The following is a 57,671-nucleotide window of genomic DNA, read 5'->3' as shown; positions in this document are numbered from 1 at the left end:
TGGATAGGTGCTGTTCACGCAGCGGCGGTTTCAGTGCAAATCCTGAATGACGGGTACGCAAGTGCCGTGCCAGAGCGGCCAGCCCATTGGTGGTGTGTCAGTCAGGGCGCCATCGCTGGCAAGCCAGCTCCCACAGTGATCTGAGCCGAACTCAAAAAGTGGATTCACCCACAACACTGTGGGAGCCAGCTCCCACAGTGATCTGAGTCGAACTCAAAAAGTGGATTCACCCACGACCCTGTGGGAGCTGGCTTGCCAGCGATGGCGGTCGCATGGGCGACACCGAAACATCAGTGTCGCCCCATGTTTTTAGAAGAAGCCCAACGGATTGATGTCGTAGCTCACCAGCAGGTTTTTGGTCTGCTGATAGTGATCGAGCATCATCTTGTGCGTCTCACGGCCGACGCCGGACTTCTTGTACCCGCCGAACGCGGCATGCGCCGGGTACAGGTGGTAGCAGTTGGTCCACACACGACCGGCCTTGATCGCCCGGCCCATGCGATAAGCGCGGTTGATGTCGCGGGTCCACAGGCCGGCGCCGAGGCCGAACTCGGTGTCGTTGGCGATGGCCAGCGCTTCTGCTTCGTCCTTGAAGGTGGTGATGCTCACCACCGGGCCGAAGATTTCTTCCTGGAACACACGCATTTTGTTCGTGCCCTTGAGCAGGGTCGGCTGGATGTAATAGCCGGTCGACAGACTGCCCTCGAGTTTTTCCACCTTGCCGCCGGTCAGCAGTTCGGCGCCTTCGCCCTTGGCGATTTCCAGGTACGAAAGGATTTTGTCGAATTGCTGTTCCGACGCCTGGGCGCCGACCATGGTGTCGGTGTCCAGCGGGTCGCCACGTTTGATCTGCAGGACTTTCTTCATCACAACTTGCATGAATTCGTCGTAGATCGACTCCTGCACCAGCGCGCGGGACGGGCAGGTGCAGACTTCGCCCTGGTTGAAGAACGCGAGCACCAGACCTTCGGCGGCTTTCTCAATGAAAGTCGGCTCGGCCTGCATGATGTCTTCGAAGAAGATGTTCGGCGATTTGCCACCCAGTTCAACGGTGGACGGAATAATGTTCTCGGCAGCGCATTTCATGATGTGCGAGCCGACCGGGGTCGAGCCGGTGAAGGCGATCTTGGCAATGCGTTTGCTGGTCGCCAGCGCTTCGCCGGCTTCTTTGCCGTAGCCCTGAACAATGTTCAGCACGCCCGGCGGCAGCAGGTCGCCGATCAGTTCGACCAGCACCGAGATGCCCAGCGGGGTCTGCTCGGCAGGCTTGAGCACCACGCAGTTGCCGGCGGCCAGCGCTGGTGCGAGTTTCCACGCGGCCATCAGAATCGGGAAGTTCCACGGGATGATCTGGCCGACCACGCCCAGTGGTTCATGAATGTGATAGGCCACGGTGTTGCCGTCGATTTCGGCAGCACTGCCTTCCTGGGCGCGCAGGCAGCCAGCGAAGTAGCGGAAATGGTCGGCGGCCAGCGGGATGTCGGCGTTGAGGGTTTCGCGGATGGCTTTGCCGTTGTCCCAGGTTTCGGTGATCGCCAGCAGCTCGAGGTTCTGTTCGATACGGTCGGCGATTTTCAGCAGGATCAGCGAGCGCGCCTGCACGGAGGTCGCGCCCCACGCATCGGCAGCGGCGTGGGCGGCGTCCAGTGCCTTGTCGATGTCTTCGGCAGTGGAGCGGGGGAATTCGGCAATCGGTTGGCCATTCACTGGCGAGGTGTTGGTGAAGTACTGACCTTTGACAGGCGCGACGAACTCGCCGCCGATGTAGTTACCGTACTTGCTCTTGAACGAGACTTTGGCGCCTTCAGTACCGGGGTGAGCGTAACGCATGATGATGTTCTCCTTGGCTTTGTACTTATTAGAGAAACGCGCAAGTGCGCTTGCTATAAGCGTAGAGCAAAGGTCGGGCCACTGCCGTGCAGGGCAGTGAAATCAAGGTCTTGCGCGGTTTTTGTCGGACGGGCGGATAACGCCTGTGACGGTTTCGGTACAGATTGGGTGACAGTGTGTACCGCTTTTGGCACAGCTGGTGACCGGGCAGTCTTGCCAGCATTGCATTGCCGGAGCGGCTGGAGGATGCTGGGCGTCACCTCAAGCATTGGGCCGCCGAGCCTCGGGGAGAACAATAAGAAATGCACGACAACCATTTGAGTCGCCATGCCCAACAGGTTCTTACCGCCACCCAGGGCAAACCGCACCTGCACGGGCCGGGAGCCGATCCATCGATTGCCCGCTCGTGGCTGCGCTGTCTCGAGGACTATCACCTCGATCCGGCCCTGAGCATGGCGCCCACGGTGCTTGAGCATGGGCGCGTCCTTGAAAGCCGCGAGCGCCTGCAACAGGTGTTGCAGATCGCCGGCAACGAAATGAGCAGCCTGCATCAACAACTCTCCGGCGCCGGCCATGCAGTTTTGCTGACCGATGCGCGCGGGGTGATCCTCAACTGTGTCACTGCACCTGCCGAACGCAAGATTTTCGAGCGCGCCGGCCTCTGGCTCGGCGCCGACTGGAGCGAAGCCTGTGAAGGCACCAATGGCATCGGCACCTGCCTGGTCGAACGTCAGGCGCTGACCATTCACCAGGACGAACACTTTCGCGGACGCCACACCGGTCTGACCTGTTCGGCGAGTCCGGTGTTCGATCCGCATGGCGAACTGCTCGCGGTGCTCGACGTGTCCTCGGCGCGCCACGACGTTTCGCGGCAGAGCCAGTTCCACACCATGGCGCTGGTCAATCTGTCGGCGAAGATGATCGAGAGCTGCTATTTCCTGCGTTGCTTCGATAACCAGTGGTTGCTGCGTTTTCACTTGCAGGCCGAGTCGGTCGGGTTGTTCAGTGAGGGCTTGCTGGCGTTCGACGGGGAAGGGCGGATCAGTGCGGTCAACCAGAGTGCGCTGAATCTGCTGGGGCATATTCGCGGCGGATTGCTGGGCAAGCCGGTGGAGGCGTTTTTCGATTGTTCGCTGGATGAATTGCTCGGCCGCGCGAGTGCCAATGCCAGCGCCAGTTGGCCGTTGCGCACCCGCGATGGGCGACATTTGTTTGCCGTATTACGCGGCGAGTCGCGCAAGTCGACGCCGATCATTCCTTCGTCGTCGGTTGTGGCGGAGGCGCCGCGTCTATCGAGCATTTGCCTCGGCGATACGGCTTTGCAAGCGGACTTCCGCAAAGCCCTGCGCGTGTTCGAGCGCGACGTGCCGCTGCTGATCAACGGCGAGACCGGCTCCGGCAAAGAGGCGTTTGCCAAGGCTGTCCATCAGGCCAGCCAACGCGCCAGTAAAGCCTTCGTCGCCCTCAACTGCGCGGCGATTCCCGAGAGCCTGATCGAGAGCGAGCTGTTCGGTTATCGCGGCGGCAGCTTCACCGGTGCGCGCAAGGACGGCATGCGCGGCAAGTTGCAGCAGGCCGATGGCGGCACGTTGTTCCTCGATGAAATCGGCGACATGCCGTTGGCCTTGCAGACACGCTTGTTGCGGGTGCTGGAGGATCGACAGGTGGTGCCGATCGGCGGCGAGCCGGAAGCGGTAAACGTGCGGATCATCAGCGCCACTCACCGCAATCTGCTGGAGCGGGTGGCGGACGGCAGTTTTCGCGAGGATCTGTATTACCGGCTCAATGGCCTGGAAGTGGCGTTGCCGGCGTTGCGTGAGCGCAGTGATAAATCGCAGTTGCTGGATTTCCTGCTGGCCGAGGAGGCGGGCGGCGAAACGATTCTGATCGAAGAGCCGGCGCGGCAAGCATTGCTGGCGTTCAATTGGCCGGGGAACGTGCGGCAGTTGCGCAACGTGCTGCGTACGCTGGCGGCGTTGTGTGATGAAGGGCGGATCGGGCTGGAGGATTTGCCGGTGATGATTCGTCAGGCACGGCCGGCGGTAGAGTTGGAGGTTATGCAATCCGATCATCCGCTGGAAGACGCCGAACGCTCGGCATTGCTCAATGCTTTGGAGCAGACCCGTTGGCACATGACCCAAACCGCGTTGCGGCTCGGCGTAAGCCGTAACACCCTTTATAGAAAGCTGCGCAAACATGGGATTGAGCGTTGTGTCAGTTAGAAGCCCCTCACCCTGACCCTCTCCCGCAGGGAGAGGGGACTGACCGAGTTGTTATTTCGAGATACGCCGACGTGGATTATCGAGTCGAACTCAAGATCTGAAAGCGACATCGATCGGTTCCCTCTCCCTCGGGAGAGGGCTGGGGTGAGGGGCAACTATCTACAGCCGAGCCCGAATGCCATGCCCAACCGTCCCGCCCCATCAGCTAAAGAGTGCGATTTCCCCCTCCCTACGCTAACCTGCGGCCATGTTTTACGAGGTCGACTATGCACATTCATATTCTGGGTATCTGCGGGACTTTCATGGGCTCGATGGCCGTACTGGCCAAAGAGCTGGGCCATCACGTGACCGGCTCCGACGCCAACGTCTATCCGCCGATGAGCACACAGCTTGAAGCCCAAGGCATTCAGCTGACTCAGGGCTACGACCCGGCCCAGCTCGATCCGGCGCCGGATCTGGTGGTGATCGGCAACGCCATGTCCCGCGGCAATCCAGCGGTGGAATATGTGCTGAACAAAGGCCTGCCGTACGTATCCGGCCCGCAGTGGCTGGCCGATCATGTGCTGCAAGGTCGCTGGGTCTTGGCTGTCGCTGGCACCCACGGCAAAACCACCACCAGCAGCATGCTCGCCTGGGTACTGGAGCACGCCGGCATGAGCCCGGGTTTCCTGATCGGCGGCGTGCCGCAGAACTTCTCGGTATCCGCACGTCTGGGCGGTACGCCGTTCTTTGTGATCGAAGCCGACGAATACGACAGCGCGTTCTTCGACAAACGTTCGAAGTTCGTTCACTACCGCCCACGCACCGCGATCCTCAACAACCTTGAGTTCGATCACGCGGACATCTTCCCTGATCTGCCAGCGATCGAGCGGCAATTCCATCATCTGGTGCGTACGATCCCGAGCGAAGGCCTGGTGATCCACCCGACCACCGAGCCGGCCTTGCAGCGTGTGATCGAGATGGGCTGCTGGACCCCGGTGCAGACCACCGGCGTCGGCGGTCAGTGGCAAGTCAAGTTGCTGAAAGACGATGGCTCGGCGTTCGAGGTGATGTTCGAAGGCGTGTCCCAGGGCACGGTCGAGTGGGAGCTGACCGGTCAGCACAACGTCGCCAATGCCTTGGCCGCGCTGGCGGCGGCGCGTCACGTCGGCGTCGTGCCGTCGATGGGCATTGCCGGGTTGAGTGCGTTCAAGAACGTCAAACGGCGCATGGAGAAAGTCGCTGAAGTGCGCGGCATCACCATTTACGACGACTTCGCCCATCATCCGACCGCCATTGCCACCACGCTCGACGGCCTGCGCAAGCGCATCGGCGATGCACCGCTGATCGCGATCATCGAGCCGCGCTCCAACTCGATGAAACTCGGCGCGCACCGTGACGGTTTGCCGGAGAGTGTGAACGACGCCGACCAGGTGATCTGGTACGCGCCGGCCAATCTTGGCTGGGATCTGGGCGCGACTGCTGCGCTGTGCAGCGTGCCGTCGATTGTCAGCGATTCGCTGGAAGGCATCATCGATCGCGTGAAGAGCCAGGCTCAGCCCGGCACCCACGTGGTGATCATGAGCAATGGCGGCTTCGGCGGCCTGCACGGCAAACTCGCCGAGGCGCTGCAATGAACACTTTTTCGCAGAACGGCGGCCCGGAACGCATCACGCTGGCGATGACCGGCGCCTCAGGCGCGCAGTACGGTTTGCGCCTGCTCGATTGTCTGGTGCGTGAAGATCGCGAGGTGCACTTCCTGATCTCCAAGGCAGCGCAACTGGTGATGGCCACCGAGACCGACGTCACACTGCCGCCCAAGCCGCAGATGATGCAGGCGTTCCTCACCGAATACACCGGCGCAGCCGCCGGGCAGATCCGCGTGTACGGCAAGGAAGACTGGATGTCGCCGGTGGCTTCGGGCTCCGGTGCACCCGCAGCGATGGTGGTGGTGCCGTGTTCGACCGGTACGTTGTCGGCGATTGCCACGGGCGCTTGCAACAACCTGATCGAACGTGCGGCAGACGTGACGTTGAAGGAGCGTCGCCAGTTGATTCTGGTGCCGCGCGAAGCACCGTATTCGAGCATTCATCTGGAGCACATGCTCAAGCTGTCGAACATGGGCGTGACCATTCTGCCGGCCTCGCCAGGCTTCTATCACCAGCCGCAGACCATCGATGACCTGATCGATTTCGTCGTGGCGCGGATTCTCAATCTGCTGGGTATTCCTCAGGACATGCTGCCGCGTTGGGGCGAGCATCATCTGAGCAGCGATGAATAAGCTGCTGGCATCTCTGCTGATGATGCTGTTGGCGCTGCAATTGGCCGGGTGCGCTACGGCGCGAACGCTCGATGCGGCCAAGCCCGGGGCGCCAGTGGTGTACTCCGGAACGCGGCTGGATTTGTATGCGATGAATGGCGGGTGTTGCGCGGTGGATCGGTTCGGTGCTGAGGCGCCGAGTTATCCGGGGGTGGATCTGCCGGCGAGTGCTTTGCTGGATACGCTGCTTTTGCCGTTGTCTTTGCTCACGGTGATTGGCGTGGGTTTTCAGGCGACTGGCGGCTTGTAGTGACTGATCGTTCCCACGCTCTGCGTGGTAACGCCTCCTGTGACGCTCCGCGTCACGCTTTTTGGGACGCAGAGCGTCCATGGCTGCATTCCCACGCAGAGCGTGGGAACGATCATCATGGGCGGATGAATTATTTGCCTAACTTGCGCAAGTCATCGGACTCAATCACCCGAACCCCATCCTGCTCTTCCAGCGCCAGCCGCCACATCGCGCGCGCCAGTTGGCACGCTTCGATGCCGCGATACTTGCCCGGAATCAGCTTCGACAACGGCCCGGCCAACTGCTCGGCCAGACGGGGCTCAGTGCGTTCGCCCAGCAACAGCGATGGTCGGCAAATGGTCAGTTGTGGCCAGTCCTGCGCACGCAAAGCTTCTTCCATCTCACCCTTGACCCGGTTGTAGAAAATCGACGACTTCGGATCGGCGCCCAACGCACTGATCACGATCAGGTGCCGTGCGCCCATCTCCCGCGCACGCTTGGCGAACGCCACCACCATGTCCAGATCCACCGCACGGAACGCAGCTTCCGAACCGGCCTGTTTGATCGTGGTGCCGAGACAGCAGTAAGCGATGTCGACGCGCCCGCTGAGCTGCGGCAGAAACGCCTGCGGATCGCCGACCGGGTTTTCCAGATGCGGATGTTCGGCCAGTGGACGACGGGAAGGGGCGAGCACGCGGGTAATCGTTGGCTCGTTGAGCAAACGGTCGAGTAGATGTTCACCGGTCAATCCGGTGGCTCCGGCAAGCAATACGTGCTGAGGCGTCAAGTACATAGTGTCTCTCCCTTGATACTGTTCAGCTTAGTTGCTGTTTGTCGCTCCGTCGTTCAATGCAGCACTTTGCAACGCTTTTCTGGCTTGCTGTTTGCGCAGCAACTGCCAGTGCGACAGCACGGTTTTCGGCGCCCAGATTTGCGGCTCCGAGGCTTCGAAATTGTCCGCCAGTTCACGCTCGGCGACGGTGGCCTTGGCCAGTTTGAAAGCTTGTTCGAGATCGTCGGTCTGGTTCAGCGCCTGGGCGAACAGCGCATCGCCGAAGTAGGTGAAGTTAGCCTCTTCGGAACAGCCGAAGGACACGCGATCGGCACGCGAGGCGGTCATGATCAGCGTGCGTTCGTCTTTGAGGGCCGGGATGAAACCGCCGGAATAGCATGAGGAAATCACGATGATCTTGTCGCGATTTTTCAGTGGTGCGAGCACGGCGGCGAGTTCGTCGGCGGGCAGGTCGGCCAGTTCCATGCGCGGCTGGTCGAGCACAAGTTCGTGTTCGGCGGTGCCGTGGCTGGTCAGGTAAATGAACAGCAAATCTTCCGGGCCGCTGCGTTCGGCCAGGGTTTGCGCGGCGCGGCGCAGGTTTTCGCGGGTGGCCATCGGCCGGTCGCCGAGGTGGTCGCGGTGGTTGACCAGACGGATCTGGCCATAGGCGCCGAAACGCGTGCTGAGCATGTTGGCGACGTAATCGGACTCGCGCAGGAACACGCTCTGCTTTCCGTCGCCGCCGAGGGTCAGGGTGTACAACTCGACCGCAGGCGTCGAGGCCGGGATGGCGGCCAGTGCGTCATCGAGCAGGCGGCCCTGGGCGAGCAAGCCGAGTTCAAGGGTGTCGGGCAGCAACTTGCCGTCGGCATCGCGCACACGCTGGCCGTTGATCCAGGTGCCGCTGAGCACGCTGCCATCGGTCAGCACCAAGGTGCCACGTCCGGCGTAACTGTCGCTGTCGAAGCCGCCGATGTAGAAGCTGCCGTCGGGCAGGTTCAAACGACCCTGGCCACTGAAGCGCCAGTCGCTGAACGAGCCGATGTAATGGCTGCCGTCGGCGCCGATCAGTTCGCCTTTGCCGGTCAGCGCGCCTTCCTTGAACTGGCCGAGCCAGACGTCGCCGTCGGCGTTTTCGTAACGACCCTTGCCGTGCAATTGATTGTTCTTGAAGCCGCCGACATAGATGTCGCCGTCGGCGCTATTGAAGGTGCCGTTGCCTTCCAGCTGACCGTTGACGAAGTGGCCGGTAAACGAGTTGCCGCTGGCGTCGCCGCGCTGGCCTTCGCCATTCGGTTTACCGTGGGCGAACTGGCCTTGATAGGAGCTGCCGTCATCCATTTCCAGACGGCCGAGCCCGGAATATTGATCGGCCTTGAACTCGCCGCGGTAGGTCATGGCGTTTTCTTTGAGAGTGCCTTCGCCATCACGTCGACCGAGCTTGAACCCGCCGGTGTAACTGCTGGCGTTGGTGGTCAGGCTGCCTTGACCGTCGAACAGCCCTTGCTGGAACTGACCGCGATAGACCTCGCCGTTGCTGCCGTGCCATTCGCCCTGGCCATGCCACTGGCCCTTGTCGAACTGCCCGGCGTACCAACTGCCGTTAGGGTAGTCGACGCGCCCTTGGCCCTGCAGCAAGCCATCGACCAACTCGCCACGATAGCGTCCGCCGTCCGGCAGGCGCGCATCCGGCGGCAACAGCGACTCGCCGTCGCCGCAAGCGGCAAGCATCAGGGTCAAGGCAATAGGGGCAAGAGAAGCGAGTGGGCGCATAGCGGGATCCGGGCAATTAGGCGACCGAGTATGCCGCAGCTATGTGACCTTATACAGCCGCCGGAAGTGAGCGGATGCGAAACAGCGTGCGCTGCTTCGCATCCCGGCGCTTAAACGAAGCAGAGCGACAGCGGCTCGGCGATGTAGGCCGGTTTGTCCGAGCCTTCTATCTCCAGTGTTGCGGTGGCTTTGAGCAACCACTGGCCCGGTTTTTTCTCGGTCACTTCGTCCAGATCGACCTTCAGGCGAACTTTGGAATTGACCTTGACCGGCTGGATGAAACGCACGCTGTCGAGGCCGTAGTTGACCACCATCTTCACGCCCTGCGGCAGCACGAGGATGTCTTCCATCAATTTCGGGATCAGCGACAACGACAGGAAACCGTGGGCAATGGTGCTGCCAAATGGCGTTTGCGCGGCTTTGACCGGGTCGACGTGAATGAACTGATAATCACCGGTGGCTTCGGCGAACAGGTTGATGCGTTCCTGATCGATGGTGAGCCATTCGGAACGTCCGAGTTCCTTGCCGACATAATCTTTGAGCTCTGCAACGGGAACATAGGGCATTGAGACTCTCCTTGGGTTCATCGGTTTTATAGTTTTTCAGGTGGGGGATTTGACCGCCCTGCGAACCACTGTAGATCATCATGGCAATTTGCTCCGGTCAACCGACCATGCTTTTGGCGAATGCCGATCCATAGCGCAGGCGTGCTTATAATGCCGGGCGCTTTCTGTCGGAGATGTCAGATGTTGTTACGTGGCCTGACCCTGCTGGTGCTGTTCCAATTGCTCGGCACGGCACTCAATCATTTGCTGTTGCCGGTATTGCCGGGGCCGATCATCGGCCTGCTGTTGCTGCTGATATTCCTGATCATTCGCGGTGAAGTCGGCGAGCCGCTGAACCTCGCCGCCAGCAGTTTGCTGCGTTATCTGCCGTTGCTGCTGGTGCCACCCGCGGTGGGCGTGATGGTGTATGCCACGGCGATTGCCGCCGATTTCTGGGCGATAGTCGGTGCGCTGGTGGTGTCGCTGATCCTGTCGATGGCGTTCGCCGGCGTGCTGATGCAGCGCCTGGTCAAGCGCCACGCGCGGCATTCGGAGGAGTCCTGATGCTCTTCGACTGGCATGGCGCCTGGGCGTCGGTGATTCACCATCCACTGTTCGGCATCGGCATCACCCTCGGTGCCTATCAACTGGTGCTGGCGGCGTTTGAGAAAACCCGCTGGATCTTTCTGCAACCGGTGCTGGTCTCCATGCTGTTGGTGATCGGCGTGCTGGTGGGCTGCGGCCTGACCTATGCCGAGTACCGCAAGAGCACCGAGATTCTCAGCATTCTGCTCGGGCCGGCGACGGTGGCGCTGGCCGTGCCGCTGTATCTCAACCTGCGGCGCATCCGCCAATTGTTCTGGCCGATTTTTACTACGCTGGTGATAGGCGGGGTGGTCGCCACGGGCATGGGTGTGGCGCTGGGCTGGTGGTTCGGCGCCGAGCACATGATCCTGATGACCATGGCGCCGAAGTCGGTGACCTCACCGATTGCGATGCTGGTGGCCGAGCAGATCGGTGGCGTCGCGGCGCTGGCAGCGGTGTTCGTGCTGATCACCGGGGTGATCGGCGCGATCTTCGGCCCGGCGTTGTTGAACCGTCTCGGCGTGCACAGCCCCGAGGCACGCGGCATGGCGCTGGGCATGACCGCGCATGCGGTCGGCACGGCGGTGGCGATGCAGGAAAGTGAGGAGTGCGGCGCCTTCGCGGCGCTGGCGATGAGTCTGATGGGCGTGGCCACGGCGGTGTTCCTGCCGTTGGCGGTGTCGATGGTGGTGTAAGGAAATGTCTATGAGTCTGCCGCTTTTTCCGCTGAACACAGTGCTGTTTCCCGGCTGCAACCTCGACTTGCAGATATTCGAGGCGCGCTATCTGGACATGATCGGCCGCTGCATGAAGCAGGGCGTCGGCTTTGGCGTGGTGTGCATCCTCGATGGCCATGAAGTCGGCGTCGCGCCGCAAGGTTTTGCTCTGGTCGGATGCGAGGCGCGCATTACCGATTTCCAACAGCAGGACAATGGCCTGCTGGGGATTCGCGTGCAGGGCGGGCGACGCTTCCACGTGCTGCGCACTGAAGTGCAGCGCGATCAACTGATCATCGCCGACGTCGAGTGGCTGGACGACGAACCCGAGCAACCGTTGCAGGATGAAGACGCCGATTTGGTGGCGTTGCTCAAGGCGCTGGCGGAACATCCGATGGTCGAAGCGTTGAACATGGGCACCGAAGCGGTCGGCCAGCAATCGCTGGCCAATCAGTTGGCGTATCTGTTGCCCTTTGCGGAAGAAGACAAGATCGACCTGCTGCAACTCGACGACCCTCAGCAACGCCTGGATGCAATACAAGCATTGCTCGATGAATTACAAGGTGAGCTGTTCGCCTAGTTTTACTTTGAATCAACTCGCGGTACTTGCCAGCATTGTGTTGGCTATTCCTTTAACTTAATTTCAAGTTGCCCGCAGGATGCGGGTGCCTTTTATTAAGAATAAGGAATATTCATGACTGTTTATGAAGATGAGTGGGGGTTCTGGGACGATATTGCCGGTAAGTATATTTTCAAACATGCCGGTAGCGATCATAACGTTAATCACGTTATTGAAGCGGCGGCGGTCTACGCCGATTTGATGGTCATTGAGCGTCGTAAACGCAAGGCCGCCAAAATTCCTGTCAACGAAATTGCTCGTGTTTCCGCCACGGCAGAGTCTGTCGCTCCGATGGTTGCGGCCTGAATCAATTTTCTTGTCATGCAGAATGATCAGGTGCTGCGAATGCATAAGCGGCAAGACTTCTGCGAGGAGGTGGTTTTATGTCTACAAATAAAAGCGACAACGTTGCATTCACCGCAAATCTCTATGTCAACGGGCTGCCGGTGGTGCTTAATCAACAACGCTTGAAGCAGCGCTTGCGCGACTCGCGGATAACCCAGCGTGAAAAACTCGATACTGAAGTGGCACTGGCGGACGCGCGCGAATCGAGCTTTATTACGCTCGCCGACCATGAGGATGATAAACCGCTGCTGCTTAAATTCACGCCACAGGGTGACAGCTATGCGATCAACATTGTGCTGCGCGGTGTGAATGATGGCGCACGTTTGGTTATAGAGAGTCGTACGCACAATCTGCTGGTCAGTCAGCACGAACAGAGTGAATTCTTTTCAATCAGTAAAACCGGAGTGATGCGCGCCACGCTGGGTGAACTTGAAGTCGGCCCGACTTATATTGAACTGGCGAGCGAGTCGAATAAAAAGCCGTTGTATCGTGACACAGTTAATCGAATGAATATTTTCAAGAGTGTAGATCCCAATGTGACCGGGCATGTCGCCTATAACAATAAACCGGTAGTTTTTGTGTTCAAGCTTATTGATAAGCTGCCCCTCGAAGCCTGAGGGTATACGCCATTCATTTGTGCAATGAATGGCGTATTTCACATGTTCAACTTGTTTGTGAATCAGGTTCTGTAATGTTCGGGAACGGACCAAACAATGTCATTGGCAAATGTACCGTTACCATTCGGCAAATCCAGTATTTCCCCGCCAGAGTCGGCTACTTGATTGATCAATGCATCGTAAGGAGTGTGGCCAACGCGTTCTACGGAGTCGGCATCGACGCCTGCCCACGTTGCGCTCTCGATTTCCTCGGCGTCGTCGCCCGCTTGTCGAAAGATATCTTCCACCCGGGCAGCTCGCTTCACGTCCGAGTGCACCAGCCAGATCCGCTCGGCGCTGATACCCCGCGTAGGCATTGATATCCGGCCTTCGAGCGTATCGCCGTCAAAGTCCATGTTGTTCAGATAAATGTTTTCCACCCGGGGTACGACTTCGACGCCGCGGGTGTCGATGACATAAAGAAACCCAAGTTTTTGGTTGCGCCTTAGCAGTGGATAGTCGCGCGAGTCGTCCATTTCAAACGATGTATCCGATTCCCCGTCCGTGCTGTGTCGATTTCCGGTCGACGAATCACTGTCACTGAAGTGCCCTGGGTAGCGATTGGCCTGGCTGTTGTAATGCCGAGGGTTGGAGTAGTAATCAAAACTCATGTAGGACAAGGCATTGGCCAGACCAAATGTCGCGCTTAAAGCCCGTTTGGTTGTGGTGTCGGAGGGATTGCCCCGCAACTTTACCAGGCGTTTGTCCCTGGCCAGTTCAAAAGGTGTGCGCAGATCAGCGCGAAACATCCCCGGGATATCAGTTCGATACAGCGAGTCGTGCACATTGCGCTTGTAACCTGCATGCAGCAGATAGCTTTCCAGAAACTGACGGTCATAGCGTTTATCAACGTCGGGTAATGAGTCGCTGAAGTTTTCGCCTTCATTTCTTAATCGCAGGCAATACGGATCCAGTTCCTCGGCAATGTGCTTGAACCGCTGCTCGTCATTGCTCTGAGTCAATTGCTTGTGCTGTTCGGCCCATTCGGGGAACGGTCCGTTTTGCAGGTCCTGCCGCAAACGAGTTTGCTGGGCCGCCGTCAAGTTGTAGCTGCGCAGGAGGTCCGAGCGTTCGCTCAGGGACTTGTGCGGATGTAGCCATTTCAACGAGTCGGTCAAATAGCGGGAGACATCCGGTTCGTCGAAACGGGGGGCCCAGTCAGGTGCCCTGCCAAGGGATTGTGCTTCGGTGCGAAAGACTTGAGCTTCGGCACCGTGCAGGCGGTACGCACTCCAGATTTCGCCATCGGTCCAGTGTGCAAGCGGTGTAGCAGATGAATCTCCCAGCGCGGTGACCCGCACGACCTTGACCCAATTGCCATTACGAGAATCCCTGAAAGCCCAAAGGTCAGTGGGTAACCATCGATTGACATTGAAAAAGTCCCGCCTGGAAACGCCGTAGTAGCCTTGGCTATCGGGTAAATGATGGATGGAGTAGTCGAGGTGATCGTAATACTCAACCGGTTTTTTCAGGCTCCAGGTGTTGCCGTTGGCGATTCGATAAAGCGGTGGCCCGGAGGAATTGCGTTCGGACGGCAGCTTTGCCCGCCAGGCTTTCATAACTTCATCGAACATCACCATCACTGTCTGAGTGCCGCTTCCTGCATGATCCCCAGCCACCTCGGCGAATTGCCGGCCTTTGTAGGATCTCAGTCCGGCTGCATCTGGCGCGGATAGCTCGCGTCCGGGCTTTTGTACGTAGGGTTGCAGTGGCGAAACCGGGGCCGTATGCGCCGCCGGGGCAGTGTCCGATAGCGGCGTGACCGATACCGTCACCGCAGGCTCGGGGTGCACTGTCCTTCCTGATGAACCTTCCACTGCGCCCTCTGATGAGAGCGGGTTTGCCTTCCCGGGTGTTTTGCGACCGGGCAGATTGAAATCCAGGTGTTCCAGCCCCTTGTCAGGTGTGACGGGGCGGGATGTCGAAAGCGTGGCTGTATCGGCCTCAGGCGTTAATCGAGGGGCTTTGGGTTTGTTGCGCATTAAGGTGTGACTCCATGTCGATGAGTCAGCCGATCCAATGGCTGACTGAAGTTTCCCGATGTGATGATGGACATCACATCGGGCGTTTCGCGTTAAACAGGTCGCGGGCCGTTGCCGGCTCGATGATCGAAGGCCGGCGCGAGCCTGGTCGACAGTCTTGCAGTCAGGTTCGGTAGTGCTCAGGCACCGGCCAGACGATGTCGTCGGCGAAGGTGAGATCACCTTTCGGCAGTTCAAGCACTACGCCGCCAGAACTGGCGATTTCGTCGATAAGTCCGTCGCAGAGGGATCTTCGGTGATAGTTGTCGAAGTCGGTCCCCTCCCAAATGCTCTCCTCGTAATATTCGAGACTGTCGTTGCTCTCCGCCATTGCGTAAATGTCGTCCACTCGGGCTGCCCGTCTGAGGTCCGAGCGCACCAGCCAGATTCGTTCGGCACTCACGCCCCGAGTCGGCATTGATATATGCCCTTCCAGTTCGTCGAACCAGAATCTGTTCTTGTTGTTGAAGGCTAGTTCCTCGTGCCCCGGGACGACTTCTACGCCACGTGTGTCTATGGCATACACAAAAGAAGTTGTCTGCTTGCGGCGATTGGAGGTGTAGTTTTGCGTGTCATCGAAAACGAACGAACTGTCAGAGTCGGATTCGTTACCTTCACGTTCTCCACGGGAAGCGATACTGGCATCAGAGTCGTAGCCATCGGACCCGTCGCCGTTTTGCGAGACATTGTCGTCGTCGCCCGAAGGCCTTCTTCTTGCCCCCGCGTCCGGATCGATGCCGGGGTAACGGTTGGCCTGCGAGTTGTAGTGCCGCTCGTGAAAGTAACCACCATATGATGCAGCGTAACTCTCGGCGTTTTTCAGGCCGAAGGTCGCGCTGAACGCGCGCTTGGTGGTTGTGCCGCTCGGGTTGCCCTTGCGATGGATCATGCGCCTGTCTCTGGACAGCTCGAATGGCGTTCGCGTCTCGCCTCTGAACATGGCCGGAATATCGGTACGGTAAATCACGTCGTATTTGTTGCGCAGGTAGCCGAGGCGGGCCGTGTAGTCGGCAAGGAACTCCTTGCTATAGCGAGAAGTCGGGTCACCGTGGTCGAATTTGCTACCTCGGGTCCTCAGCATCTGCACGTGATGTTCAAGTTCTTCGGCGATCAGTTTGAAGCGCTGATCATCGTCCTTGTTCATGGTCATGCGTTTATGTTCTTCGGCCCATGCGGGCATCTGGTAGCTTTCGAGGTCCGTGCGCAGGTGCTTCAATTGCGACGCCGTCAAGTTGTAGCTGCGCAGTAGATGGCGACGCTCTTTGCGGGACATTGTCGGGTGGATCCACCTCAACGAATCTGTCACCTGCACGAGATCCTGGTCGTGCTGGATGCGCGTGGCCCAGGACGGCGGTTTGCCGGATGCATCCGCCTCGGCACGGAAGTCCGACAGTTGGGCGTCGGTCAGGTTGTACGTTTGCCGCAGATCGCCATCCGTCCAATTCGCCAGTTTTACCGGTGGCGGGATGGTGTCTCGGGGTTGGGACAGGTCAACTTCCACCCAGCGATGGTTATGGTCCCTGTAGGCATGGGCGACAATGGGCGCGTCGCTGTCGGAGCCGAGATTGCGTACTTCGTGGAATCCGTTGGCACTCGCGGATTCGGCAACTATATGGCTTTCGCCGTCCAGAAAGATCTGATGGCTGTTCAGAAAGGTCAGATGGCGGCTTTCCTGCCACAGGTTGTTTTTGATGGATCGGTAAATCACCGGGCCCGGCTCTAGTTCCGACCACTTCTTTACTCGCCACATATTGATGCTTCGGTCAAACATGACGAATGCATGATGTGTTTTACCGTTGATTTCCAGGTCCACGAACGGAGTGGCGCCGAAGTCTTTTACCCCGAACGCGTCAGTTTTTATCGTCTTCCTATTCAACAAAGACGGGTCGAATGTGTAATCCATCAATGATCCTGGACCGGGCGTGTGGGTGGTCGGGTTACTGGTTGTCGGCAAATCGTGCACGGTCAAGGCAGGTGATGTTTGCAGATCAGCAGGGGACGGCTCGGTGGACGGCGTGTCCCTTGGAGATGTGGAGTCCAATCCCTGCTTCCATTGAGAGAAATCCCTGAATGGATCAGAGCCCGTCTCATCGAAACGTGGTCGTTTGGTGGAACTGCCTGGCAGTTCAGGCGCCACAGGCGAGCGTGGTCGAGGTTTTTGCCGCATAAAAATTGCACTCCATGTTCAATGAGCCAGCCGATCCGTCGGCTGGCTCTGGTAAACCCGGTTCGACGCAGAGGACGAATAGGGCACAAACCAGCAGATAAAGCGTCAGGCGGTTTGGCTCGCCTTGATAAACAGGTCCTGTTCCTTGATGCGCAGGGCTGGATCGCTATCGATGCTCCAATAGTTGTCCACTGAGTTGTAGTAAACCCTCCCGGACATGGGCGGTGTAAAACCGATGTTCTTGACGGTGATTTTCGTCGCCAGCTCTTTCTTTTCCTGATGCAAACGAATATCGGCCATCAAGCTGTCGAGGTCTGCGTAGCCCTGCGCGTCGATTGCGTAAAGTTGCATCACTTCAAACAGCAGCTCGACCTGGTAGATATTGCCGGTCGACGTCGCAACGCTGATCGACTCCACCGGGCCGGCGTGGTCCAGACTGGGAAGTTGAATGACGACGCTACCGATTTGCAGATGGTGTGCATCCAGCCGGATATCGTCGCGGGTAATCTTTTCAGTCATTTTTGTAGTGAAAATGGTCCATGCCGACGCGTCGGACGTTTGCGCAATGGCCCCGGGAGTGGACAGGCTGAACGTGCTGTTGCTGACCGGATAGACATCGTAGGTAGACGCCTGGCCGTGCAATACGTAAGTGCCATTGTGTGGCGGTGGCGGAAAATTGATTTCCTGGGGTTTGGCGCCCAGTTGCACGGGTTTGATGGGCCCAGGTCTGACGAACGGGTACTTGCCTTGCCTGAGTTTGAGGCATTCCCGGGTCGTCAGGGTTTTGCTGCCTGGTGCATCGGCGTCTTCCCGGTAGGGCACGCGCGGAGCGGCAACGTTGTACGAGGTGCCATCGCGCATGATCAGTACGATCGGGTGCCTGACCTGCACGAGGGTGGTCCTGATATTGCTGAAGCCGGTCTGACTATCGCGTTCTTTTCTGGCCTTGATCACACCGGTGAAATTAAGCAGCTTCGACGGAAGACGCAGCCAAAGGTTGAACTGTTCGTACTGCAAATAGCGAACGCCTGCCGCATTACTGCTGACACTGACGTCGTAACTGACCCTGACATCGAGGATTTCGTCGGCGTCGTAGTCCAGATGAAGGGTTCGGGCGGCTTCGGCAGTGCTGGCGGGGGCGAAAATATTCAGGCGCTTTCCATTGCGCGAGACAAAATGATGCGCGGCCGGGTGCGTAAAGATATCAACCGTGCCGCTGTTGGCGATGTGCGGCGCAGGTGGGCGGTCGCCAATGACCAGCACCCGGCACTCGACGTCATGATCCAGGTTATCCGCCAGTTCCAGCGCCAGTATCGGTTCCAGTTCGTAACGGTCCTGGGTCTTGAGCAGCAGCCGGCTGTTTTTTATCACGCGTTTGTCGTCGATCTGTTGATAAACCCCTTCAATCGTCAACACATGATCGGGCTCCTCGCCATCCACGCCTTTGAGGGAGGTGATGACCAGCGAGGTGCCAATGACTTGCCAGCGTTGAATCCGCGCCAACGGCCAGCCGAACTCGATGATGCTCGTTTCCTTGCCGTCTTCGATGATCACGGGGCGTGCTGCGGTGTCGGCGATGTAATAGCGATCGATGCCGACGCCGCCACCGACCCGACAGTCCGTCCCGCGGATGATGATCGTATCGTCACCGGCACCGGCCGTGACGTGGTCGTTGCCGTTGGCCGAAATCTGGTTGGCCTCGTCGCTGCCGGTGATTCGATTTGAGCCATTGCGCAGTGTCGAAACATTTTCGATGGATTGGAGTTGCGCCACTTCCAGGTCAGCGACCGTAGCATCGTGACTTCGCAACGCGATCTTGCCGGTCTGCAGGTTCACGTCGTAACCCACATGGCGAGTATCGCGGGTCGGGCGCGAGCCTTCGAAGGTCAGCGTGTCATTGCCTTCACCTGCATCAAGGACGCTGCTTTTTGCCGGTTTTTCTACCCGCGCGAATTCCTGGTGGGTGCTCTCGAAATAGAACACATCATTCTTGTCACCCCCGGTCAGTATTTTCTCGCCTTCGGCATAACTGAAAATATTGGGCCTGGCCTGTACGCCGACAACCTGATCATTGCCGCCACCCAGTCGCCACAAAATGGCCTTGTCGTCCCCGGGTGTGCCGGTGATCACGCCTTTGAGGTCGGCCGGCAGCCCGTCGCGGGCGTCGATGCGGTCATCGGCGCTGATTACGGTGGGCAGCTTGTCTGCTTTATAGGGTTGTTCGCCCAGCGTTTCGTCCCACTGGTAGCGCCAGACTTTCACCGGTTCGAGCACCACCCGGTAGTTGCCATTGACGACATGTTCCACATAATTCTTGTAGGCGCCTTCAAGCAGTTGCTCGGTCGCGCCCTGCAGTTGTTTTTGATAGTGAGCGGAGAACTGCGCGATTTTGAAGCGATCCATGACGTCTTCATCCAGCTCCTGCCGGGTGAAGGCGAACCAGCCGGAGCGCAAGCGTTCGTGGACGGTCAACTCGATGTAATCATCGATGTCGTCGACAACCCTGACCGCCCGGTAGATTTCTGCCGTGAGGATGAGCACAACAGCCGCGAGGATGCCCAGTGGGCCGGCGATGGCACCAAAGCCGAGCATTGCGGCGATGCCGAGCGCGATGCTGATGACTGCGCCTGCCACCGCCAAACCGCCCGCAACGTAATGATCCTGGCTTTCCTTGCCGGAAGTTGCGGCGGCGGCATTGAACGATTTGATCGCACTGACTATGTCAAACGGCAAAGTGATGATGCTCGCGATCAGCCCGGCGCCCCGAGAAAGGTATTTTCCCACGGTGGTGGCAGGGAACCGACCGAACATCTTCGAACCATTCTGAAGCATCGCTTCACCGGTTTTGGTCAAGCCCCGCTCGATGATCAAGGATCCGAGTTCAGCGCTGATGGCGCCACCGTTGAACGCCGCTTCGCCCCAGTCACCGACCTTGATGGCTTCTACCAGACCCATATAACCGCTGTAGATGCCATAAGCCTGCAAACCCACGCCAGCACCGCTGGTGAGGTAGGTTTTGCCCTTGTGGACCCAGGATGGCAGGTAGTCGAGAGCGTCGACGCGGCGGATATCGATTTTCTGCGCGGCATTGGTCAGCTTGTCCAGACGATCTATCTGGCTGCCGGGCGTGACCGGTTCGGCGCTGACCATGAGAGCGGGCGCATCGACCGAGCGTAGTGTGGAAATCTCGAACATCAGCGTCGCTACGGTCTCACTTGCGGCCACGTCCGTGGCAACGATACGGGCCACGACTTTGGCCGGGTCGAAACTCATGGAGTCGAGAAAGTCCAGATCGGCCACTTTCAGATTGACGTTGTCCGGACTGAGGGGCATTCCATGGATTTTCGCCCCCAATACATCAAGCTCGACCCGGGACACGGTGAATTCGCCGATGCGCAACGGGCCATGACGTTTGTCGAGAGACTTGAGTGTCGGTGTTGAGGACTTGTCCGGTTTGGCTGTCGGCTCAGGCAGCGCGGCAGGTACTTGCAGATGCCCGGCCGGTGGTGCGTGGGTGTTGGCCGAAGCGTTGATTTCCGAAACCTCAAGTGTGCGAAAAGTTACCATTTCGACAGCGGGTTGAATAAGTTTTGCCATTGTTTCAATCCTTTATAAATAACCGCGATGCGGTCCCGGTTTCCATACCGGCGGGCGAACGAAAGTACTCCCGTAGCGTCATGCGGGAGTTGTAATCATGTTTGTTGGAGTTGCTGTTTATTAGCAGTCGGTAACTTGTTGCGGATTGACTGGCTAGGTGTGTCGGGCGTTTGTTATTTAAGGCCAGACAATGTCATCGCCATATTCTTTTTTATCGCCGGACAACATCAATATCGGTTTGCCACTCGCCTCGACTTGATCAATCAACTGGTCATATTCATGTTTATTGGCTCGTCCGGCATGGGTGGCCGCTTCAATATTTTCGGCGCGGTCCCCGGCCTGCTCGGTAATGTCCTGGACTTTTGCGCCCTTGGTCAGGGTCGAGTTCAACAGCCAGATGCGCTCGGCTTCGAGTCCTGCCTGGGTGACCGAAATCAGGCCTTCATAGTCGTCGTCGGGAAACCAGGTCTGCGGCTGCTCGCGGGCCTTTGAATTGAACAAGTGGTTCTCTTCATGCGGCACGACTTCCAGGGTGCGGGTGTCCAGCACGTAAATGAACATTTCGGTCTGACGTTCGCGGATCGTCACGTAGTTGCGTTCGTTATCCAGAAAGACTGGATCGTCGGCGTCCGACCAACCGGATGACGAGCTGCTGTCGCTGTCACTGGAGTCACCCGAACTGCTATCCGAAGTGGCCCCACCGGCGCTTTTGCCGGGATATTTGTTGGTCTGGGAGTTGTACTGGAGATACTCGGGGTCCGGTGCGCTGCCATACATCAGGCCTTCCTTCAGACTGAAGGTGGCGCTGATCGGTTTGTGCGTCGCCGCGCCCGGTTTGTGCGCATAACGGGGGAGCATTGCATTGTCATTCGCCAGTTCGAACGGGGTGCGATCATCGCCCCTGAACAAGGCCGGTACGTCAGTTCGATACAGGCAGTCATTCTTGTTGCGCCGATAACCCAACCTGGCCAGCAGTGCCTCACGTAACGGCGTGGTCAGGCTGGTTTCGGGGTGATACCAGTCGTGCCGGGCGCCGTGTTTGAGATTGAGTTCGTTGCTCAGGTCCTGACTCAGCCGGGTGAGAGTCTGCGGATTACTCAAGTCTGCCGTCAGTTGCTTGTGTGCTTGGGCCCACGGCGCAATCTTCAGTTCGGTCTTCATCTCCAGGCGCAAACGCAGCAATTGGCTCGGTAGCAGGTTATAGGACTGCAACAACGCTTCGCGTGCATCCGGGCTGAGCGTCGGGTGCAGCCAGCGCAGGCTGTCGTGCAGCAGGTCAGCGGCCGGGTTTGCCGTGACATTGGCTTCAGCCCATTGCGGGGGCTTGCCGAGTGTTTGCGCTTCTACCCTGAACCGCGCGATGTCAGCCCCTTGAATGGCATACACCTCCCAGATTTCCTGGTCGGTCCAGTGTTTCAAATGCGTGGGCTGCGCACTGAAACCAGCGCTTGGCGGATCGACCTCAATCCAGTTGCCGTGGCGATCCTTGAAGGCGAAGCGCGTGCCGGTTTCCAGTGAGCCCAGTGCCGGTTTGAGGTGGTAATAACCTTGCCCGTCGGGAGAGTGCACCGATGCCGTGTATTGGCTCTGCTTGAGTATGGTGGCGGGTTTGGAAGCGCGCGGCTGTTTGGCCGCGCTTTCGCTTTGCACGTCCCCGGCCGGACCCGGTCTTTTTGCCGGTGTATTGTTTGCCGCTTGTGGCGCTCGGTTGACGACGTGGTTTGCACCGGTCTGGGTCGCGAGTCGCCAGGTCGGGCGTCCGGGATTTTTTACCAAAAGTGGGCCGGACGCATCGCGCTCCGTCAGCAACTTGACCTGACAGGTGCCGAGTGTTGCATCGAATTCGACATGTGCCGTATGCAGTGCGCCTTCATGTTCCACGTCGACGAAGCGGCGTCCGACAATAAATCGAAAGCCCGCTGCATCGGCCTGTTGCAGACCCCGCAGGAAGTCGGGTCTCAGCCAGTACTGGTTAAACGGATTGTCTGCTGCCTGTGCGGTAATGTGGCTGCCCGGCAATTCGCTGATGACCACGGCAGGCTTGCGCACCGGATCCCTGTTGGAATGGGACAGGGAAATTTCAGTCGCCGTATTGTGCGGCCAGGTATCGACCGGCCTGGCGAAAGGCGATGAAGACAACGGGTTGTTGTCGGGTTGTCGAGTAGTGGGTGAATTGTTTTCTGTCTTGTTCGGAGATGTAGTGGGTGGCTTTCTGGGTATCTTCGGGCTCATTGAAACTCCGTTGCCATTGAACTTGTATAAAGTTGGCTGTTGCTGGGTACGTATTGGCAGAGTATTTATTTGACGTGCGCTCAAGTACAAAGCCAAATTCGCGAGAGTGATTTGCTTTGTCGGATGCGGGGTGAGCGCGTGGGCTTAATCTAATTGATTTTGTACTGAGCGTGAGGGGGGAGTTGCAATGCTTTTATCTTGAATGTGTAACTTCAGTTTTTTATTTTCGATAAAACTGAGGCTTGTAGGAAGTTGGCTGGGAAGAATCAGAGATGGGAATAAGAAGTTGGCCTCACTCTCGTCGGAAAAATCCTCGGAGAGTGGGCAGGGGAGATGCGTAAAGAAGCGTTTGATCAGTAGGCGTAGCGCAACAGCGTATGGGGCAAATGACGCAGCACGAAAAAGCCGAACAACGCCACCATTGCCGGCAGGATCAGCCACCAGACCTTGAACGGCATGGCATTGAGCGGCGATTGGCGCTGGTTCAGCCACAGGCTTGCCGCACACATGCAGGCGGCGAGCATGGCGCCGGCGAGAATGTCCGTCGGCCAGTGGGCGCCGAGATAGACGCGCGACAGCGCAATCGCCATTGCCGGTATGCAGCCGATCAGCAGCCACGTCAGGCGCATGCGTGGCGGCTGCCCGCGTCCGGCAAGGACGGCCAGGGTCAGGAACAGCGCGAACGAGCCGGAGGCATGGCCACTGGGCATGCTGTAACTGGTGATCGGATCCGTCAGCACTTCCGGGCGTACCCGGGCGAAAAACTGTTTGGTGACGGTGTTGGCGAGTGCGGTGACGAGGAGGGTGCCGCCCGCGAAAACGGCCTGACGCCACTGGCGGCACACCAGCAACAGGCCGGTCAGCAAGATGCTGAACAGCAACATGTTGCGGAACTCGCCGATCAACGTCAGGGTGACCGCGATTTCATCCAGCACCGGTTGGCGATGTTCCTGGACCAGGGTCATCACGCCTTGATCGAGGGCGGTCAGGTACGGATAACCGATGAACAGACCGATCAGAATCAGCAGGCTCATGCTGCTGATCCAGATCGTCGCGCGGCGGTGGCGGCGCAGGCTGCTGTTCACGCTGAGGCCGACCATGACGGCAATACTGGCGGCAACGATGCCCGCCTCAAGCCAGAAACCTTCCGGCAATGGCAGACGGAAAGCCGCGCCGGTGGCCCAGCCGGGCAGCAGATAGGCGAGGCTCCAGCCGGCGGCGGCCAGCAGGCTGACGGCGGCGAAGCGCGGGAAAGGCATGTCGCACATCCCCGCAACCATCGGCAGCATCGGTCTTAGCGGGCCGATGAAGCGTCCGACCAGCAGACTGGCGATCCCGTAGCGCTGGAAATAGGTCTCGGCGCCCGCCATCCATTCCGGATGATGGCGCAGGCCGGGCAGTCTGCGGATGTTCTGGTGGAAGTGGCGGCCGAGGAAGTACGAAACCAGATCGCCGAGGATGCCGCCGAGAAAACCCAGCAACAGGGTTTCGCTCAACGACAAGGCGCCGCTGCCGGCCATCACTGCCACGGCAAACAGCAACACCGTGCCGGGTACGATCAACCCGGCAATCGCCAGGCATTCGACAAAGGCCACAATGAACACCGCTGCGGCCAGCCATTGTGGATTGGCGGCCAGCCATCCGGTCACGCTATCGAGCCATGGGCCCATACAAACAACTCCATCAAATCTTCAATTGGCCCTTGTGGGAGCGAGCCTGCTCGCGAAAAGGGAGTGTCAGGCGAAATAACCATGGCTGACCGAGCGCTTTCGCGAGCAGGCTCGCTCCCACAGGGAATTCCTTCTACTTCAAATCTGCTTCCGACGTGGGCAATACAAAATAATCGCGACCTTCGACCTGACCCCGGCGCAGCGGGTTCCGCGTGCACCATTGAGCGTAAGCAGCGTCGACGAAGCGATACATCAAGTGCTCGTCACGACCGTGAGGGATGCCCAAACGCGTGGTTTGAATGATGTGCGAGGGCGCCGGCCCGGTATCTTCCACCAATAGCACCTCATGGTCGAAACGCTTGGCGTCCCATACCGGCACCTTCAAGCCGAGCGCCTTGCACAGCAATGTCTGGCCGGCGCAGAGTTTCTGCGACGGGCGCGGACGACCTTGTGCATCCGGATTGTTCAGCAGCATCTGCGCCAGACTCGCCGGGCCGCTGATTTCATCGACCCACGGATAAGCCGATTTGATCAGTACCGCATTGCCGGGCCCTTGCGCACTGAAGTTCAGCGAATCGCCGCCGCGGGCGTAATACATATAGATGTGGCCACCATCCAGAAACAAAGCTTTACGTTTTTCTGTGTATCCGAGGGAGGCGTGACTGCCTTTTTCTTCGCAGTAATAGGCTTCGGTTTCGATGATTCGCGCGCTCAGCCACAGATTGCCGACCCGGTGGCGGATGACTTTACCCAGCAGATCCCGGGCCAGCAGCTGCGCGTCACGGTCGAAAAAAGCGTCCGGAAGGCCCAATGGCAGGCGCTCGGCGCTGTTGCGAATGGTCAGGTTGGACATGGCAGGCAGGGTATATCCAGGCTGAGAAGGTCGGAATGATAACAATCCGAGGCTTAATTACGGCTGAACATTGGCAATTCGCAATCCATTTCGACCATCCGCCCGTCACCGCTGTTAGTCCCGGGACGCGACAGCTATAATCTGCCGCTTTCCTCTTTGCCAAGACCCCAGCAGACCATGACTGAGTCCGTTCTTGACTACATGACCCGATTGGGTCGCGCCGCCCGCGAAGCCTCCCGGGTCATCGGCCGTGCCAGCACCGCGCAGAAAAACCGCGCCTTGCAGGCCGCTGCCAATGCGTTGGACGCTGCTCGCGCGGAGCTGGCCGCAGCCAATGAACGGGATCTGGCCGCTGGTCGCGCCAATGGTCTGGAGCCGGCACTGCTGGAGCGTCTGGAGCTGACCCCTGCACGCATCGACGGCATGATCGTTGGTTTGCGCCAGGTGGCTGCATTGCCGGATCCGGTCGGGGCAATCCGTGACATGAGCTTCCGCCCGTCGGGGATTCAGGTTGGCAAGATGCGCGTGCCACTGGGGGTGATCGGGATCATTTACGAGTCCCGTCCCAACGTGACCATCGATGCCGCCAGCCTGTGCCTGAAGTCTGGCAACGCAACCATCCTGCGCGGTGGCTCGGAAGCGATTCACTCCAACCGTGCCATTGCTGCCTGCATTCAACGCGGTCTGGCCGAGGCAGAATTGCCCGCTGCCGTGGTGCAAGTGGTCGAAACCACCGACCGTGCCGCCGTCGGCGCGATGATCACCATGCCCGAGTACGTCGATGTGATCGTGCCGCGCGGTGGCCGTGGCCTGATCGAGCGCATCAGCCGCGATGCCCGCGTGCCGGTGATCAAACATCTGGACGGCATCTGCCACGTTTACGTCAGTGCTCACGCCGATCTGGCGAAAGCCCAGCGTATCGCCTTCAACGCCAAGACCTATCGCTACGGCATCTGCGGTGCGATGGAGACATTGCTGGTCGATCAAACTGTTGCCAAGGATTTCCTGCCGTCGATGGCCGCCCAGTTCCGCGAAAAAGGCGTTGAGCTGCGTGGTTGCGAGCGCACCCGGGCGATTATCGAGGCCGTAGCGGCCAGCGAAGACGACTGGAGCACCGAGTACCTGGCGCCAATCCTGTCGATCCGCGTGGTCGACGGTCTGGACCAGGCCATCGAACACATCAACCATTATGGCTCGCGCCACACCGACTCGATCGTCAGCGAAAACCTCGCCGACACCCGCCGGTTCGTGGCCGAAGTCGACTCGGCGTCGGTGATGATCAACACCCCGACCTGCTTCGCCGATGGATTTGAATACGGATTGGGTGCCGAGATCGGCATTTCTACTGATAAGCTGCACGCCCGCGGCCCGGTGGGCCTCGAAGGACTGACCTGCGAGAAGTACATCGTGGTCGGAGATGGCCAGTTGCGCGGCCAGGCGCCGGTCTGACTTGACCGACCTCGACCTGACAGCGCCGCAAACCGGCAGCGAGTCTCGCCCCCGACGTATCGGCGTGCTGGGCGGAACGTTCGATCCGGTGCACATCGGCCATTTGCGCGGTGCGCTGGAAGTCGCCGAGGCGCTGGCGCTTGATGAGTTGCGCCTGACGCCGAGCGCGCGGCCGCCGCATCGCGATACGCCGCAGGTGTCGGCGCAGGACCGGCTGGCGATGGTCGAGTGCGCGGTGGCCGGAGTGCCGCCGCTGGTGGTGGACGCCCGCGAATTGCAGCGGGACAAACCGTCCTACACCATTGATACCCTGGAGTTGATGCGTGCCGAAATGCCCGCCGAGACCCAGGTTTTTCTGCTTTTGGGCTGGGACGCATTTTGCGGCCTGCCCACTTGGCACCGCTGGGAAGAGTTGCTCCAGCATTGCCATATCCTGGTGCTACAGCGCCCGGACGCCGACAGCGAACCGCCGGATGCCTTGCGCAACCTGCTGGCAGCGCGTTCGGTGAGCGACCCGCTGGCCCTGAAAGGGCCGAGCGGACAGATTGCATTCGTCTGGCAGACTCCGCTCGCGGTCTCCGCCACCCAGATCCGTCAACTGCTGGCCAGCGGTAAGTCGGTACGTTTCCTGGTGCCCGACGCGGTCCTGGCCTACATCGATGCGCACGGTCTGTATCGTGCGTCGAACTGAACAAGGCGTGCTTCACTGATACGAATCCACGTGTCGCCAAGCCGCCGAAAATATGAGCAAAACGAGTTTTATATGACTGACAAAGACCAAACCAAAGTTAAGCGCAAAGGCACATTCAAGAGCGCTCCGCTGCCAGAGCCGGTCAACACCAACGAGCCGCTGAAAGGTGACGAACTGGTCAAGCTCGCTGTTGCAGCCCTGGAAGACGTCAAGGCGCAGGACATTCAAATCATTGATGTTCGCGACAAGCAAAGCATCACTGACTACATGATCATCGCCACCGGTACGTCCAATCGCCAGATCAACGCGATGCTCGACAAGGTTCGCGAAGAAGTGAAAAAGCAGGGCGCCAAGCCGCTGGGCGAAGAAGGCAAGGGCGACAGCGACTGGGTACTGCTCGACCTCGATCTGGTGATCGTGCACATGATGACTGCCTCGGCGCGTCAGTTCTACGACCTGGAGCGCCTGTGGGCCGGTGCCGAGCAAAGCCGTGCGGCCGACGCCAAGCACCACAGCCCGGAAAACACCCACGAGCATTTCACCAAGCTCAACAAAGACCAGCTGTAAGGGATCGCTGTGCGACTGCGACTGATCGCCGTCGGTTCACGCATGCCCAAATGGGTGGAAGAAGGCTGGCATGAATATGCCAAGCGTCTTCCGTCCGAGCTGGCGCTGGAACTGGTGGAAATACCGCTCAACACCCGTGGCAAGAATGCCGACGTGGCCCGTTTCATCCGCCAGGAAGGCGAAGCCATGCTGGCCAAGGTCGGGCCGAACGAGCGGATCGTCACGCTGGAAGTCCACGGCAAACCCTGGAGCACCGAGCAGCTTGCGGTCGAACTCGACCGTTGGCGGCTGGATTCGCGCACGGTCAATTTCATGGTCGGTGGACCGGAAGGTCTGGCGCCGGAAGTCTGCGCCCGCGCTGATCAGCGATGGTCGTTGTCACCGTTGACGCTGCCGCACCCGCTGGTGCGGATCCTGATCGGCGAACAGTTGTACCGTGCCTGGACCGTGCTGTCCGGTCACCCTTACCACAAGTAAGCCTGCCCTCATGTCTCAGCCGATCCGCATCAAGGACCACGAAAAGGACGCACGTCTGGTGCGTAGCCGCGTCGTGTTCGGGGCCGTTGTGGTGGTGGCGCTGATTTGTGTGCTGATTGCGCGGCTGTATTACTTGCAGGTGATCCAGTACGAGTACCACTCGACGCTGTCGGAAAACAACCGCGTCCACGTTCAGCCGATTCCGCCGACGCGCGGGCTGATTTTCGACCGCAACGGTGTGGTGGTGGCGGACAACCGGCCGAGTTTCAGCCTGAGCATGACCCGCGAGCGCTCCGGCGACTGGCAGCAAGTGCTCGATGTGATCGTCGAAGTGCTGGAACTGACGCCCGAGGACCGGGTGATCTTCGAGAAACGCATGCGTCAGGGGCGCCGGCCATTCGAGCCGGTGCCGGTCCTGTTCGAGCTGACCGAAGAGCAGATCGCCCGCATCGCGGTGAATCAGTTCCGTCTGCCCGGCGTTGAAGTGGTCGCGCAACTGGTTCGTCACTATCCACAGGGCGCGCACTTCGCGCACTCGGTGGGTTACATGGGGCGGATCAACGAGAAAGAGCTGAAAAGCCTCGATCCGGTCAACTACAGCGGCACCCACCACATCGGCAAGACCGGTATCGAGCGTTTCTACGAGCCGGAGTTGCACGGTCAGGTCGGTTACGAAGAAGTCGAGACCAACGCCCGTGGCCGCGTCTTGCGCGTGCTCAAGCGTACCGATCCGATTCCCGGCAAGGATATTGTCCTCAGCCTCGACATCAAATTGCAGGAAGCGGCCGAAGCTGCGCTCGGCGGGCGTCGTGGTGCGGTGGTTGCGCTGGATCCGAAGACCGGCGAAGTGCTGGCCATGGTCAGTCAGCCGAGCTTCGACCCGAACCTGTTCGTCACCGGGATCAGCTTCAAGGCCTACGCCGAGCTGCGCGATTCCATCGACCGGCCGCTGTTCAACCGTGTGCTGCGCGGTCTGTACCCGCCGGGTTCGACGATCAAGCCGGCGGTGGCGATTGCCGGTCTCGATTCGGGTGTGGTGACGGCGTCGAGCCGGGTGTTCGACCCGGGTTACTACATGCTGCCGAACTACGATCACAAGTACCGTAACTGGAACCGCACCGGTGACGGCTTCGTCGACCTCGATACGGCGATCATGCGTTCCAACGACACCTATTTCTACGACCTCGCGCACAAGCTGGGCATCGATCGGCTGTCGGCTTACATGAACAAGTTCGGCATCGGCCAGAAGGTCTCGCTGGACATGTTCGAAGAATCTCCTGGCCTGATGCCGTCTCGCGAATGGAAACGTGCGACCCGCAAGCAGGCCTGGTTCCCGGGCGAAACCCTGATTCTCGGGATCGGCCAGGGCTACATGCAATCAACCCCGCTGCAACTGGCCCAGGCCACGGCGCTGGTCGCCAACAAAGGCGTGTGGAACCGCCCGCACCTGGCCAAATCCCTCGAAGGGGTGAAGCCGGTGGACGAAAACCCGATGCCGGACATTATCCTGCGTGATCCGTCGGACTGGACCAAGGTCAACCACGGCATGCAGCAAGTGATGCACGGTGCCCGCGGCACCGCGCGCAAAGCGGCCATTGGCGCGCAATACCGTATCGCCGGTAAATCGGGTACGGCGCAGGTGGTGGCGATCAAGCAGGGCGAGAAGTACGACCGCTCCAAGGTTCAGGAGCGCCATCGTGACCACGCCTTGTTCGTCGGCTTCGCCCCGGCCGATGACCCGCGAATCGTCGTGTCGGTGATGGTCGAGAACGGTGAATCCGGCTCCGGCGTTGCCGCGCCAGTGGTGCGTCAGGTCATGGACGCCTGGCTGCTCGATCAGGACGGACGTTTGAAGGCCGAATACGCCAGCCCAATCAGTGCGGAGGCTACGGCCCGTGATGAATAATTTTGATCGCATGCTCTCCAGTGAGGATGTGATGCGTCGCCGCGCGACGCTGCTGCAAAGACTGCATATCGATGGCCCGTTGCTGATCCTGCTGCTGATCCTCGCCGCCGGCAGCCTGTTCGTGTTGTATTCGGCCAGCGGCAAGAGCTGGGACCTGCTGGCCAAGCAGGCCACTTCGTTCGGCATCGGTCTGGTGTCGATGATCGTCATCGCCCAGTTCGAGCCGCGTTTCATGGCGCGCTGGGTGCCGCTCGGGTATGTGATCGGCGTGGTGCTGCTGATGGTGGTGGACATCATGGGCCACAACGCCATGGGTGCCACGCGCTGGATCAACATCCCCGGGGTGATCCGCTTCCAGCCCTCGGAGTTCATGAAGATCCTGATGCCGGCGACCATTGCCTGGTATCTGTCCAAACGGACCTTGCCGCCGCAACTCAAGCATGTCGGCATCAGCCTGATGCTGATCGGTGTGCCCTTCATTCTGATCGTGCGTCAGCCCGACCTCGGCACCTCGCTGCTGATTCTCGCTGGTGGCGCGTTCGTGCTGTTCATGGGCGGCTTGCGCTGGCGCTGGATTCTCAGCGTGCTGGCGGCTGCCGTACCCGTGGCCGTGGCCATGTGGTTCTTCATCATGCACGACTACCAGAAGCAACGAATCCTGACGTTCCTCGACCCGGAAAGCGATCCGCTCGGCACGGGCTGGAACATCATTCAGTCGAAAGCCGCCATCGGTTCCGGCGGTGTCTTCGGCAAGGGCTGGCTGCTCGGCACCCAGTCGCACCTGGACTTCCTGCCGGAGAGCCACACCGACTTCATCATTGCCGTACTGGGCGAAGAGTTCGGTCTGGTGGGCATCTGCGCGCTGCTGCTGATTTACCTTTTATTGATCGGCCGGGGGCTGGTGATCACCGCTCAGGCACAGACGCTGTTCGGCAAATTGCTCGCTGGCGCGTTGACCATGACGTTTTTTGTTTACGTTTTCGTCAACATCGGTATGGTCAGTGGCCTGTTGCCGGTCGTAGGGGTGCCGTTGCCATTCATTAGCTACGGAGGAACTTCGCTGGTGACGCTGCTGTCAGCGTTTGGGGTTTTGATGTCGATCCATACCCATCGCAAGTGGATCGCACAGGTTTGAATAAGGTGAAGAGTTCAATGCAAGTAATGCGTGGCTGGGCGACTCGATGCGCGCCGCTGGTTGGCCTGATGGGCCTGCTGGGCAGCGTCCAGGAAGCGCTGGCCGGCGAATACGAAGGCTCACCTCAGGTGGCCGAATTCGTCGGTGAAATGACCCGCGACTACGGTTTCGCCGGTGAGCAATTGATGGGTGTTTTCCGCGAGGCTCAGCGCAAACAGGCGATTCTCGACGCCATCTCCAGACCCGCCGAGCGGGTCAAACAGTGGAAAGAATATCGCCCGATGTTCATCACTGACGCGCGCATTGCGCGAGGTGTGGACTTCTGGCGTCAGCACGAGGCCACTCTGGCGCGTGCCGAGCAGGAATACGGCGTGCCGGCACAAGTCATCGTGTCGATTATCGGCGTTGAGACCTTTTTCGGACGTAATACCGGTAATTACCGGGTGATCGATGCCTTGTCCACGCTCGGATTCGACTATCCTCCCCGTGCCGAATTTTTCCGCAAGGAACTGCGTGAGTTCCTGCTACTGGCCCGTGAAGAGCAGGTCGATCCATTGACGCTCAAAGGCTCGTACGCCGGGGCCATGGGCTTGCCGCAGTTCATGCCGAGCAGCTTTCGCGCCTATGCGGTGGACTTCGACGGTGACGGCCACATCAATATCTGGAACAACCCGGATGATGCGATCGGCAGCGTCGCGAGTTATTTCAAGCGTCACGGCTGGGTCGCCGGTGAGCCGGTGGTCAGCCGGGCGGATGTGCGCGGCGAGCAGGTCGATGAAGGTCTGACCACCGGCATCGAGCCGACAAAGACGGTTGGAGAGTTGCGAGCGCTGGGCTGGTCAAGTCATGATGCGCTGCGCGATGATATGCCGGTTACTGCATTTCGCCTCGAAGGCGACAACGGCCCTGAATACTGGATGGGCCTGAAGAATTTCTACGCGATCACGCGTTATAACCGCAGCGTGATGTACGCCATGGCCGTACATCAACTGTCTGAACAGCTGGTACAAGCACGGGGCGTCAAGTAATGCGGGCATTGCCTAACAATAAACCCCTGAAGCTGGTGGCATTCGCTGCGTTGGCGGTATTGGTCGCCAGTTGCACGACCAGCCGTTCCCCGACGCCGAAAACCGCCAATACCGTTGTGCGAGCGCAGCCGGGTCTGGATATCAACCGCGCGCACAAAGATGGCGCGCCGTGGTGGGACGTCGATGTGTCGCGCATTCCTGATGCCACGCCGACCCTGCACACCGGTCCGTACAAGGCCAACCCGTACACCGTACTGGGCAAAACCTACTTCCCGTTGCAGGAATCCAAGACCTACGTCGCTTCCGGCACGGCGTCCTGGTACGGCACCAAGTTTCACGGTCAGAACACCGCCAACGGCGAGGTTTATGACCTGTACGGCATGAGCGCCGCCCACAAGACTTTGCCACTGCCAAGTTACGTTCGGGTGACCAATCTGGACAACAACAAGAGCGTGATCCTGCGAGTCAACGACCGTGGGCCGTTCTACTCTGATCGCATCATCGACTTGTCTTACGCGGCCGCGAAGAAACTCGGTTACGCCGAAATCGGTACGGCGCGGGTCAAGGTCGAGGGCATCGATCCCCAGCAGTGGTGGGCCGCCAAGGGCCGTCCGGCGCCTTTGATGCTCAACGAGCCACAAGTCGCGCAGAACAGCGCTCCGGTGATCACGGCCTCGGCCGGCACTGTCGAGCAGTGGACGCCGCCGCCGCAACAACATGCCTCTGACACCGTCCCTGTGCCGATGAGTGCAAAAAAAAACGCTTCTGCAACAGCAACTGGCCAGTATCTGCAGGTGGGCGCGTTCGCCAACCCGGACGCTGCAGAACTGCTGAGGTCGAAGCTCAGCGGGATGGTGAGCGCTCCGGTGTTCATCAGCTCGATCGTGCGCAATCAGCAGACCCTGCACCGGGTTCGCCTGGGGCCGATCGGCTCGCCGGGTGAAATTGCCCAGGTGCAGAACAGCGTGCGCCTGGCCAACCTTGGTTCGCCAAGTGTGGTCACCGAGTAATACGTAGAACTTGATTGACGGTTCACTTGCGGTATTGGGGGGTGAACCAGGTTGTTGGCTCGTCGAAGAACAAAAGCCCGGCAAGGGTGACTGGAGTGAGCAACTGAACACGCGATGGCTCGTTAGAAAGTCATCTGATTAAATTTTGTCCGCAAGGACAGTTTCCATTAGCGATTTCGAGAGACGGATGAACATCACCACCTTTGCCAAACGCCTGTGTCTGCTAGTCCCGCTGCTCCTCTCGCCAGCCGCCTTCGCGGCCGAGATGATGCCGTCGCCACCTCAACTGGCCGCAAAAGCTTACGTTCTGATGGACGCCAGCAGCGGCAACGTGCTGGTCGAAAACAATGGCGACCAGCGCCTGCCTCCGGCCAGCCTGACCAAACTGATGACCGCGTACATCGCTACGCTGGAAATCCGTCGCGGCCAGATCGGTGAAAACGACCCGGTGACCGTCAGCGAAAACGCCTGGCGCACCGGTGGTTCGCGGATGTTCATCAAGGTCGGCTCGCAGGTGACGGTCAGCGACCTGCTGCACGGCATCATCATTCAGTCCGGCAACGACGCCAGCGTGGCGCTGTCCGAGCACATCGCCGGCAGCGAAGACGCCTTCGCCGACCTGATGAACAAGACTGTCACCGATCTGGGCATGACCAACTCCCACTTCATGAACCCGACCGGTCTGCCAAACCCTGAGCACTACTCGTCGGCTCACGACATGGCGATCCTGGCCCGCGCGATCATCCACGAAGACCCGGCTCACTACGCGATCTACTCGCAGAAAGAGTTCTTCTGGAACGGTATCAAGCAACCTAACCGCAACCTGCTGCTGTGGCGCGACAAGACTGTTGACGGCCTGAAAACCGGTCACACCGACGAAGCCGGCTACTGCATGGTGTCCTCGGCTGTACGTGACGGCCAGCGCCTGATCGCTGTAGTGTTCGGCACCAACAGCGAAGTGGCTCGCGCCGCTGAAACCCAGAAGCTGCTGACCTACGGTTTCCGCTTCTTCGAAACCCAGACCTTCTATCAGAAGGGCACCGAACTGGCTCAGGCCCCGGTGTGGAAAGGCACCACCAATCAAGTCAAGGCCGGCCTGGCTGAAGACCTGACCATGACTCTGCCGAAAGGCCAGCTGAAGAAGCTCGCTGCCAGCATGACCATGAACCCGCAACTGACCGCGCCAATCGCCAAGGGCGACGTGATCGGTAAAGTCGAAGTCAAACTGGAAGACAAGGTCGTGCACAGCGCTGACCTGATTGCTCTGGATGGCGTCGAGGAGGGTGGTATCTTCCGCCGCATGTGGGATAGCATCCGTCTATTCTTCTACGGCTTGTTCAACTGATTTGTGTTGACCTGCATGGCCCCGCCCCGATCCGGTGCGGGGCCATGTGCGTTACCACGGCTTACGAGGCCGTTACGCCATGACCGATACCGAAGTAAAGGCGCCAAAGATCGAATTCCCTCAGACTGATTATCCGATTAAGGTGATCAGCGATACGGGTGTTGGCAACAAGGACAGGATCATCGAGATCGTCCTGAAACACGCGACCATCAATGACGAGCGCATCGACGAGCGTCAAAGCACCAACGGCAAATACACCACTATCCAGTTGCACATCGTCGCGACCGACCAGGATCAGCTGTACAACATCAACAGCGAACTGCGGGCGACCGGCTTCGTGCACATGGTGTTGTGATGTCTGGCACGCTGGGCTTTCGTGAGCTCGGCCAGATGGCTTACGAGCCGGTCTGGCATGCCATGCAACGCTTTACCAACGAACGCGGCAGCGATGCCGCCGACGAAATCTGGCTCGTCGAGCACCCGCCGGTGTTCACTCAGGGCCAGGCCGGCAAGGCCGAACATCTGTTGCTGCCGGGAGATATCCCGGTGGTGCAGGTCGATCGCGGCGGGCAGGTGACTTATCATGGCCCCGGCCAATTGGTGGCTTACCTGTTGCTGGATGTGCGCAAGCTGGGTTTCGGCGTGCGTGATCTGGTCAGTCGCATGGAGCTTTGCCTGATCGAATTGCTGGCCAGCTACGGCGTGACCGCAGCGGCCAAGCCCGATGCTCCCGGCGTCTACGTCGATGGAGCGAAAATCGCTTCACTGGGTTTGCGGATTCGCCACGGTTGTTCCTTTCATGGCCTGGCCCTGAACGTGGATATGAACCTGGAACCGTTTCGACGGATTAATCCCTGCGGCTATGCCGGGCTGGCGATGACCCAGCTGAGCGATCACGCAGGATCGATTGAATTTGCCGAGGTAAGTGCCCGGCTGCGTGCGCAGCTCGTCAAACACCTCGACTATGCTGAGCAGACGACCCTGACGGGCGGAATCGACTGATATGACTACTGATGCAGTGCAAACCATGATCCCGACGCTCGACGTGACCGAGCGCCCGGCCCCGCGTCCCAAGGTTGAAGCCGGCGTCAAGCTGCGCGGCGCCGAGAAGGTTGCACGCATCCCGGTAAAGATCATTCCGACCACCGAACTGCCGAAGAAACCTGACTGGATTCGTGTACGTATTCCGGTTTCGCCGGAAGTCGACCGGATCAAGAGCCTGCTGCGCAAACACAAGCTGCACAGCGTTTGCGAAGAAGCGTCCTGCCCGAACCTGGGCGAATGCTTCTCCGGCGGCACCGCGACGTTCATGATCATGGGCGACATCTGCACCCGTCGCTGCCCGTTCTGCGACGTTGGCCACGGTCGTCCGAAGCCACTGGACGTCAACGAGCCGGAAAGCCTGGCCATTGCCATCGCTGACCTCAAGCTCAAGTATGTGGTGATCACCTCCGTTGACCGCGACGACCTGCGTGATGGCGGTGCTCAGCACTTTGCCGACTGCATCCGCGAAATTCGCAAACTGTCGCCGAACGTGCAGCTGGAAACCCTGGTTCCGGACTACCGTGGTCGCATGGACATCGCCCTGGAAATCACTGCCGCCGAGCCGCCGGATGTGTTCAACCACAACCTGGAAACCGTACCGCGCCTGTACAAGGCTGCGCGTCCGGGTTCGGACTACCAGTGGTCGCTGACCCTGCTGCAGCGCTTCAAGCAGATGATGCCGCACATTCCAACCAAATCCGGCCTGATGCTGGGTCTGGGCGAGACCGACGAAGAGGTCATCGAAGTCATGAAGCGCATGCGCGAACACGACATCGACATGCTGACCTTGGGCCAGTACCTGCAACCGTCGCGCAGCCACTTGCCGGTGCAGCGTTTCGTGCACCCGGACACCTTCGCCTGGTTCGCCGAGGAAGGTTACAAGATGGGCTTCAAGAACGTTGCTTCGGGTCCGCTGGTGCGTTCTTCGTACCACGCCGACGAGCAGGCGAAGCTGGTCAAGGCTGAGCTGCTGGGTTCCTGATCCAGCGCTGAAGGCTTCACAAAATACCCGCCTCGGCGGGTATTTTTGTATGGGAAGTTTGACCACTTAACCTGTGGCGAGGGAGCTTACACCCGCAGGGTTGCGCAGCGACCCCAGTATGCTTGGGACTGCTGCGCACTCTAGCGGGAGCAAGCTCCCTCGCCACAAGTTACTGGGCCACAATGCCTCTTTTGTTTATATGTGTTCCTGACTACTGTGTCTGCACGACTTCACACACGGAGCCCCACGGATGACCGTTCGACCGACCCACACCCTGTTCCCGCATAAGCCTGTACCAGCCCTGCCGTCAGAGGGGCTGATCGGTGTCATTGCCCCAGCCGGCCCCGGCGCGCTGGACACGGACAAGGCTGTGCAGTGGATGCGTGCCCGTGGTTACGAATTACGGGTGTTCCCGGGCGTTCATGAGAAGGACGGCTACCTGGCCGGCAGCGATGACGTGCGACTCAACGATTTGCATGCCGCATTCGCTGATCCCGAGGTCGACGCCATTATCTGCCTGCGCGGTGGCTACGGTACGCCACGGCTGCTGGACCGTATCGACTTCGATCTGCTGAGCCGCAACGCCAAGCCGTTTGTCGGCTACAGCGACATCACCGCCCTGCACCTGGCCATCAGCCGTTACGCAGGCTTCGTAACCTTTCACGGGCCGCTGCTCAATGCGGACTTGTTGGGTGACAAGGAACCGCCGACCGTCGCCTCGTTTTTCGCCATGCTCCGTGGCCAGGTGAAGGCGGGGAGTGTGTTGAGTCACCCGGTGGCTCACCCATTGACCACGGTCGAGCCCGGGATCGCCCATGGACGCTTGCTCGGCGGCAATCTGGCAATGATCGCCTCGACCCTCGGTACGCCTTATGAAATCGATGTCGAGGGGGTGATTTTGCTCATCGAAGATGTCAACGAACCGCTGTATCGCATCGACCGATTGCTGACCCAGATGCGTCTGGCCGGCAAGTTGGCAAAACTGCGCGGTGTGCTGGTCGGGGATATCGCGGGGGTAGAAGTCGAGGCGCTCAACCGCTTGCTCAAGCAGACTTTCGAACCGTTGCGGATTCCGGTGCTATCGGGGTGGCGAAGCGGCCATTGCGATCCGAATCTGACTTTGCCGTTGGGCGCGCTGGTTCGACTGGATGCGGGGAAGAAGGAGTTGATGCTGGAGCAGGATGTGGTGGTTCGACGGTAGAGAGTTATCGTCAATTCGTCAGTCTTCGCGGGCAAGCCCGCTCCCACAAGATTCGTGGTGTACACAGATATTGTGATCACCGCTGAACCTGTGTGGGCGGGCTTGCCCGCGATGCTTTTACTGGCTACGCAGGCTCTCAAGCAGCTTATGCGTCGGATAGCCATCCGCCGGCCAGCCAAACGACTGCTGTGCACTGCGGATCGCCTTGCGCGTATTGGCGCCGATAATCCCGTCCGCTGTGCCCGCATCATAGTTGCGTGCACTCAGCAGGGTCTGCAACTCGATGCGCTCGGTACGGCTCAGCGGCAGATCATCTTTCGGCCAGGTGCCGTTGATCAGACCACCGCCATTGAAGCGCTCGGACAACAGGCTCACCGCCAAGGCGTACGACGAAGAATTGTTGTACTTGAGGATCGCTCGGAAGTTGTCGAGGATCAGGAACGCGGGGCCTCGATAACCGGCCGGCAGCAACAGGGCGGCCGGCAGTTGCTCGGAGCCCGCAGGTACTTGACCGCCATTCGGCAGGATCACGCCCAGTTGCCGCCATTCGGCGACGCTTTTACGAATGGTGCCGTCGGCCAGCGTGTAGTTGAAGCTGCTCGGCAATTGCACCTCAAAACCCCACGGCTGCCCGCGCTGCCAGCCTGAGCTTTGCAGGTAATGCGCCGTCGAGGCCAGCGCATCGGCAGGGCTGCCCCAGATGTCGCGGCGGCCGTCGCCATCGAAATCCACCGCATGGGTGTTGTAGGTGGTCGGAATGAATTGAGTCTGACCCATCGCGCCAGCCCAGGAGCCAAGCATCTTCTCCGGCGTGATATCGCCCTGTTGCAGAATCTGCAGGGCTGCGATCAATTGCGCGTGGGCAAAGCCCGGGCGGCGGCCTTCGTAGGCGAGGGTGGCCAGCGAGTTGATTACCGACTTGCTGCCCTGGAACTGACCGAAGTTACTCTCCATGCCCCACACCGACACCAAGGCCTGACGGTCAACGCCATAACGCTGTTCGATGCTTTGCAGAATGTCGGCGTACTGGTTGATCAATGCCTGACCTTTGCGCACGCGCAATGGCGAAAGGGCGCCATCGAGGTATTCCCACACCGGGCGGGAGAATTCCGGCTGACTGCGGTCGGCGCGAATCACGCTGGCGTCGAAGCTGACATTGGCAAATGCGCGATCAAACAGGTCGGCGCGGATCCCGGCGGCCAGGGCATCCTTGCGGAAACCTGCTTGCCATTCGGCGAAGGTCTGGGTCGGCTGAAGATCGAGAGGGTCGGCGGACGGCACTACCGGCGGGATGATCGCTGGGGCCGTGGCGACAGGAGCGGCTTGGAGAGGTTGCGCGTCGGCGGCGGTCGGTTTTTCCGCGCAGGCGACAAGCAGAATGAAGCTGGAGGCAGCGATCATCTGGCGAACAGGCCAGCGACGGGAAAGACTTAGGGGCATGCACAGTTCCAGGGGAAACGAATCAGGTGCAGACCTTAACATGACCGGGGGTACTGCGCTTCAGGCGGCCAGAAAGTAAGAAGCCTCCCAGCTGTCAGACTGGAAGGCTTCGCGGCGGTAGCTGCCTTTGCCCTTGGTTGGTCGTTCCTGGCGACTGCGGAACAAGGGTTGGGCGACGATGGATTTGGCCTTGTTGGGGCGATGTTTCGCTGGCTTTTTGCTCATGAGGGTTCTCTCGATCGAGTGGGTTTTGCGCGGCAAATAATCTGCCGATGTCGGGCGTCTGTCCAGTGCCTGTTGTGTAGGAATGTTCTGGCGCTTTCGCGAGCCGGCTCGCGAATGGCCGTTATGCGGTTGAGCGTCTTATTCAGCAGGCAAAGACAGTCGCTGGCCGGCCATCAATAACGCCAAACGACTCAGGCTCATCCATGGCGATCCGGCCGCCTGGCCCTTGATCTGCGCATCGATGCGCTGCGCTTCGAGCAGCAACTGCGCCCAGCGTTGCGCCGTATAGCGTTGCAGGGCTTTGCTCATTAACGGTTTGCGCTTGTCCCAGACCGGTGGCTTCGCCTGACTGAAACACTTGTCCAGCGGCGTGCCCTGGCTGTATTGCAGCGAGATATTGGCCAGCAGGCGCAACTCCCGCGCCAGCGCCCAGAGAATCACTGGCGGTTCGACACCCTCGCCACGCAGGCCTTCGAGCATGCGCAGGGCGTGGGCCGGTTCACCGTTGAGCACCGCATCGGTCAGGCCAAACACGTCGAATCGTGCACTGTCGGCCACAGCCGCCTGCACCGTTTCGACGGTAATCTGGCCACCCTCGGCCATCAGCTTGAGCTTTTCGATTTCCTGCGCAGCGGCGAGCAGGTTGCCCTCGACGCGCGCGGCAATCAGTTCGACGGCGTCCTGACTGGCCGACAAGCCGGCCTGCGACAAACGCTGACGAATCCAGCTTGGCAGCTGATTGGCATCCACCGGCCAGATCTGGATGAACTGGGTCTGCTGACCTTCGACCAGCGCCTTGCCCCACTTGGTCTTCTGCGCACTGCCATCGAGCTTGGGCAGGCTGATCAGCAGCACAGTGTCTTCCGCAGGGCGCGAGCAGTACTCGATGAAGGCGGCAGCGCCCTTGTCACCAGGTTTGCCCGAAGGCAGACGCAGTTCCAGCAGGCGTTTCTCGGCGAACAACGACATGCTCGCGCCGGCCTGCAGCAACGTACCCCAATCGAAATTGGCGTCGGCGGCGAAGACCTGACGTTCGTCGAAACCTTGCTGGCGCGCAGCACTGCGGATGGCGTCGGCGGCTTCCTGGCACAGCAGCGGGTCATCGCCACTGATGATGTAGACCGGCGCGAGGGCGCCTTGCAGGTGTTTGCCGAGTTGAGCGGGAGCGAGCTTCATAAGAACAATCGAACGGGGCGCCTGAGCGCCCCGAACGTCTTACTGCTGCGGAATTTCAAGCGGCGACTGACGCGGGGTTTCCGCTTCAGCCTTTTGCGCCGCCTCGAGCGCGTCGGCTTCAGCCTTGGCGCGGTTGTTGGCGGCTTGCTGCAGTTGCTCCAGTTGACCCGGGGTCAGCTGTTGCAGGCGCAGCATCATGCGCTGAACCAGCTCGCGACGAATATCGCGACGGGCGTCGTTGGCTTCCTGATCCGAGCCGACGAGGTTGTTGCCGTCGTGGATAAACACTTTCTGCACTTCAAGCTTGTCGCTCAGCAGGGAAAGGTTCTTGTCGCCACGAATGTCATAGCTCAGAACAGTGCTGACCTGATATTCGCCCGTACGGCCGGCACCGGCGTAGCTGAGAATGCGCTGGCTTTCCTGTTCGTCAGCCAGGAACAGCTTGTACGGCGCGCCGCTGTAAACCTTGACGCCGCTGGATTCCAGTACCTGACGCAGTTGAGTGACGGTCTCGCCATAGGCGTTACGCGCGCTCAGATCCAGTTCCTTGATCGACAGTTCATTGGTGCCGGTACCACGCAGCTGGAAACCGCAGGCGCTCAGCAGCACAGCGAGGCCCATCACCAGCAGATTGCGTTTGATCATTGTGTTGCTCCCCTTGAAACCATGTGGGCCGTTCATGCGGCCCGAAAGGTTTTACTTGGCGCCGGGCAAACCCGGCGCCCGATCCAATTAGCTGGCGACGATATTGACCAGTTTCCCGGGCACTACAATCACTTTACGAATAGTCAGGCCATCGACGAAGCGCAGCACGTTTTCGTTGGTGCGCGCGGCGGCTTCGACTTCTTCACGGGTCGCGCTGGCCGGCATTTCAATCTGGCCGCGCAGTTTGCCATTCACTTGAATAACCAGCGTCAGGCTGTCTTGTACCAGCGCGCTTTCGTCTACAGCAGGCCAGTCGGCATCGATGACCGCGTCAGCATGGCCCAGTTGATTCCACAGCTCGTGGCTGATGTGCGGCGTGATTGGAGCCAGCAGCAATGTCACGGCTTCCAGACCTTCGTGAATCAGCGCGCGATCCTGCTCGGTGCCTTGCGGAGCTTTTTCCAGCACGTTCATCAGCGTCATCACCTGAGCGATGGCGGTGTTGAATTTGTGGTTCTGACCGACGTCATGGCTGGCCTGTTTGATGGCCAGGTGGATCGCACGGCGAACGGCCTTCTGCTCGTCGTTCAGGCCGGCGATGTCGAGCTTGCCCGGCAGGCCCTGAGTGACGTGGGCTTGCGCCAGTCGCCAGACGCGTTTGAGGAAACGGTGCGAACCTTCAACGCCGGAGTCGGACCATTCGGCGCTCATGTCCGGTGGCGATGCGAACATCATGAACAGGCGGCAGGTGTCGGCGCCGAACTGATCGATCATCGACTGTGGGTCGACGCCGTTGTTCTTCGACTTGGCCATCTTCTCGGTGCCGCCGATTTCTACCGGCAAGCCGTCAGACTTCAGCTTGGCACTGATGACTTTGGCTTTGCTATCACGCTCAAGTTCTACGTCTGCCGGGTTGAACCAGGTGTAGGCACCGTTGGCTTCGCGGCGATAGTACGTTTCGGCGATCACCATGCCCTGGGTCAGCAGGTTTTTGAACGGTTCGTTGGAGCTCACCAGGCCTTCGTCGCGCATCAGCTTGTGGAAGAAGCGCGCGTAGAGCAGGTGCAGAATGGCGTGTTCGATACCGCCGATGTACTGATCCACCGGCAACCAGTGGTCGGCTGCGGATTTCTCGACCAGACCACCTTCAAAGTGCGGCGAGGCGTAACGGGCGTAGTACCACGACGACTCGACGAAGGTGTCCATGGTGTCGGTTTCACGCTTGGCAGGCTGACCGCATTTCGGGCAGTTGCACTCGTAAAACTCAGGCATGCGCGCCAGTGGCGAACCGGCGCCGTCAGGCACGACGTCTTCGGGCAGCACGACTGGCAGTTGGTCTTCCGGCACCGGCACGTCACCGCAGGCATCGCAGTGGATGATCGGGATCGGGCAGCCCCAGTAGCGCTGACGGCTGATGCCCCAGTCGCGCAGGCGGAACTGGGTGCGCGAGGCGCCCAGTTGTTTTTTGATCAGGGCGACTTCCATGGCGTCGAACGCGCCAGCGAAGTCCAGACCGTCGAACTCACCGGAGTTGATCAGCGTGCCATGCTCGCCGTAGGCGTCTTGCCATGGGGCCGGGTTGGTGTCGCCGGAGCTGGTACGCACCACCGATTTCACCGGCAGGTTGTACTTGTGGGCGAATTCGAAGTCGCGCTCGTCGTGAGCCGGGACCGCCATGACGGCGCCGTCGCCGTAGTGCATCAGTACGTAGTTGGCGACCCAGACAGGCAGCTTTTCACCGGTCAGCGGGTGCTCGACGAAGAGGCCGGTCGGCAGACCTTTCTTCTCTTGCGTGGCGACGTCGGCTTCGGCAACGCTGCCGCCCTTGCATTCCGCGATGAACGCTTGCAGCTCAGGATTGTTTTGCGCGGCTTGTGTGGCCAGCGGGTGCTCGGCAGCAACGGCAACATAAGTTGCGCCCATCAGGGTGTCCGGACGGGTGGTGAAGACTTTCAGGGTGCCGGCTTCGCCGATGGAATCGACGTTGTACGGGAACTGCACTTCCATGCCACGGGATTTGCCGATCCAGTTGCGCTGCATGGTCTTGACCTGTTCAGGCCAGCCCGGCAGATCATCAAGGCTTTCCAGCAACTCATCCGCGTAAGCGGTGATCTTGAAGTAGTACATCGGGATTTCGCGCTTTTCGATCAGCGCGCCGGACCGCCAGCCGCGACCGTCGATCACCTGTTCGTTGGCCAGAACGGTCTGATCGATCGGGTCCCAGTTCACGGTGCCGTTTTTACGGTAGATCACGCCTTTTTCGAACAGGCGAGTGAACAGCCATTGTTCCCAGCGGTAGTAATCCGGTTTGCAGGTGGTGACTTCACGCGACCAGTCGACCGCCAGACCCAGGCTACGCAGCTGGGTTTTCATGTAGGCGATGTTTTCGTAGGTCCACTTGGCCGGTGCGACGTTGTTCTTCATCGCGGCGTTTTCCGCCGGCATGCCGAAGGCGTCCCAACCCATCGGTTGCAGAACGTTCTTGCCTTGCATGCGCTGGTAGCGGGAGATCACGTCGCCGATGGTGTAGTTGCGCACGTGCCCCATGTGTAGCTTGCCGCTGGGGTAAGGGAACATCGACAGGCAGTAGTAAGTCTCCTTGCCTGGCTGTTCACTGACTTCAAAGGACTTTTGCTCGTCCCAGAATGACTGGGCGGCGGCTTCGATTTCACGGGGCTGATATTGTTCGTGCATGGCTACTTTTGTACTGGATAGGGGTGGCCTAATCCTCTTCAACGCAGGTTCCGGGATGGCCCGGACGAGCTGGAAGTGGAATTACAGGAAGCGCCGTAGCATACATGACCGCGCTTGGCCTAGGGAAACCCTGATTACAGCTGTTTGGCCCGGTCAATCCGTGGCGAGGGCCGTTGGTCGCGGCGTGCAGCCGGTTTGTGCAGCGAAGCTAAGCTCTAACTGGGGAGTGAGTCTTATCTTCAATGAGGTGAGGGATGGTGGAGCAACAGCAGAAAAACGTCACGAAACCTGAGTTGTACGAACGGTTGATGAACCGTCTGGGCATGGCCCTGGATGCTGCAAAAACCGCTGACCGGCTGCGCGATGAGCGCCCCTTGGAACTGGAATTGCGTGGCTTGAGCCCCGCCGAGTTCAAACTGGTCAAGGCCTATCTGGATCGTAGTGAACGTGAAACGCATGGATGCTTGTCGCAAGCAGTGAAGCAGCTCGATGCAGCACATTCGGCCAAGGTCATCTGGCTCAAGGACAAGGCGCCCCGCAAAGACACCGTCAAGGTGCGGGCTTTGCAGGCCAAGTAAGTGCATGGCAGGTCAAGAAACGGATCTTTTTCAACAGGATCCCACCCTATCGGTTGTCGCGTTGTATTAACCCACTTAGGCTTCGGGCATCTTTGGAGATGCCCGATGCCTTTTCGTTATTTCATCAAACAACTTCTATTGCCGCCCGGCATTCTTTTACTGCTGTTGCTGCTTGCCTGGTGGCTGCGACGCTCGCGGCCGCGACTGGCTGGACTGTGTTTTGCAATCGGTTTGGGCGGGTTCTGGCTGATGAGCCTGCCGGTGGTGGTGCAGTGGGGCGCAAAAGCGCTGGAGCGCGAGCCGCCGCTGGCCCGTGAAGAGTGGGCGCTGCTGGCACAAAAGGCCGATGCCATTGTGGTGCTGGGGTCCGGGCGCGAGCGGGGTGATCTGGCCTGGGGCGAGGATCAGCCGACCGGCGTGGGGCTTGAGCGTCAGCGCTACGCGGCGCGGTTGGCCAAGGCCTCAGGATTGCCGATGCTGACCAGTGGCGGCCTGCATTATGGTACGCCGCCGACCGAAGCGAAGTTGATGGCGGATTCGTTGCTGGATGATTTCGGCGTGACCGTGCGTTGGCAGGAAGGCGAAAGCCGCACCACCTGGGAAAACGCGAAGTTCAGCGCCGACATGCTGTTGCCTCAGGGGATCAAGCGTGTAGTCGTGGTGACGCAGGCTTGGCACATGCCCCGAGCGGTGTGGTGTTTCGAGCAGGCAGGATTCGAAGTGGTGCCCGCGCCGGTCGGATTTTTAGGCACCGATAACGCAAGACCGTTTGGTGGCTGGCTGCCGGAGTTCAAGTCGATCTGGCAGAGCGGGCAGTTGCTGAATGAAGCGGTGGGGCAGGTGGGGTATTCGTTGTTCTACCGCGGTGATTGATCGTTCCCACGCTCCGCGTGGGAATGCATCCCGTGGCGCTCTGCGCCACATTCGAAGCGGAACGCGGAGCGTCCCCGGCGGCGTTCCCACGCGGAGCGTGGGAACGATCATTGTCGGGCGGCTTTAAAGGGTTTTCGACATCCGGCTCGCCATCAGCGCCCAGCCAAACAGCAGCAAGCACACAATGATCAGCGGCCACGAACGCCATTGCAGATACGGCGTCAGGTTATGCATCGGCACCACTTCGCCGTACAAAATACCTTGCTCGAACTGCGGAATCTGTTCGGTGATCTGCCCGAACGGATTGATCAGTCCGGTCACGCCGTTGTTGGTGGCGCGGATCATCCAGCGTCCGGCCTCGAGTGCGCGCATCTGTGCCATTTGCAAATGTTGCAGCGGACCGATCGAGGTGCCGAACCAGGTGTCGTTACTGATCGTCAGCAAAAGATCGCTGCGCGCCGAAAGGCTGGCGGCGAACTCCGGGTACACCACTTCGTAACAGATGAACGGTGCAATCTGATAACCCTTGGCTTGCAACAGCGCCTGATCGGCCGGGCCGCGGGCAAAGTCGGACATCGGCAGGTCGAAGAACGCGATCAGCCCGCGCAGGATGTCCTGCAACGGCACGTATTCACCGAACGGCACCAGTTTTTGCTTCAGGTAAGTGCCGTCACCTTCGCCCACGACAGTGATGCCGTTGAAGAAGCGTTTTTCGTGACGCACCGTTTCGCGAATCGGCACGCCAGTGATCAGCGCCGATTTACGCTCGGCGGCGAAGTTGCCCATCATGCTCAGGTAGCCCTCGGCGGACTCCTTGAGCACCGGCACCGCAGTTTCCGGCCAGATCAGCAGGTCCACCGGTTTCGAGCGGAAGCTCAGATCGCGGTACAGCGCCAGTTGCGCGTTGAGCTGCGCCGGGTCCCACTTCATGCTTTGTTCGACATTGCCCTGGATCGCCGCGACCGTCAGCGGCGCGCCGGACGGGCTGGTCCAGGCGTGGTTCTTGAGGGCAATGCCTGCCACCCACGGCCCGGCCAGCAACAGTAGACCAACGGCAACAAACGCTTTGCGGCCGGTTTGCAGCAGGCGTGGTGTGTTGTAGATCAGTGCAGCGGTCAGTGCCAGAACGAACGACACCAGCCACATGCCGCCGACTGGTGCGAGGCCGGACAGCGGGCCGTCGAGCTGACTGTAACCGGAATATAGCCACGGGAAACCGGTGAGAAACCAGCCGCGAAACGCTTCCTGGCCGACCCACAAAGCAGCAAACGCCAAAGCGTCGGCCAGTGGCGCCTCGTTGCGACGCAACCAGCGTGCCCAGAGCCAGGCGGGCAGGGCGAAGAAAAACGCAATCGCTGCGGTAAACAGCAGCATCAGAAACCCGGCCAGCAGCACCGAAGCGCCGCCGAAGTGGTGGATGCTGTAGTAGATCCAGCTGGTTCCCGCGCCAAACAGGCCGAAACCGAAGCACCAGCCACGGCCCAGCGCCTGGCGCGGGCTCAGCTCGCGCAAACCGGCATAGAACAAACCGACCGCCAGCAAAGCCAGCGGCCAGATATCGAACGGTGCCAGAGCGAAGGTGGTGATTGCACCGGCCGCCACGGCCAGCAGGTTACCGGGCCAGCCGGGGCGGGTTGTCCAGCGCAGGGGGTATGTCATCAGCTATTTCCTGTATCGCGCCGGGTCTGCTGTTACGCAGGGCAAGGCGCGAGGAGTGAAGTTTGGTTTTTCAAATGAACGACGAGTAACGCAGCCCTGCGTAACAGCAGGCCCGGCCCTCCGGGTTACGCCTGAAAGCGGGCCATGCTGCGTTGCAGTCCTTGGACAGGGAATGCCATTCCCTGCGGACTACGCCTTGCCTGGCCCGCTTTCAGGCGCAACGCGATGCAGGAAATAGCTGATGACATACCCCAATCCTTAGAATTAACGAGCGATTGGCGTCAGTCGCAGCAAGTGAATCCGACGGCTGTCGGCGTTCAGGATGCGGAAACGATAGGCGCCGATTTCAGTGATTTCATTGCGTTTTGGCAAGTGTCCGAACGCACTCATCACCAGGCCGCCGACGGTGTCGAACTCATCGTCGGAAAACTCGCTGTCGAAGAACTCGTTGAAGTTCTCGATCGGCGTCAGGGCCTTGATCAGGAAGTCACCACTTGGCAGCGGCTTGATGTAGCTGTCTTCTTCGACGTCGTGCTCGTCTTCGATGTCGCCGACGATCTGTTCGAGCACGTCTTCGATGGTCACCAGACCGGCCACGCCGCCGTATTCGTCGATGACGATGGCCATGTGGTTGTGGTTGGCGCGGAATTCACGCAGCAACACGTTCAGACGCTTGGACTCCGGCACGAAAGTGGCCGGGCGCAGCAGGTCCTTGATGTTGAAGCTGTCGCCGTTCTCCTTGAGGATCAGCGGCAGCAGATCCTTGGCTAGCAGCACGCCCATCACGTCATCGTGGCTTTCGCCGATGACCGGGTAGCGCGAGTGGGCCGAATCGACCACAGCGGGGAGGAACTCACGGGGAGTCTGGGTCGCCTTGATGCTGATCATCTGCGAACGCGGCACCATGATGTCGCGTACTTGCAGGTCAGCCACCTGAATGGCGCCTTCGACGATGGCCAGCGCTTCGCTGTCCAGCAGTTTGTTCTGATGTGCATCGCGCAGCAGCTCAAGCAGCTCCTGACGGTTCTTCGGCTCGTGGGCAAAAGCCTGGGTCAATTTACCCAGCCATGACTTCTGCCCGTTGCTCGATCGATCTTCGCTCATAGCGATTACTCTGAATCCTTTGTTGTAACGATAGGGGATGGTTCGGGTTCGTCGTCCGCGTACGGATCGGGATACCCAAGTTCAGCAAGCAACTCGCGTTCCAGTGCTTCCATTTCTTCGGCTTCCTCGTCATCTATATGGTCGTAACCAAGCAGATGCAAGCAGCCGTGAATGACCAGATGTGCCCAGTGGGCCTTTAGTTCCTTGCCTTGTTCGGCGGCTTCGCGCTCGACCACGGCCACGCAGATCACCAGATCGCCCAGCAGCGGGATATCGAGAAACTCGTCGGGTACTTCGGCCGGGAACGACAGGACGTTGGTCGCGTAATCCTTGTGACGCCAGGTGTGATTGAGTTCGCGGCCTTCTTCCTCGTCGACCAGACGAATGGTCATTTCCGAGTCGGCGGTGCGTTGGCGCAGGGCCAGTTCGCACCATTGGCGGAAGTCGGCTTCACTCGGGGCGCTCGCTTCGGTAGCGATTTGCAGGTCTAGCTCAAGCATTTCGCGAAGTGTCCTTGGGCGCATCGTCACGGTTCTCGAAACGCTCGTAGGCTTCGACAATGCGCTGCACCAGCGGGTGACGCACTACGTCTTTGGGCTGGAAGTGCGTGAAGCTGATGCCCGGCACGTCCTTGAGCACTTCGATCACATGGTGCAGACCCGATTTGGTGCCTTTGGGCAGGTCGACCTGGGTGATGTCACCGGTGATGACCGCCGTAGAGCCAAAGCCGATCCGGGTCAGGAACATCTTCATTTGTTCGACGGTGGTGTTCTGACTTTCGTCGAGAATGATGAAACTGTTGTTCAACGTGCGACCGCGCATGTAGGCCAGCGGCGCAACTTCGATCACCTGACGTTCGATCAGCTTGGCCACGTATTCGAAGCCGAGCATTTCATAGAGTGCGTCGTAGAGCGGGCGCAGGTACGGGTCGATTTTCTGCGACAGGTCGCCGGGCAGGAAGCCGAGCTTTTCACCCGCTTCAACTGCCGGACGCACCAGCAGGATGCGGCGGATCTGCTCGCGCTCCAGTGCATCGACGGCGCAAGCCACGGCCAGATAGGTCTTGCCGGTACCGGCCGGGCCGATGCCGAAGTTGATATCGTTGCCGAGGATTTCCTTCACGTAGCGCAATTGATTCAAGCCGCGTGGGCGAATCATGCCTTTCTTGGTACGCAGGGCGACGGAAGCTTCGGCGGGGGCGTGGTTGTCCAGCTCGACCACGGCCGATTCCTGCAGGAACAGGTGAACCGTATCTGGCGACAGCTCTGAACCTTTGGTTTCCCGGTACAGGCGACGAATCAGATTTTCCGCAGACGTGGTGTGCTTGGGGTCGCCGATCAGCTCGAACTGGTTTCCGCGGTTGCGGATCTCGATGGTCAGGCGCTGTTCGATCAAGCGCAAATGCTCGTCGAATTGCCCGCACAGATTGGCGAAGCGGCGAGCCTCAAAGGGCTCGAGGATAAAACGATGTGGTTCTATGGGTGCGTTCAAGGTCGTATTTAGCCGCCCTGGGGCAATTGAGATGAAATCAAGGATAACGCCAGAGGCTTGGGTGCGAAAGCTCTTAAATGGATGAGTACATTCTGAAGAACAATGCTGTCCACTGTGGGAGCTGCGGTGCGACGATTCGACTTGCCAGCGATAGCGGTGCAGCAGGCGACATATTTGTCGGGGCTGATGGCCTTATCGCTGGCAAGCCAGCTCCCACAGGTTTCTCTGTGCTTCTGATATTTGTTACTGGACCAGCGAGCCACGCAGCGAGTGCGGTTGCGCCGCGTCGATGTGCACGTCGGCGAACTGGCCGATCAGGGTTGGATTGTCGCAGCGGAAGTTGACGATTCGATTATTCTCGGTGCGCCCTTGCAACTCGCCCGGGTCTTTCTTCGAGTAATCGGTCACCAGAATGCGCTGGATCGAACCGACCATTTGTCGGCTGATCTCGAAACCTTGCTGATTCAAACGATGTTGCAGCGCATTGAGGCGTTCTTTCTTCAACTCTTCCGGAGTGTCGTCCGCCAGATCGGCAGCCGGGGTGCCCGGGCGCTGGCTGTAAACGAACGAGTAGGAAAAGTCGAAACCGACGTCGGCAATCAGCTTCATGGTCTGTTCGAAATCTTTCTCGGTCTCGCCGGGGAAACCGACGATGAAGTCCGAACTGATGCAGATGCCCGGCACCGCCGCGCGCAGTTTGCGCAACTTGGATTTGTACTCCAGCGCGGTGTGGTTGCGTTTCATCGCCGCCAGAATCCGGTCTGAACCCGATTGCACCGGTAAGTGCAGGTGCTTCACCAGTTCCGGCACGTCAGCGTGGGCCTGGATGAGGCTGTCGGAGAACTCCAGCGGGTGCGACGTGGTGTAGCGGATGCGGTCGATGCCATCGATGGCGGCGACCACGCGGATCAGCTCGGCGAGATCGGCCAGGCGCCCGTCATGGGTGGTACCACGGTAGCCGTTGACGTTCTGCCCGAGCAGGGTCACTTCACGCACGCCGTTTTCGGCGAGGTGAATGATCTCGGCGATCACGTCGTCGAACGGCCGGCTGACTTCTTCGCCACGGGTATAAGGCACCACGCAGAACGTGCAGTACTTGCTGCAGCCTTCCATCACCGACACATAGGCGCTTGGGCCATCGATGCGCGGCTCGGGCAGGTGGTCGAATTTTTCGATTTCCGGGAACGACACGTCGACTTGCGGCAGCTTGGTGCTGCGCGCGGCGTCGATCATTTCCGGCAGGCGGTGCAGGGTCTGCGGGCCGAATACCACGTCGACGTACGGCGCGCGGTCGCGGATGGCCGCGCCTTCCTGGCTGGCCACGCAACCGCCGACGGCAATCACCATTTCAGGATTGGCCAGTTTCAGTTCGCGCCAGCGGCCGAGCTGCGAGTACACCCGATCCTGGGCGCGCTCGCGGATCGAGCAAGTGTTGAGCAGAATCACGTCGGCGTCTTCCGCGCGAGCGGTGACTTCCAGGGCCTGATGTTCACCCAGCAGATCGACCATGCGCGAGCTGTCGTACTCGTTCATCTGGCAACCGTGGGTTTCGATGTAAAGCTTCTTGGCCATGGATTAGGGTCATCACGTGATTCAAAGAACCGCGCATTATAGGGAACAAGCCCGCAGGTTCCTACCGCTGTGCGTCCGGTGGCTATGCTATAGTTTGCGCCCTCATTTTTATCCCCGATGTTATCCCCCGCCATGACCAAACGCGAAGCTCCAATCTATAAGGTGATTTTCCTCAACCAGGGCCAGGTGTTCGAAATGTACGCCAAGCAGATCTATCAAAGTGATCTGTGGGGTTTTCTGGAAGTGGAAGAATTCGTCTTTGGCGAGCGCACGCAAGTGGTCGTCGATCCGAGCGAAGAAAAGCTCAAGGCGCAGTTCGAAGGCGTGGTGCGCAGCTTTGTGCCTATGCATTCGATTGTGCGTATCGACGAGGTGGAACGTCTGGGTACCCCGAAAATCAGCGAAGCCCGCGGCGCTGTCGGCAACGTTATGCCGTTTCCGGTGCCGATGCCTGAGAAGTAACACCTGAATTGAGTGAGGGGCTCTTGTGGCGAGGGGATTTATCCCCGATGGGCTGCAAAGCGGCCCCAAAACCTGCAACTTTGATCTTCTTGAATTACCGCGCTGAATGGATTTGCGACTGCTGCGCAGCCGATCGGGGATAAATCCCCTCGCCACAATAAGCAATCACCACAGAACTCATTCCGCTTACATTCAGGGAAGAGGCGAAAACGGCGTACGCCCATCGGCGCTCTGCAACTCCATCAGGTATTTACGGAAAATTTGCCCAAGCACCTGGGTCGCGGTTTCGAGGTCTTCGCGGGACATTTTTTCGGAGACTTCGTCGGCGGTGTCCAGCGCATCTTCGGCGCCGTTGACCGCGGCCATCTTCAGCACGATGTACGCCTGAATATTGTTGGCCTGCACGCCTTCGCCGTGGAAGAACATGGTGCCGAGCTTGAATTGCGCCTGAGCGTGGCCTTGCAGCGAGGCTTTTTCGAAATAGCTCAGGGCTTGATTGAGGTCGCGCGGCGCATTTTTGCCGTCGTAGTAGAACTCACCCAACTCGTATTGCGCTTGCGCATCCCCTTCGTCCGCCGCTTTCTGGCAGGCGGCCAGTGCCTGCGTGACGTCTTGCGGCTGAGTATTGAGGGTGCAACGACCCATCGCCGGGATCAACAACGAGTTGCCGCCTGCTTGTGCATGCGCGAGCAGGGGCTGAAGGAGCAACAGGCAGCCCAAGGCAAGGGTGCGGCCGGTGCGGTTCATGGGAATCGACTTACCTCTGAAGGGCACGCGGACCCGTCGAGGGATCCAATAAGCGCGCATTATGAAATAAGCAGGGCCAACCTTACAAAGTCTTTACTCGTTTTTCTGCTGCGCGGGGAATATATCGCCCACTTTATGGGGGATTTTTAGCAGGGGCATCGGAAAACGGCTGTCGATGTAGGTGAAAGCTGACGCTGGCAATGGCCAACGTCAGCGTTGCAGCGATTACTTCAGGGCAGCGAAGGCGCGCTCGGCCGCATCCAGCGTGATTTTCAACTCGGCATCGCCGTGAGCGATCGAGGTGAAACCGGCTTCGAATGCACTTGGCGCCAGGTACACGCCGCCTTCCAGCATCAGGTGGAAGAAACGCCCGAACAGCGCGGCGTCGCTGGCCATCACGTCTTCAAAAGTGACGATATCGTCGGCACCGCTGAAGTACAGACCGAACATACCGCCCGCCTGAGTGGTCACGAACGGGATACCCGCAGCATCAGCACGTTGTTGCAGGCCGTCGAGCAGGCGTGTGGTGTAGTCGGTCAGTTCGTCGTGGAAACCCGGACGGCTGATAAGGCGCAGAGTGGTCAAACCGGCTGCCATGGCCAACGGGTTACCGGACAGGGTGCCGGCTTGATAAACCGGGCCCAGCGGTGCGATGCGCTCCATGATTTCGCGTTTGCCGCCGAAGCAGCCGACCGGCATGCCGCCGCCGATGATCTTGCCGAAGGTGGTCAGGTCAGGATTCACGCCGTAGTAAGCCTGGGCGCCGCCGAGGGCGACGCGGAAACCGGTCATCACTTCGTCGAAAATCAACACCACGCCGTGCTTGTCGCACAGCGAGCGCAGGCCTTCGAGGAAACCCGACGCCGGCGGCACGCAGTTCATGTTGCCGGCCACTGGCTCGACGATGATGCACGCCACATCCTGGCCAACTTCCGCGAGCATTTTTTCAACGGCGTCGATGTCGTTGAACGGCAGGGTCAGGGTGTGCTTGGCGAATGCCGCCGGCACGCCGGCCGAACTTGGCACGCCTTGGGTCAGTGCGCCGGAGCCGGCCTTGACCAGCAGGCTGTCGGAGTGACCGTGGTAGCAGCCTTCGAACTTGATGATGCTGTCGCGGCCGGTGTAGCCACGGGCCAGGCGGATCGCGCTCATGGTCGCTTCGGTACCGGAGCTGACCATGCGTACCATGTCCATCGACGGCACCAGCGAGCAGACCAGATCGGCCATCTCGGTTTCCATCGCGGTCGGCGCGCCGTAGGACAAACCGTGTTGCAGCTGATTGCGCACGGCGTCCAGCACGTCCGGGTGGCTGTGGCCGAGGATCATCGGGCCCCACGAGCCAACGTAATCGACATAACGCTTGTCGTCTTCGTCAGTGACGTAGGCGCCTTCGGCGTGTTTGAAGAACAGCGGCGTGCCACCAACGCTCTTGAACGCGCGGACCGGCGAGTTCACGCCACCGGGAATGTGTTTCTGGGCATTGGCAAACAGGGTTTCGGAACGAGACATGATCGGGCTCTCAAATCAGACTTTCAGTAATTCGTTGAATGCGCGGGCGCGGCGGGTCACTTCGGCGGTGCTTTCAGCGCCGAACAGGCCATGGACGATGGCCAGCAGATCAACGCCGTGGGCGACTAATGGCGCTGCGTTGTCGAGGGTGATGCCGCCGATCGCGCAGATTGGCAGATGCAGCGTGCGCTTGGCATCGTCGAGCAGATCGAGGCTGCAGGTCGGCGCGCCGGGCTTGGTGTTGGAATTGAAGAAGCGGCCGAAAGCGACGTAACTCGCACCTTCTTTGGCCGCTTGTTCGGCCAGCGCGATTTGCGCGTGGCAGGTCGAACCGATAATTGCTTTCGAACCGAGGAGGGCGCGGGTCGGCGACAGCGGGCCGTCAGTCTGGCCCAGATGCACACCGACGTTGAGGCGTGCGGCCAACTCAGCGTCATCGTTGATGATCAACTGGGTCTTGTAGCGCTCGCACAGATCGCGCAACGCTTCAGCCTCACGCAAACGCCGGGCCTCATCGCTGCTCTTGTCGCGGTATTGCAGCAGGGTGACGCCGCCTTCCAGCGCCGCCTCCACATAAGACAGAAACTTGCCGGCCAGCAATTGGCTGTCGGTAATGGCATACAGGCCACGTAGCTTCATCGGGCAGACCTCACGGCGTTACGAGCAGAAATCCAGCGGCAGGCGACGCGGTACGAACTGGCCTTTGCCCAGTTGTTCGGCATCGCGCAAGGTGCGCCAGGTGTAATCCAGCGCACTGCGGACGGCGCTGGCGAGATTCTCACCTTGAGCCAGACGACCAGCCAAAGCGCTGGCCAACGTGCAACCGGAACCGTGATAGCTGCCCGGCAAACGCTGGCAATAGAAGGTTTCACGCAAGCCATCGCGGCTGTACAGACGGTTGTGGATTTCAGTTTCGTCGCCGTGGCCGCCAGTGATCAGCAGGTTTTTGACGAACGGCAGGAGTTTTTCAGCGCACTCGTCTGCGGTGCCTTCGGGCAGTTCGGCGAGGATGCGGGCTTCGGGAAGGTTAGGGGTGGCAATGATCGACAGTGGCAGCAAACGCTCGCGCATCGCATAACCGACTTCGTCCTTGCCCAGGCGTCCGCCGCCACCGGCGCGCAACACCGGGTCACAGACCACCGGCAGGTGCGGGTGCGCCGAGAGCAGTTCGACAACGGTGTCGACCATTTCCAGGGAACCGAGCATGCCCAGTTTGACCGCCGCGACTTCGGAGTCGTTGAGCACGGCATTGGCCTGGGCCAACACCCACTCACGGTCGAGGACGCGAAAGTCAGTGACGTTGACGGTGTCTTGCACGGTCAGGGCGGTGACGGCCGGAGCCGCATGACAACCCTGCGCGAGCAGGGCTTCGATATCTGCCTGCAAGCCGGCGCCACCACTGGGGTCGTGGCCGGAGAGACAGAGGACAACGGGGCGGGAGCTGTAGATATTCATGGTGCGCGAGCTTACCACCAAAGCTGATTTTCGGGTTCAGTCCTGAAAGCGTTTGGCTAGAGATTGTCTGACACATTGCGGCCATTAGTCGGGTAGCAATTGTGGCGAGGGGATTTATCCCCGATGCGCTGCGAAGCAGTCGCAAATCCATTCCAGGACGCGTGTCTGAAAGAACCTGGTTGCATGTTTTGGGGCCGCTTTGCGACCCATCGGGGATAAATCCCCTCGCCACAGAGGTATTCACAACATCCGCCGTTGTAGTGATCTGACCAACTCAACAGCTCTAGCCCGCTGCTTTGCTCTGAAACGCCCGTTCTAGAGCCTTTGTAGGAAAAATTTCGATGGTGCTCAATGGCCATCAACGGCTATGCTAGTCTGGATCCAAACCAATAACAGGTAATACCGGTTTTACGTCTACTCAAAGGGAATGGGGGGCTTCCTGACACAACCGGACGAGCCACGCTGGGGCTTCAATGCGCTATTTGCTGATGTTGTTGTTCTGCTTGCCCCTCATGGCGAGCGCCGTCGAATTCGACGAATTCACCCAGAGCCTCCCTCTGGGCCGGTCGCTGCAAGTGTTCGAAGACCCGAGCGGTCAGGCGAGCATTGCCGATGTCCGTGCGCAGGCTGCTGCCGGCAATTTCAAAGCCCACGATAAAGCCACGCTCAATGCCGGGTACTCGCGTTCGGCGTTCTGGCTGAAAATCGACTTGCATTACCGCCCGAGCAACCCGGCCGCCCAGCGCAGCTGGCTGCTGGAACTGGCTTATCCACCGCTTGATCACCTCGATCTGTATCTGCCCGATGCCAATGGCGACTATCGTCTGATTCGGCAAACCGGTGACGCCTTGCCGTTCGCCAGTCGCGAGATCAGCCAGAACAATTACCTGTTCGACCTGGCCTTCGAACCCGATCAAAAACAGACCGTCTACCTGCGACTGGCCAGTGAAGGCTCGATCCAGGCGCCGGTTACGTTGTGGTCCAGCACCGCCTATCTCGAAGACCAGCCGGTGCGCCTGTACGTGCTGGGCATCATTTATGGTGTGCTGCTGGGGATGCTGGTCTACAACCTCTTCATCTATCTGAGTGTGCGCGACACCAGTTACCTCTATTACATCTTCTATATCGCCTCGTTCGGCCTCTATCAATTGTCGGTAAACGGCGCGGCGGTCGAGTATTTCTGGCCGAACAACCCCTGGTGGGCCAACGCCGCAACGCCATTCTTCATCGGTTGCGCCGGCCTTTTCGGCAGCCAGTTCGCCCGCAGCTTTTTGCAAACCAAGACCCACAGCCCCTGGCTCGACCGTTTACTGATCGGCCTGATTGCATTTGGCGCTCTGGTCATTGGCCTGTCGCTGATGACCAGTTACGCCCTGGCCCTGCGCCTGGCGACAACACTGGCGTTGACCTTCACCGTGGTGATCTTCGCCGCCGGGATTCTCGCCTGGTGGCGCGGCCTGCGCGTGGCGCGCTATTTCATCATCGCCTGGTCGGCGTTCCTGCTCGGTGGTTTGATCAATACGCTGATGGTGCTCGGGTTTCTGCCGAACGTGTTCCTGACCATGTACGCCAGCCAGATCGGCTCGGCCATCGAAGTGGCGCTGCTGTCGCTGGCACTGGCCGACCGCATTAACGCCATGCGCGAACAGCAGGCGCAGACGCTGTACGACGCCGGGCAGAAACTTGAAGTGCTCAACCAGCAACTGGCCCACAGCAACAAGCTCAAGGACGAATTCCTCGCGACCCTGACCCACGAACTGCGTACGCCGATGAACGGCGTGATCGGTTCGCTGGAACTGATGCAGACCGTCGAACTGGATCCCGAGCTTGAGCAATACCAACAGACCGCCGCAGGTTCCGCTCGCGACATGATGCGCATGGTCAACGGCATCCTCACCCTCACCGAATTGCAGGCTGGCAAGCTCAAGGCCTCGCCGGGCAGTTTCAGTTTGCGCGGTGTGGTCGAAGCCTTGCGCGTGCAGTTCGATGGCAACGCCAGCAGCAAGTCGCTGGACTTCAAGGTCGACGTGTTGCCGACCCTCCCGGACCGTTTGCACGGCGACAGCGCGAAA

50 protein-coding genes (1 of these 50 running past the window's edge) are annotated in these 57,671 nt (G+C 59.6%); 26 read left to right on the top strand and 24 right to left on the bottom strand.

The window, feature by feature from the left end:
- Positions 1-309 precede the first annotated feature (309 nt).
- Positions 310-1,830 carry an acetaldehyde dehydrogenase ExaC gene (gene exaC / locus KI231_RS25930; protein ID WP_213026685.1) on the bottom strand — a complete coding sequence of 507 codons (1,521 nt, stop codon included), beginning with the start codon at positions 1,828-1,830 and terminating at the stop codon, positions 310-312.
- A 302-nt stretch (positions 1,831-2,132) separates the two neighbouring features.
- Between exaC and KI231_RS25925 the strand changes: the two genes are divergently transcribed.
- From KI231_RS25925 to KI231_RS25910, 4 genes are all read left to right on the top strand, one after another.
- On the top strand, positions 2,133-4,052 hold the full coding sequence (locus tag KI231_RS25925; RefSeq protein WP_213026684.1) for a sigma-54-dependent Fis family transcriptional regulator: 1,920 nt from the start codon (positions 2,133-2,135) through the stop codon (positions 4,050-4,052).
- 266 nt (positions 4,053-4,318) lie between these two features.
- Complete coding sequence (mpl, locus tag KI231_RS25920) at positions 4,319-5,668, top strand: UDP-N-acetylmuramate:L-alanyl-gamma-D-glutamyl-meso-diaminopimelate ligase (RefSeq protein WP_103303705.1); 1,350 nt, start codon at positions 4,319-4,321, stop codon at positions 5,666-5,668.
- On the top strand, positions 5,665-6,312 hold the full coding sequence (gene ubiX / locus KI231_RS25915; RefSeq protein ID WP_003228582.1) for a flavin prenyltransferase UbiX: 648 nt from the start codon (positions 5,665-5,667) through the stop codon (positions 6,310-6,312). The genes mpl and ubiX overlap by 4 nt, the downstream gene beginning before the upstream one ends.
- Positions 6,305-6,601 (top strand): YceK/YidQ family lipoprotein, encoded by a 297-nt coding sequence (locus tag KI231_RS25910; protein ID WP_213026683.1) that lies wholly within the window; start codon positions 6,305-6,307, stop codon positions 6,599-6,601. Before ubiX ends, KI231_RS25910 begins: the two co-directional genes overlap by 8 nt.
- A gap of 130 nt (positions 6,602-6,731) precedes the next feature.
- Here KI231_RS25910 and KI231_RS25905 read toward each other — a convergent pair whose 3' ends face one another.
- The 3 genes from KI231_RS25905 to KI231_RS25895 all read right to left on the bottom strand — a co-directional run bounded on the left by KI231_RS25905 (position 6,732) and on the right by KI231_RS25895 (position 9,694).
- Positions 6,732-7,373: an oxidoreductase gene (locus tag KI231_RS25905; protein ID WP_103303703.1), complete on the bottom strand. Its 642-nt coding sequence runs from the start codon at positions 7,371-7,373 to the stop codon at positions 6,732-6,734.
- Positions 7,374-7,400: 27 nt separating this feature from the next.
- Complete coding sequence (locus KI231_RS25900; RefSeq protein WP_213026682.1) at positions 7,401-9,128, bottom strand: C13 family peptidase; 1,728 nt, start codon at positions 9,126-9,128, stop codon at positions 7,401-7,403.
- Between the two features lie 110 nt (positions 9,129-9,238).
- Positions 9,239-9,694 carry a MaoC family dehydratase gene (locus KI231_RS25895; RefSeq protein WP_213026681.1) on the bottom strand — a complete coding sequence of 152 codons (456 nt, stop codon included), beginning with the start codon at positions 9,692-9,694 and terminating at the stop codon, positions 9,239-9,241.
- A gap of 180 nt (positions 9,695-9,874) precedes the next feature.
- Between KI231_RS25895 and KI231_RS25890 the strand changes: the two genes are divergently transcribed.
- The 5 genes from KI231_RS25890 to KI231_RS25870 all read left to right on the top strand — a co-directional run bounded on the left by KI231_RS25890 (position 9,875) and on the right by KI231_RS25870 (position 12,555).
- Positions 9,875-10,237 (top strand): CidA/LrgA family protein, encoded by a 363-nt coding sequence (locus KI231_RS25890; RefSeq protein WP_213026680.1) that lies wholly within the window; start codon positions 9,875-9,877, stop codon positions 10,235-10,237.
- On the top strand, positions 10,237-10,953 hold the full coding sequence (locus KI231_RS25885) for an LrgB family protein (RefSeq protein ID WP_103303700.1): 717 nt from the start codon (positions 10,237-10,239) through the stop codon (positions 10,951-10,953). The genes KI231_RS25890 and KI231_RS25885 overlap by 1 nt, the downstream gene beginning before the upstream one ends.
- 10 nt (positions 10,954-10,963) lie before the next feature.
- Complete coding sequence (locus KI231_RS25880; protein WP_213026679.1) at positions 10,964-11,554, top strand: LON peptidase substrate-binding domain-containing protein; 591 nt, start codon at positions 10,964-10,966, stop codon at positions 11,552-11,554.
- Between the two features lie 114 nt (positions 11,555-11,668).
- Positions 11,669-11,899 carry a hypothetical protein gene (locus KI231_RS25875; protein WP_103303698.1) on the top strand — a complete coding sequence of 77 codons (231 nt, stop codon included), beginning with the start codon at positions 11,669-11,671 and terminating at the stop codon, positions 11,897-11,899.
- 77 nt (positions 11,900-11,976) lie between these two features.
- A complete protein-coding gene (locus KI231_RS25870; protein ID WP_213026678.1) occupies positions 11,977-12,555 on the top strand; it encodes a hypothetical protein in 579 nt (192 codons plus the stop codon).
- Positions 12,556-12,617: 62 nt separating this feature from the next.
- On the opposite strand, the gene KI231_RS25865 is transcribed toward KI231_RS25870, so the two are convergent.
- The 6 genes from KI231_RS25865 to KI231_RS25840 all read right to left on the bottom strand — a co-directional run bounded on the left by KI231_RS25865 (position 12,618) and on the right by KI231_RS25840 (position 25,134).
- Positions 12,618-14,576 (bottom strand): hypothetical protein, encoded by a 1,959-nt coding sequence (locus KI231_RS25865; protein ID WP_213026677.1) that lies wholly within the window; start codon positions 14,574-14,576, stop codon positions 12,618-12,620.
- A 163-nt stretch (positions 14,577-14,739) separates the two neighbouring features.
- Entirely contained in the window at positions 14,740-16,518 is a 1,779-nt protein-coding gene (locus KI231_RS25860) for a hypothetical protein (RefSeq protein ID WP_213026676.1), read from the bottom strand.
- A gap of 369 nt (positions 16,519-16,887) precedes the next feature.
- Positions 16,888-20,379: a calcium-binding protein gene (locus KI231_RS25855; protein WP_213026675.1), complete on the bottom strand. Its 3,492-nt coding sequence runs from the start codon at positions 20,377-20,379 to the stop codon at positions 16,888-16,890.
- A 177-nt stretch (positions 20,380-20,556) separates the two neighbouring features.
- Complete coding sequence (locus KI231_RS25850; RefSeq protein WP_249412075.1) at positions 20,557-22,428, bottom strand: hypothetical protein; 1,872 nt, start codon at positions 22,426-22,428, stop codon at positions 20,557-20,559.
- Between the two features lie 536 nt (positions 22,429-22,964).
- Positions 22,965-24,281: a bifunctional DedA family/phosphatase PAP2 family protein gene (locus KI231_RS25845; RefSeq protein ID WP_213026673.1), complete on the bottom strand. Its 1,317-nt coding sequence runs from the start codon at positions 24,279-24,281 to the stop codon at positions 22,965-22,967.
- 133 nt (positions 24,282-24,414) lie between these two features.
- On the bottom strand, positions 24,415-25,134 hold the full coding sequence (locus tag KI231_RS25840; protein ID WP_103303690.1) for a DNA-3-methyladenine glycosylase: 720 nt from the start codon (positions 25,132-25,134) through the stop codon (positions 24,415-24,417).
- A gap of 177 nt (positions 25,135-25,311) precedes the next feature.
- Between KI231_RS25840 and KI231_RS25835 the strand changes: the two genes are divergently transcribed.
- The 13 genes from KI231_RS25835 to KI231_RS25775 all read left to right on the top strand — a co-directional run bounded on the left by KI231_RS25835 (position 25,312) and on the right by KI231_RS25775 (position 37,969).
- On the top strand, positions 25,312-26,583 hold the full coding sequence (locus tag KI231_RS25835; RefSeq protein ID WP_213026672.1) for a glutamate-5-semialdehyde dehydrogenase: 1,272 nt from the start codon (positions 25,312-25,314) through the stop codon (positions 26,581-26,583).
- A complete protein-coding gene (gene nadD, locus KI231_RS25830) occupies positions 26,552-27,274 on the top strand; it encodes a nicotinate-nucleotide adenylyltransferase (protein WP_103303688.1) in 723 nt (240 codons plus the stop codon). Before KI231_RS25835 ends, nadD begins: the two co-directional genes overlap by 32 nt.
- 72 nt (positions 27,275-27,346) lie before the next feature.
- Entirely contained in the window at positions 27,347-27,841 is a 495-nt protein-coding gene (gene rsfS, locus KI231_RS25825; RefSeq protein ID WP_016986117.1) for a ribosome silencing factor, read from the top strand.
- Positions 27,842-27,850: 9 nt separating this feature from the next.
- Positions 27,851-28,318 carry a 23S rRNA (pseudouridine(1915)-N(3))-methyltransferase RlmH gene (gene rlmH / locus KI231_RS25820; RefSeq protein ID WP_003185785.1) on the top strand — a complete coding sequence of 156 codons (468 nt, stop codon included), beginning with the start codon at positions 27,851-27,853 and terminating at the stop codon, positions 28,316-28,318.
- A gap of 10 nt (positions 28,319-28,328) precedes the next feature.
- Positions 28,329-30,224 carry a penicillin-binding protein 2 gene (mrdA, locus tag KI231_RS25815; protein ID WP_103303687.1) on the top strand — a complete coding sequence of 632 codons (1,896 nt, stop codon included), beginning with the start codon at positions 28,329-28,331 and terminating at the stop codon, positions 30,222-30,224.
- Between the two features lie 31 nt (positions 30,225-30,255).
- Complete coding sequence (rodA, locus tag KI231_RS25810) at positions 30,256-31,359, top strand: rod shape-determining protein RodA (protein WP_177431391.1); 1,104 nt, start codon at positions 30,256-30,258, stop codon at positions 31,357-31,359.
- A 17-nt stretch (positions 31,360-31,376) separates the two neighbouring features.
- Positions 31,377-32,387: a lytic murein transglycosylase B gene (gene mltB / locus KI231_RS25805; protein WP_103303685.1), complete on the top strand. Its 1,011-nt coding sequence runs from the start codon at positions 31,377-31,379 to the stop codon at positions 32,385-32,387.
- A complete protein-coding gene (locus KI231_RS25800) occupies positions 32,387-33,397 on the top strand; it encodes a septal ring lytic transglycosylase RlpA family protein (RefSeq protein WP_103303684.1) in 1,011 nt (336 codons plus the stop codon). The genes mltB and KI231_RS25800 overlap by 1 nt, the downstream gene beginning before the upstream one ends.
- Before the next feature lie 187 nt (positions 33,398-33,584).
- The gene (locus KI231_RS25795; protein WP_038361911.1) at positions 33,585-34,742 is read left to right on the top strand and encodes a D-alanyl-D-alanine carboxypeptidase family protein; all 1,158 of its coding nucleotides are present in this window, start codon (positions 33,585-33,587) and stop codon (positions 34,740-34,742) included.
- Positions 34,743-34,821: 79 nt separating this feature from the next.
- Complete coding sequence (locus tag KI231_RS25790; protein WP_103303683.1) at positions 34,822-35,097, top strand: DUF493 domain-containing protein; 276 nt, start codon at positions 34,822-34,824, stop codon at positions 35,095-35,097.
- Positions 35,097-35,744, top strand: a complete 648-nt coding sequence (lipB, locus tag KI231_RS25785; RefSeq protein ID WP_038361904.1) for a lipoyl(octanoyl) transferase LipB — start codon at positions 35,097-35,099, stop codon at positions 35,742-35,744. Before KI231_RS25790 ends, lipB begins: the two co-directional genes overlap by 1 nt.
- A gap of 25 nt (positions 35,745-35,769) precedes the next feature.
- Entirely contained in the window at positions 35,770-36,768 is a 999-nt protein-coding gene (gene lipA / locus KI231_RS25780) for a lipoyl synthase (protein WP_160768663.1), read from the top strand.
- Between the two features lie 250 nt (positions 36,769-37,018).
- Positions 37,019-37,969, top strand: a complete 951-nt coding sequence (locus KI231_RS25775; protein WP_213026671.1) for a S66 peptidase family protein — start codon at positions 37,019-37,021, stop codon at positions 37,967-37,969.
- A gap of 117 nt (positions 37,970-38,086) precedes the next feature.
- Here the strand turns inward: KI231_RS25775 and KI231_RS25770 are convergent, their stop codons facing one another.
- The 5 genes from KI231_RS25770 to leuS all read right to left on the bottom strand — a co-directional run bounded on the left by KI231_RS25770 (position 38,087) and on the right by leuS (position 44,149).
- Positions 38,087-39,409, bottom strand: coding sequence for a lytic murein transglycosylase (locus tag KI231_RS25770; protein WP_213026670.1), 1,323 nt, complete (start codon positions 39,407-39,409; stop codon positions 38,087-38,089).
- A gap of 60 nt (positions 39,410-39,469) precedes the next feature.
- Positions 39,470-39,634: an alternative ribosome rescue factor ArfA gene (gene arfA / locus KI231_RS25765; RefSeq protein ID WP_103303680.1), complete on the bottom strand. Its 165-nt coding sequence runs from the start codon at positions 39,632-39,634 to the stop codon at positions 39,470-39,472.
- 138 nt (positions 39,635-39,772) lie between these two features.
- On the bottom strand, positions 39,773-40,810 hold the full coding sequence (holA, locus tag KI231_RS25760; RefSeq protein WP_166216743.1) for a DNA polymerase III subunit delta: 1,038 nt from the start codon (positions 40,808-40,810) through the stop codon (positions 39,773-39,775).
- Positions 40,811-40,849: 39 nt separating this feature from the next.
- Positions 40,850-41,455 (bottom strand): LPS-assembly lipoprotein LptE, encoded by a 606-nt coding sequence (locus KI231_RS25755; protein WP_103303678.1) that lies wholly within the window; start codon positions 41,453-41,455, stop codon positions 40,850-40,852.
- 87 nt (positions 41,456-41,542) lie between these two features.
- A complete protein-coding gene (leuS, locus tag KI231_RS25750) occupies positions 41,543-44,149 on the bottom strand; it encodes a leucine--tRNA ligase (RefSeq protein ID WP_213026669.1) in 2,607 nt (868 codons plus the stop codon).
- Positions 44,150-44,403: 254 nt separating this feature from the next.
- Here leuS and KI231_RS25745 point away from each other — a divergent pair, with 254 nt between their 5' ends.
- Both KI231_RS25745 and KI231_RS25740 read left to right on the top strand, forming a co-directional pair.
- Positions 44,404-44,727, top strand: coding sequence for a hypothetical protein (locus KI231_RS25745; RefSeq protein WP_103303676.1), 324 nt, complete (start codon positions 44,404-44,406; stop codon positions 44,725-44,727).
- Positions 44,728-44,832: 105 nt separating this feature from the next.
- A complete protein-coding gene (locus KI231_RS25740) occupies positions 44,833-45,600 on the top strand; it encodes a YdcF family protein (RefSeq protein WP_213026668.1) in 768 nt (255 codons plus the stop codon).
- A 123-nt stretch (positions 45,601-45,723) separates the two neighbouring features.
- Here the strand turns inward: KI231_RS25740 and lnt are convergent, their stop codons facing one another.
- From lnt to miaB, 5 genes are all read right to left on the bottom strand, one after another.
- Positions 45,724-47,247 carry an apolipoprotein N-acyltransferase gene (gene lnt / locus KI231_RS25735; RefSeq protein WP_103303775.1) on the bottom strand — a complete coding sequence of 508 codons (1,524 nt, stop codon included), beginning with the start codon at positions 47,245-47,247 and terminating at the stop codon, positions 45,724-45,726.
- Positions 47,248-47,523: 276 nt separating this feature from the next.
- The gene (locus KI231_RS25730) at positions 47,524-48,363 is read right to left on the bottom strand and encodes a CorC family transporter (protein WP_007909641.1); all 840 of its coding nucleotides are present in this window, start codon (positions 48,361-48,363) and stop codon (positions 47,524-47,526) included.
- Between the two features lie 5 nt (positions 48,364-48,368).
- Complete coding sequence (gene ybeY, locus KI231_RS25725) at positions 48,369-48,863, bottom strand: rRNA maturation RNase YbeY (RefSeq protein WP_103303674.1); 495 nt, start codon at positions 48,861-48,863, stop codon at positions 48,369-48,371.
- Positions 48,856-49,854, bottom strand: a complete 999-nt coding sequence (locus KI231_RS25720; RefSeq protein ID WP_042704951.1) for a PhoH family protein — start codon at positions 49,852-49,854, stop codon at positions 48,856-48,858. Before KI231_RS25720 ends, ybeY begins: the two co-directional genes overlap by 8 nt.
- 243 nt (positions 49,855-50,097) lie before the next feature.
- Positions 50,098-51,426 (bottom strand): tRNA (N6-isopentenyl adenosine(37)-C2)-methylthiotransferase MiaB, encoded by a 1,329-nt coding sequence (gene miaB, locus KI231_RS25715; protein WP_103303673.1) that lies wholly within the window; start codon positions 51,424-51,426, stop codon positions 50,098-50,100.
- Positions 51,427-51,558: 132 nt separating this feature from the next.
- Between miaB and KI231_RS25710 the strand changes: the two genes are divergently transcribed.
- On the top strand, positions 51,559-51,888 hold the full coding sequence (locus KI231_RS25710; protein WP_077045543.1) for a DUF1820 family protein: 330 nt from the start codon (positions 51,559-51,561) through the stop codon (positions 51,886-51,888).
- Between the two features lie 192 nt (positions 51,889-52,080).
- Here the strand turns inward: KI231_RS25710 and KI231_RS25705 are convergent, their stop codons facing one another.
- From KI231_RS25705 to KI231_RS25690, 4 genes are all read right to left on the bottom strand, one after another.
- On the bottom strand, positions 52,081-52,635 hold the full coding sequence (locus KI231_RS25705; RefSeq protein ID WP_003228518.1) for a tetratricopeptide repeat protein: 555 nt from the start codon (positions 52,633-52,635) through the stop codon (positions 52,081-52,083).
- A gap of 225 nt (positions 52,636-52,860) precedes the next feature.
- Positions 52,861-54,144: a glutamate-1-semialdehyde 2,1-aminomutase gene (gene hemL / locus KI231_RS25700; RefSeq protein WP_213026667.1), complete on the bottom strand. Its 1,284-nt coding sequence runs from the start codon at positions 54,142-54,144 to the stop codon at positions 52,861-52,863.
- 15 nt (positions 54,145-54,159) lie between these two features.
- Positions 54,160-54,783, bottom strand: a complete 624-nt coding sequence (gene thiE, locus KI231_RS25695; RefSeq protein WP_213026666.1) for a thiamine phosphate synthase — start codon at positions 54,781-54,783, stop codon at positions 54,160-54,162.
- Positions 54,784-54,801: 18 nt separating this feature from the next.
- The gene (locus KI231_RS25690) at positions 54,802-55,599 is read right to left on the bottom strand and encodes a hydroxymethylpyrimidine/phosphomethylpyrimidine kinase (protein WP_047303578.1); all 798 of its coding nucleotides are present in this window, start codon (positions 55,597-55,599) and stop codon (positions 54,802-54,804) included.
- Between the two features lie 473 nt (positions 55,600-56,072).
- Here KI231_RS25690 and KI231_RS25685 point away from each other — a divergent pair, with 473 nt between their 5' ends.
- Positions 56,073-57,671, top strand: partial view of a hybrid sensor histidine kinase/response regulator gene (locus tag KI231_RS25685; RefSeq protein WP_213026665.1) — the 5' portion only. It continues 756 nt past the right edge of the window; 1,599 of the gene's 2,355 nt are visible here — the first part of the coding sequence; it begins with the start codon at positions 56,073-56,075; the stop codon falls past the right edge of the window.

The organism is Pseudomonas sp. Seg1 (assembly GCF_018326005.1).
Taxonomy (GTDB): Bacteria; Pseudomonadota; Gammaproteobacteria; order Pseudomonadales; family Pseudomonadaceae; genus Aquipseudomonas.
This window is presented reverse-complemented; position numbering and strand designations above follow the sequence as displayed.

Bases quoted from the DNA above. Each gene is read 5' to 3' on its own strand.
- exaC (WP_213026685.1), bottom strand. From the start codon at position 1,830: ATGCGTTACGCTCACCCCGGTACTGAAGGCGCCAAAGTCTCGTTCAAG.
- KI231_RS25925 (WP_213026684.1), top strand. From the start codon at position 2,133: ATGCACGACAACCATTTGAGTCGCCATGCCCAACAGGTTCTTACCGCC.
- mpl (WP_103303705.1), top strand. From the start codon at position 4,319: ATGCACATTCATATTCTGGGTATCTGCGGGACTTTCATGGGCTCGATG.
- ubiX (WP_003228582.1), top strand. From the start codon at position 5,665: ATGAACACTTTTTCGCAGAACGGCGGCCCGGAACGCATCACGCTGGCG.
- KI231_RS25910 (WP_213026683.1), top strand. From the start codon at position 6,305: ATGAATAAGCTGCTGGCATCTCTGCTGATGATGCTGTTGGCGCTGCAA.
- KI231_RS25905 (WP_103303703.1), bottom strand. From the start codon at position 7,373: ATGTACTTGACGCCTCAGCACGTATTGCTTGCCGGAGCCACCGGATTG.
- KI231_RS25900 (WP_213026682.1), bottom strand. From the start codon at position 9,128: ATGCGCCCACTCGCTTCTCTTGCCCCTATTGCCTTGACCCTGATGCTT.
- KI231_RS25895 (WP_213026681.1), bottom strand. From the start codon at position 9,694: ATGCCCTATGTTCCCGTTGCAGAGCTCAAAGATTATGTCGGCAAGGAA.
- KI231_RS25890 (WP_213026680.1), top strand. From the start codon at position 9,875: ATGTTGTTACGTGGCCTGACCCTGCTGGTGCTGTTCCAATTGCTCGGC.
- KI231_RS25885 (WP_103303700.1), top strand. From the start codon at position 10,237: ATGCTCTTCGACTGGCATGGCGCCTGGGCGTCGGTGATTCACCATCCA.
- KI231_RS25880 (WP_213026679.1), top strand. From the start codon at position 10,964: ATGAGTCTGCCGCTTTTTCCGCTGAACACAGTGCTGTTTCCCGGCTGC.
- KI231_RS25875 (WP_103303698.1), top strand. From the start codon at position 11,669: ATGACTGTTTATGAAGATGAGTGGGGGTTCTGGGACGATATTGCCGGT.
- KI231_RS25870 (WP_213026678.1), top strand. From the start codon at position 11,977: ATGTCTACAAATAAAAGCGACAACGTTGCATTCACCGCAAATCTCTAT.
- KI231_RS25865 (WP_213026677.1), bottom strand. From the start codon at position 14,576: ATGCGCAACAAACCCAAAGCCCCTCGATTAACGCCTGAGGCCGATACA.
- KI231_RS25860 (WP_213026676.1), bottom strand. From the start codon at position 16,518: ATGGATTACACATTCGACCCGTCTTTGTTGAATAGGAAGACGATAAAA.
- KI231_RS25855 (WP_213026675.1), bottom strand. From the start codon at position 20,379: ATGGCAAAACTTATTCAACCCGCTGTCGAAATGGTAACTTTTCGCACA.
- KI231_RS25845 (WP_213026673.1), bottom strand. From the start codon at position 24,281: ATGGGCCCATGGCTCGATAGCGTGACCGGATGGCTGGCCGCCAATCCA.
- KI231_RS25840 (WP_103303690.1), bottom strand. From the start codon at position 25,134: ATGTCCAACCTGACCATTCGCAACAGCGCCGAGCGCCTGCCATTGGGC.
- KI231_RS25835 (WP_213026672.1), top strand. From the start codon at position 25,312: ATGACTGAGTCCGTTCTTGACTACATGACCCGATTGGGTCGCGCCGCC.
- nadD (WP_103303688.1), top strand. From the start codon at position 26,552: ATGGCCAGTTGCGCGGCCAGGCGCCGGTCTGACTTGACCGACCTCGAC.
- rsfS (WP_016986117.1), top strand. From the start codon at position 27,347: ATGACTGACAAAGACCAAACCAAAGTTAAGCGCAAAGGCACATTCAAG.
- mrdA (WP_103303687.1), top strand. From the start codon at position 28,329: ATGTCTCAGCCGATCCGCATCAAGGACCACGAAAAGGACGCACGTCTG.
- rodA (WP_177431391.1), top strand. From the start codon at position 30,256: ATGCGTCGCCGCGCGACGCTGCTGCAAAGACTGCATATCGATGGCCCG.
- mltB (WP_103303685.1), top strand. From the start codon at position 31,377: ATGCAAGTAATGCGTGGCTGGGCGACTCGATGCGCGCCGCTGGTTGGC.
- KI231_RS25800 (WP_103303684.1), top strand. From the start codon at position 32,387: ATGCGGGCATTGCCTAACAATAAACCCCTGAAGCTGGTGGCATTCGCT.
- KI231_RS25795 (WP_038361911.1), top strand. From the start codon at position 33,585: ATGAACATCACCACCTTTGCCAAACGCCTGTGTCTGCTAGTCCCGCTG.
- KI231_RS25790 (WP_103303683.1), top strand. From the start codon at position 34,822: ATGACCGATACCGAAGTAAAGGCGCCAAAGATCGAATTCCCTCAGACT.
- lipB (WP_038361904.1), top strand. From the start codon at position 35,097: ATGTCTGGCACGCTGGGCTTTCGTGAGCTCGGCCAGATGGCTTACGAG.
- lipA (WP_160768663.1), top strand. From the start codon at position 35,770: ATGATCCCGACGCTCGACGTGACCGAGCGCCCGGCCCCGCGTCCCAAG.
- KI231_RS25775 (WP_213026671.1), top strand. From the start codon at position 37,019: ATGACCGTTCGACCGACCCACACCCTGTTCCCGCATAAGCCTGTACCA.
- KI231_RS25770 (WP_213026670.1), bottom strand. From the start codon at position 39,409: ATGCCCCTAAGTCTTTCCCGTCGCTGGCCTGTTCGCCAGATGATCGCT.
- arfA (WP_103303680.1), bottom strand. From the start codon at position 39,634: ATGAGCAAAAAGCCAGCGAAACATCGCCCCAACAAGGCCAAATCCATC.
- holA (WP_166216743.1), bottom strand. From the start codon at position 40,810: ATGAAGCTCGCTCCCGCTCAACTCGGCAAACACCTGCAAGGCGCCCTC.
- KI231_RS25755 (WP_103303678.1), bottom strand. From the start codon at position 41,455: ATGATCAAACGCAATCTGCTGGTGATGGGCCTCGCTGTGCTGCTGAGC.
- leuS (WP_213026669.1), bottom strand. From the start codon at position 44,149: ATGCACGAACAATATCAGCCCCGTGAAATCGAAGCCGCCGCCCAGTCA.
- KI231_RS25745 (WP_103303676.1), top strand. From the start codon at position 44,404: ATGGTGGAGCAACAGCAGAAAAACGTCACGAAACCTGAGTTGTACGAA.
- KI231_RS25740 (WP_213026668.1), top strand. From the start codon at position 44,833: ATGCCTTTTCGTTATTTCATCAAACAACTTCTATTGCCGCCCGGCATT.
- KI231_RS25730 (WP_007909641.1), bottom strand. From the start codon at position 48,363: ATGAGCGAAGATCGATCGAGCAACGGGCAGAAGTCATGGCTGGGTAAA.
- ybeY (WP_103303674.1), bottom strand. From the start codon at position 48,863: ATGCTTGAGCTAGACCTGCAAATCGCTACCGAAGCGAGCGCCCCGAGT.
- miaB (WP_103303673.1), bottom strand. From the start codon at position 51,426: ATGGCCAAGAAGCTTTACATCGAAACCCACGGTTGCCAGATGAACGAG.
- KI231_RS25710 (WP_077045543.1), top strand. From the start codon at position 51,559: ATGACCAAACGCGAAGCTCCAATCTATAAGGTGATTTTCCTCAACCAG.
- KI231_RS25705 (WP_003228518.1), bottom strand. From the start codon at position 52,635: ATGAACCGCACCGGCCGCACCCTTGCCTTGGGCTGCCTGTTGCTCCTT.
- hemL (WP_213026667.1), bottom strand. From the start codon at position 54,144: ATGTCTCGTTCCGAAACCCTGTTTGCCAATGCCCAGAAACACATTCCC.
- thiE (WP_213026666.1), bottom strand. From the start codon at position 54,783: ATGAAGCTACGTGGCCTGTATGCCATTACCGACAGCCAATTGCTGGCC.
- KI231_RS25690 (WP_047303578.1), bottom strand. From the start codon at position 55,599: ATGAATATCTACAGCTCCCGCCCCGTTGTCCTCTGTCTCTCCGGCCAC.